A 55,684-nucleotide genomic window follows, 5' to 3' on the forward strand; every position below is an offset into this window, starting at 1 on the left:
GCCTCTGGCAAGAGACCGCGAATGCAGAACCGAGCGAGGTCATCGTCAAGCTGAATGGCCGCACGGTCGTCCTGACCGATTTCGGCGACACGATCCTCGGCCATTGGGCGCGGAACGGACTGATCCCGCAGGAGCGCGATGGCGACAAGGTCACCTATGCCCTCTCGGACGATGGCAGCGAAACCCTCGTGATCACGGACCGCGACATGAACGCGGCACTTCTTGCCAGCTGGCAGCCGGACCCGCAGCAGCCCCGGGCCCGGACGCGCCGCAAGTTCCCCCTCCGCATGGTACTGACCCTGACCCTCGGCGCAGGGCTGGTCGCCGCCATCGCGACCCTCGGCCCTCGAGCCATCCGCTCACAGACCGAACGTCTGATCCCGCCCGAAAGCGCGGCAGAACTCAGCGACCGCATCCTGCTCGTGCTGATGGATCAGGGCGCGCGCCCCTGCCGGGGCGCAACCGGCGAACGCAGCCTGGGCCGCCTCGTCGCGGCCATCCAGCCGCCGGGCGAAACACCGGCCCGGGCCCGCGTGCTCACCCATGACGGCCCCCCCTCGGCCCGACTACCCGATGGCACGATCCTGCTGAGCGGAGAGGCGATCGCCACCGCTGGCACACCCGACGAGCTTGCCGGATGGGTGGCCACGGCGCTGGCGCGTGACCCCATTCCGTCCTTCGTCGCAACCCTCGGCCCGATGGATCACCTGCGCTACCTCGTGACGACGGAACTCGGGCAATCCGCTTTGGGCGCGGCGATCGACGCGGCATTCGAGCCGCCCTCGGCCGCGGAAATCTCCGACGCGCTCCACCGCCTGGAGACCGCAGGTGTCCCGATAGCACCCTTCGAGGCCGCGCTTCTTGCGAATGCCCAGCAGACAGGCGCGCAAGGAAACGCGGCCTCCGCCTTCGAAACCCTCGATTGGACGGCCCTGAAACGGATCTGCGGCGAGCAATAGCCCTTCACCCGAATGACAGGGGCCGACCCGGCGCAGGCCCGTGCGGCAATGACCGTGCTTCACAGCCCGTGCTCTTAGACGAGCGCCCCGGAAACCGTGATCGGCTCTCTCCGAACGCTTAAGTGTTTTGAGGCGAACGGCAGTGAAGAGCCCTTGTAAAACAATGAGGCCTAGCGTCCATGGCCCGGAATCGAGGTTGCGTAGCACCGCCGGGCCAGCGCCCGTCCGCCCCATGGGCGGGCGCTCTCTTTGACGACATTTGCAAGACCAGTCGCGCGTGATGTTGGCACCATAAATCGCGTTGCACAGTCCGCAGGACGCGCCACCCTCGGACGGCCGCTGGCCCCCGTGTCGTGTGAAGGCAGATATCAACTCCGTCCAGCACCGCCGGCATTGAAGCGACCTGCCGCGAAACTCGGCTCCCCGCCCTTCCTGTCGACTTCTGCGTCCGCGAGTGCCGGAAAAACAAGCGCGCGCGACCGTTCTACGTGCCGCGCGCCTTGATGATTTTCGGCGGAGATAGCCGCCCCGATCGAGCGACTCCCCCAAGCTCTCTAGGCCGGGGCTCAGTGCCCCCCGACCACCGCGCCCGCGCTGCCCCAGATGTAGACAGCCGCGAAGAGGAACAGCCAGACCACGTCGACGAAGTGCCAGTACCAGGCGGCCGCCTCGAAGCCGATATGCTTCTCGGGCGTGAAATGGCCGTTGTAGAGCCGGGCGAGACAGACGGCGAGGAAGATCGTCCCGATGATCACGTGCGCCCCGTGGAACCCCGTCGCCATGAAGAAGTTGGCCCCATAGACGTTACCGGAGAAGCCGAACTGCGCATGGCTGTACTCATAGGCCTGGAACATGGTGAAGATGACACCGAGCCCGATCGCGAGCCACAGACCCCACTTCATCTGCTCCCGGTCGTTCTCGTGAACCAGCGCATGGTGCGCCCAGGTCGCCGCACAGCCCGAGCAGAGCAGGATCAGCGTGTTGATCAGCGGCAGATGCCAGGGGTCGAAAACCTCGATGCCCGGCGGCGGCCAGGTCTCGTCGATGGCGGGCATCGGATACATGGCGTTCTTGAAGAACGACCAGAACCAGGCCGCGAAGAACATCACTTCCGAGATGATGAACATGATCACGCCGTAGCGCAGCCCGATCCGCACCACGGGCGTGTGATCGCCAACCTGGCTCTCGGTGATCACGTCGGCCCACCAGCCATACATCACGTAAAGAACGACCGCGAGCCCGATCAGCAGCAGCCACGGCCCCGAGCCGTGGAACAGCAGCACCGCCCCGAGCAGCATGACGAAGGCGCCCACCGCGGCGATGAAAGGCCAGATGCTCGGCGCAAGGATATGGTAATCGTGGTTCTTGTGGCCTGCCATTCGGCTCTCCCTACTGTCTCTCCGGGCCATCCGGAACGGGACCGGACGCGACCTTGGCGTTTTCAGTTAGACCCAGTGCCGTGTCGGCTTCGGGCAGTTCGCTTCTGTGCATCGTATAGGACAGCGTGATGTCATGAACATAACGCCCCTCGGTATCCTCGAGCATCGCCGGATCGACGAAAAAACTCACCGGCATCTCGACCCGCTCGCCCGGCTCGAGAACCTGCATCTCGAAACAGAAACAGGCGATCTTGTCGAAATAGGCGCCCGCGGCATAGGGCGCTACATTGTAGCTCGCGGCCCCCGCGATCGGCTCGTCGGTCGGGTTGTAGGCCTCGTAGAAGGCCAGCGCCGTCTCGCCGAGCCGCACCTCCATCGTCCGGTCGATCGGCCGGAACTCCCACGGCATGTCCGGGGCCGTGTTGGCATCGAACCTGACACGGATGGTCTGGTCGAGCACTTCGCTGGCAGGGGCTTCCGCCACGGAGGTCGTCCCGCCGTAGCCGGTCACCTGGCAGAAGAGCCGGTAGAGCGGAACGGCGGCGAAGCTCCCGGCAAGCATCAGCGGGACCACGGCCAGAAGCCAAAGCGCCGTGCGGCGGTTGCGATTGTCTGCCATCTGCCTAGCCCTCCTCCTCGGTGCTCGGCAGAAGGCTTGGGCGGACCTGGTGGTCGAAGCCCTCCATCCTCTGCCCTTCGCTGAGTTTGACGATCGTCACGGCGAACACCAGCAGGACGAAAGCCGCGAGCACGATCCCGAGGCCCACATTCCTGCTCCTGCGCCGTCCATAGATCTCGTGGGTATCTGGCCGCATCATGCCTCCGTCAGCCCAGGACCGGCCAGTCGGCAAGCCCGATGCCTGCCGCCCGCAGACCGGTTTCCGCGAGAATTAGCACGAAGTGCAGGAAAAGATAAAGAATCGAGAAACCGAAGAACTTCTTCTCGGCCTTCAGCGCATCGGCCTCCGCGACGCCCGCGTTTCGCCGCCAGAGCCCCCAGGCCCCGTAGAGCAGCTGCCCGTTCAGGAGAACCGCACCCGCGAGATAGAGCGGCCCGCCGATGCCCGTGAACCCCATGGCGATGGCCACCGCCGCCACGATCACCGAATAGGCCAGGATATGGTTGCGCGTGGATCGATCGCCCGAAACCACCGGCAGCATGGGCACACCGGCGCGCGTGTAGTCCTCGTTGCGGAAGAGCGCCAGCGCCCAGAAATGCGGGGGGGTCCAGAGGAAGATCAGCGCGAACATCAGCACGCTCTCGATCGAGACGCCCCCGGTCACCACGGCCCAGCCGATCATCGGGGGAAACGCACCGGCCGCACCGCCGATCACGATGTTCTGCGGCGTCGAGCGCTTCAGCCACATCGAATAGATCACCACGTAGAAGAAGATCGTGAAGGCCAGCAGCCCTGCCGCGAACAGATTGGCGAAAAGTGCGAGCATGACGACCGAAAAGACCGAAAGCGTCACGCCGATGGCAAGCGCCTCTTCCCGCGTCACCCGTCCGGACGGGATGGGCCGTCCGACCGTGCGCCGCATGATCGCGTCGATATCCCAGTCCCACCACATGTTGAGCGCGCCGGAGGCGCCCGCACCCACCGCGATGCAGAGCAGGCTCGCGAAGGCGATGACCGGATGAACCGGACCGGGCGCGGCCAGCAGGCCGACAGCGGCAGTGAAGATCACGAGCCGCATCACTCGGGGCTTCAGGAGCTCCAGGTAATCGCCGAAACCGGCCTCGCGCGCCGGGGCTGAAGTCGCCGCCCCGGTCCAGCTTGCATCCGTCATGTCATGCGCCTCAATTCATGCGCTCAGTGCGAAGCCGCAGCCGGCTCGGCACTCTCGCCCATGGCGACAGCTTCCGGGCGCACGCCGCCATGCTCCTCGATCGCCCAGTCGAGCCAGGCTTCATAGGCCTCTTCGCTCACGACCTTGACGGTGATCGGCATGTAGCTGTGATCCTTGCCGCAAAGCTCGGAGCACTGGCCGAAGTAGATGCCTTCCTCTTCGGCCTCGAACCAGGTCTCGGCCAGACGGCCCGGCACCGCATCCATCTTCACGCCGAAGGAAGGAATGGTCCAGGAGTGGATCACGTCCGCGCCCGTGATCTGCATCTTCACGACCGCGCCGACCGGAACGACCATCGCCGTGTCCGTGGCAAGCAGCCAGTGATCTTCCGTGTAGCCGTATTCCGCCAGATCTTCCTTGGGCAGCATCAGGCTGTCGAAGACCATTTCATAGTCGGGATACTCGTAGGTCCAGTACCACTGGTTTCCGATCGCCTTCACGGTCACGTCCGATTCGGGGATCTCGAGCTGCTTGAAGAGGATCGGCAGCGAGAAGGACCCGATCAGGATCAGGATCAGCACCGGGATCAGGGTCCAGGCGATCTCGATTTTCGTGTTGTGCGTGAACCGGGCGGGGTTCGGGTTCGACTTCTTGTTGAACTTGATGATCACGTAGGCCAGCAGCGCGGTTACGAAGAGCACGATGAGAACCATGATCGTGTGCACGCCGCCCGACAGCCAGTGGATGTCATGGGCGAGTTCGGTCACCGCGGGCTGGTAGTAGGTTCCGCCGGGGGTGGGCACCCCGATCACCGGAAGGTCCCTGGGTTCGCCACCCTCTTGCGCGAATGCGCTCCCGGCCAGGGCCATCCCCCCGAACGCGGCCATGCCGCCCATCCACTGTCTTACCATGCTAACCTTCCCATCAAGTGCGCTTCACGCCCGGTAACGGTTGTGTTGTCTGTTGATTCAGATCAACCATATTAGCTGGCAAAGGACAAGTCAGGCCATGCAAAGGTCTGACCTCCCGGCTATACCGGGACGTGTTGCGATCTGGAGTGTTATGATGCCCAATGAGGCCCGTTTCCGCCCGTTTGAGACCGATATCGACGCCGAAGCGGCGCTGAAAGTGCTGCGGAGTGCCACCGACGGCGCGGATGACGGAGAACTGTTTCTCGAGCGGCGGCGCTCGGAAGCCCTGCTGTTCGACGATGGCAGGCTCCGGACCGCGAGTTACGACGCCGCCGAGGGCTTCGGATTGCGCGCCGTGCGCGGCGAGACCGCCGGCTACGGCCATTCCACCGAAATCACCGAATCCGCCCTGTTGCGCGCGGCCGAGACCGCACGTCTGGCGGTGGCCGAAGGCGGCGGCAGCCTCGCGCTACCGCCCAAGCCGACGAATCAGCGCCTCTACACGGATAACGACCCGATGGGCGATGCGAGCTTCTCCGTGAAGGTCGAAACCCTGCGCGAGATCGACGACTACCTCCGCGCCCTCGATTCCCGCGTGGTTCAGGTCACCGCGAGCCTCGCGGCCTCCGTGCAGGAGGTCGAGATCCTGCGCCCCGAAGGCCAGCGCCTCGCCGAGATCCGCCCCATGGTGCGCCTCAACATCTCCGTGATCGTCGAGGAGAACGGCCGCCGCGAGGCAGGAAGCGCGGGCGGTGGCGGGCGCTACGGCCTCTCCCCGCTCATGACGCGCGACCATTGGCAGGGCGTGGCCCAGGACGCGCTTCGCATCGCCGTCGTGAACCTCAAGGCCGAGCCCGCGCCTGCGGGGGTGATGGATGTGGTGCTCGGCCCCGGCTGGCCCGGCATCCTGCTCCACGAGGCCGTAGGCCACGGGCTCGAGGGCGACTTCAACCGCAAGAAGACCTCCGCCTTCGCGGGCCTCATGGGCCAGCAGGTCGCAGCAAAAGGCGTGACGGTCGTCGATGACGGCACCATCCCCGACCGCCGCGGCTCGATCAGCTTCGACGACGAGGGCACGCCCTCCGCGCGCAACGTGCTCATCGAGGACGGCGTTCTCGTTGGCTACATGCAGGATCGCCAGAACGCCCGTCTCATGGGTGTGCCCGCCACCGGCAACGGGCGCCGACAATCCTACGCACACGCGCCCATGCCGCGCATGACCAACACTCTGATGGAAAGCGGCACCACGGACCCGGCAGATGTGCTCGCAGGCCTCAAGGACGGGATCTACGCCGTGGGTTTCGGCGGCGGCCAGGTCGACATCACCAACGGCAAGTTCGTCTTTTCCTGCACCGAGGCCTACCGGGTCCAGGGCGGGAAGGTCGGCGCGCCGGTCAAGGGCGCCACGCTGATCGGCGACGGCGCAACCGCATTGAAGCACATCCGCGCCATCGGCAACGACATGGAACTCGATCCGGGCATGGGCAATTGTGGCAAGTCCGGCCAGTGGGTGCCGGTGGGCGTCGGCCAGCCCACGCTCCTGATCGGCGGCCTTACGGTCGGTGGGAGTGCTGTCTAGAGCGAGCGTTTCTTTGACACATCCCCAGTTCGTGCCGGTGGGCACAGAAGGCCAGAGGATCGCCCCCGGCCCGGGGGTGGGTGCATCGCACCCGCCCATGGGGGCGGGTCGGGTGCGATCCGGGGCTCGCGCCCCGGCATCCGGTTTCGCGCTCGTCGACGTGCGAAGTAAAAAGTTTGCGCAGAAATTCTGCGCGCGTGAAGTAACCCCCCAAACATTATTGAAGTATATTCATTAAACAGGTGAAAATCACCACCAACGTTGGTGTTGCCGCACTTCGCGGCAACGGCGCGTCGATGGCGAAGTTTGCATCGCGCAAAGGCCCTCTTGGCCTACTCTACATATACCCAGTCGTTGAAATATTGGTTGCGGCGACCCAGCGGCGCTGAGTGGCAATACTGGCACGGCTTTCACATTTGACGCGGAAACGGTAAACTAGCGCGCCTGACCCTACACCAATCCACGTGGACACCCTGAAAAACCTCTCGCTCGAAAGCGTCTTCCGTGATTCCATCCTCTTGGGGCGAACGGGAGCATGGGATGTCGGAACAGCGCGGGTTCTTTGATCTGGATGAGCGGTATGCAGCCCTGTCGAAGGCTGGGGATCCGCTGGAGCGTCTCATCGCCGTCATTGATTTCGAGATCTTCCGCGCTGAACTCGACGCGGCACTGAAGCGGTCGGATCGATCCAAGGGCGGGCGCCCGCCCTTGGATCCCGTGCGCATGTTCAAGGTTCTCGTGCTGCAAGCACTTTACGAGCTTTCGGATGCCCAGACGGAATTCCAGATCATGGACCGGCGCACCTTCGGACGATTTCTGGGGATTGATGACGGCGACAGGGTTCCTGACGAGACCACGATCTGGCGGTTTCGCGAGGCTCTGGTCCAGGCGGGCGCGGTCGAGAAACTCTTCGTCCGGTTCGATGCGCATCTGAAGAGCGCGGGGTATCTCGCCATCGGCGGGCAGATCGTCGATGCGAGCATCATCGCGGCCCCCCGCCAGCGGATGACCGACGAGGAGCGCGAGACCGTCAAGGGTGGCGGTATTCCGGAGGACTGGAAGGCAAAACCAAGGAAACTCGCACAAAAAGACCGCGATGCGCGCTGGACGCTCAAGTGGGGCAAGCGGAAACGCCGCCCGGACGGGACCATGATGGAGGCGATCGCGACGCCGATCTTCGGCTACAAGTCCCATATCAACATCGACAAGACCCATGGCCTGATCCGGAAGTGGACGGTGACCGATGCCGCACGCCACGACGGCCGGGAACTTGCGGGGCTGCTCGACAGACAGAACACCGCCTCGGCCGTCTGGGCCGATACCGCCTATCGCTCACAGAAGAACGAGAAGCGGATCGCAGGAGCCGGACTGGTCTCGAAGGTCCACTTCCGCCGCGCTCCGGGCAAGGCGCTCACCGCAAACCGCTCACGCGCCAACGCCGCCCGCTCGAAAGTCCGCTCCGCGGTCGAGCATCCCTGCGCAGAGCAGAAAAGCCGGATGGGGCTTTTCGTGAGGACCATCGGGATCGCACGCACGAGCCAAGGCGAAGGTCGGCATGGCCAACATTGCCTTCAACATGAAGCGGCTCGTGCACCTGGAGCGAACCGCGGCTGCCGCATGAGCCGCTGGACCCGAGAAGAAGGCCCTTGGCCGTTCAGAATCGGCCTGTCATCGCGGAACATCCAGCCATGACGCTGGCTCGCAGAGGCAAATTGCCGAGTTCTTCAGGGTGTTCACGTGACATCCCTGCCCCTTTCCTGTCCCGTTCTGTGGTTCGGCGGTCCGTCCAGCGCCCCAATGGTGTTTCGCGATCGGCCGGTATGGCAGTGTGTATGTATGGTTTCCATATCGATTCCATACGGTTTCCATACCCGTCTGGACCTACTCTTCGAAGCCCCAGAGCCGCGGTTCGGCGAACTCGATGGAATTGCCCGCCGGGTCGCGGACATAGACCGAGCGCGCGCCATTGGGCCACCGGAAATCCGCCTCGATCGCCACCCCCTCCCGCGGAAGGCGCTCCGCGAGTTCGTCGAGCTCGGCCGCGCTTGCCCCGAAACACATGTGCCCCAAACCGGTTGCCCCATGGGGCGGCACCGGCATGTCCGGGTTGCTCGGCGGCTCGACCGTCAGCGCGGGATTGAAGATGAGCAGCATCCCCTCGCCGCACCTGAAGAAGACATGCCGGTCCCCGACCCGCGTGACCTTCTCGAGGCCCAGTACCCCGCCATAGAAGGCTTCCGCCGCGTCGAGATCGGACGCATAGACCGCCGTTTCCAGAATGCGCGTAAGCCTCGTCATCCTCAGTCCCCCTCCCCGTTCCAGGAGCGGCGGCGACGCTCGGCCCGTTCCGCCCGCTCGCGCATGGTCAGCTGGCGCTCCAGCAGCGCCCCGACGAAGAGCCCGGCAAGAAACCCGCCCAGATGCGCCTCCCAGGCCAGCATCCCGCCAAGCCCGAAATAGAAGGCCACGTTGAGCCCCGCAAGCACGACCACCCGCATCACGATGGGCTGCACCGAGACACCGGCAAGCCTGTGCCGCCGCCAGTCCCAGGCAACCCAGAGCCCGAGAAAGGCAAAGACCGCCCCCGACGCACCGACCATCGGATAGGGCCCGCTCGCGATCAGCGCATAGGCCGCCCCGCCGCCCAGCGCGCCGAGCAGAAAGAGCGGCAGGATCACCTTCGGACTGTAGGCCATTTCGACGAACCGCCCGAGTGCCAGAAGAATCGTCGTGTTCATCGCCATGTGGAGAAAGCTGCCATGCAGGAAGGCATGGCTCACGAACATCACCACGGGCTGCCCCGCATAGACGGGCCGATAGCTGCCATCGAGCAGCCCGGTCCAGAAGGCGCCCAGCGCGAAGGCACTGATCCTCAGGTCCGGATCGAACAGGATGCCCCTGTCGGAGAGCGAAAGCACGATCTCGATCACCGCGATGATCCCGGCAAGACCGATCAGAACCTTGGGCAAGGGAGTGTAGGGGCTGTTGACCGGAACTGGATTTCTCAATGTCTGCTCGCTTGCTGGCGGCGTGCCGACCCGGAGGCCGTGCCGCGTTCCGGGCCTCCTGCGGCCCTTCCCCGAGATGTAGCCCCCCACACGGCCCGGGGCAATTGCAGCAGCCCCTTCAGGCAGCCGACCGACCCCATGCGCAGGGATCTCGACCTTGCGCCGGTGGACAGGCCCGGCTATCCGGCGCAAAATGGCGTCAATGGCGAGGAACAGACCGGCGTGCAGGGGCGCCCCGGTCACATTTTCCGATTCGTGCGCCAACGGGGGGGAACACATGAAGCAGACCATGATGGAAGACAGCCTCAATGTCTTCGGCGAACGGCTGAAACCCTGCGGCTTCGATCCCAAGACCGGGTTCTTTCGTGATGGCTGCTGCAACACCGGCCCGGAGGACAGGGGAAAGCACGTGGTCTGTGTCCGGATCACCGAGACATTCCTCGCCTTCTCCAGCAGCCGCGGCAACGACCTCGCGACACCCCGGCCCGAGTTCGGCTTTCCCGGACTGCGCGAAGGGGATCGCTGGTGCCTCTGTGCCGCGCGCTGGAAGGAGGCGTGGGAGGCCGGCTGCGCCCCGCGCGTGATACTCGCCTCGACCCATCTGTCCGTGCTCCAGACGGTGCCCTTCAAGGTTCTCGAGGAATACGCCATCGTCCCGCCACCCAGGCGGAACACGGGTCGAACGGTCACGGACTGAGACCCGCCCGCCCCCATCTTGCCGTTCAAGGTTGATTAGGACTTTTCGCTCAAATTCCGGCCGTCAGGTTTGCGAGTATGAGTATGGCAGGGATTCTGCCCCTTTCCGCCGGATTGAGAGCGAAATCGACCGGGTCCGGGCAGCGTGTCCGGATCGGGGACCATCTCGTGCAATCCGGCGCGCTGAGTGAAGCGGTCCTGCTCGATGCGCTCGAAGACCAGAAGCGCCAGGATCAGAAACTCGGGCGCATCCTGATTGCCAATCGCGCCATCTCAGACGACGATCTGCTCGATGCGCTGTCCAACCAGACCGGGCTCGGCCGCGTCGATCTCGCGCAAAAACCCTGCGACCCGCAGCTTTTCGGCGATATCGACCCCTATCTCTGCCTCGAACTCGATGCCGCCCCCTGGCGGCTCGTGGGCGACATCCTGACAATCGTGATCGCGAACCCCGAAGCCGTTCCCCGCGTCGTGGAGGCCTTGGGGAGCCAGGATTATCACGTCACCTTCGCCCTCGCGCCCCCGGCCCAGATCCGGGACCAGATCATCCGCAACTGCGCGGGCCGGATGCGCGTCGATGCCCGCACCCGCTGCCCCGAAGCGCTGAGTTGCCGCGGCTGGACCCAGGCCGTGCAGAAGAGCCGCAGCCTGCGCGCGATACTGATCGCCATGGCCGCCGCCGCGGCATTCCACCCCGCCTTCGCACTTCAGATCGTGATGGTCTGGATCCTGATCGCCAATTCCGCCACCATGGGTCTGCGGCTCGTGGCGCTCTTCACCCGCGCTACGCGGACCCGCGTCGATCTCGGCGCAGCGGAGACGAGCGAGCCGGATCTGCCGCCCCCTTCATCCCTTGCACCCCACCAGAAACTGCCGCGCGTATCGATCCTCGTGCCGCTTCTGCGCGAGGAAGCCGTGGCGCAAAGCCTGCTCTCCGCGCTCAGGGCGATGGACTACCCGGCTGCCCTGCTCGACATAAAGCTCGTGCTGGAGGAGGACGACGACCAGACCCGCGCCGCCATCGCCCGCGCCGATCTGCCCCCGACCATCGAGGTGCTCGTGGTCCCCAATGACGGGCTCAAGACCAAACCGCGCGCGATGAACTATGCGCTTCCCTTCTGCCTGGGCGAGATCGTCGGCATCTACGACGCCGAGGATCACCCCGAACCGGGCCAGATCCGCAAGGTTGTCGAACACCTGAAATCCGCCCCGCGTGACGTGGCCTGCGTCCAGGGCTTCCTCGATTTCTACAATCCGCGGGAAAACTGGATCTCGCGCTGCTTCACCCTTGAATACGCGATCTGGTTTCGCGTCGTGCTCCTGGGCGTGCAGCGCCTGGGCATCCCGATCCCGCTCGGCGGCACCACGGTCTTCTTCCGCCGCGCACTGCTGGAGCGGATCGGTGGCTGGGACGCGCACAACGTCACTGAAGACGCCGATCTCGGCATGCGGCTCGCGCGCTTCGGCTACCGCTGCGAAATGGTCAAGACAACGACCATGGAGGAGGCCAACTGCCGCCCGCTCAACTGGATTCGTCAACGCTCACGCTGGCTCAAGGGCTACGCGATCACCTGGGCCACCCACATGCGCCAGCCCCGCGCCCTTCTCTCCGACCTCGGATGGCGCGGCTTTCTCGGCTTCCAGGTGCTGTTTCTGGGCGCGATGACATCCTATCTCTCGCTGCCGCTCTTCTGGGCGATCCTGATCGGCTCGGCGGGCTTCGGTTTCGCTTTCTGGGAAAGCTATCCGCAATGGATGCTGACCGCCTTCTTCGCCTCCATGATCATGGGCCAGGTGGTCATGCTCGTCTCGGGCATCGTCGCCGCTCTCGACACGAGGCGCCCCTACCTGATCCCCTGGATCCTCACGCTCTTCGCCTACTGGCCGCTCGGAGCCATCGCCGCCTACCGCGCCGTGGGAGAGATCTTCTCGCGCCCGAGCTACTGGCACAAGACCGACCACGGCCACAGCTCCGTCGCCGCCCCCACCCCGATCGCGCCGGAACTCTTCAGACCTCGCGTTGTATGGCCTCCGTCAGAAGCCGGGTCTCGAAAGCCTGACTGAGATGCCGGCGAAGCGCCCCGTTGGCCCCCTCTCCGTCGCGCGCCTCGATGGCGGCCACGATCTCGGCATGTTCGTCGAGCGCCTGGGCACTGCGCCCCTCAGCCGAAAGCGAGGTGGTCGCGACAAGCGCAAGCGAGCGGCGCACCATCTCGAGCTGCTGGATCAGGTAGCGGTTGTGGCTCGCGAGATGGATCTGCCGGTGAAACCGCTTGTTGGCCCGGGCGAGCAGATCGGGCTTGTCCACCAGTTCGCGATCCTGCCGCACCATTTCCCACAGCACCCGGATCTCCTCCGGCGCCGCGTGCTGCGCCGCCAGCCGCGCAGCCAGCCCCTCGAGTTCGGCCCGAACCACGTAGAGCTCGCCCAACTGCCCGGTGTCGAGCGAGGAAACCACCAGGGACCGCCCGTCGCGCGTCAGCATCGCCTGCGTCTCGAGCCGCTGAAGCGCCTCCCGGATCGGCGTGCGCGAAACCCCGAACCGCTCCGCCAGCTCCGACTCCACCAGCCGATCGCCGGGGCGGAACTCGCCGCGATCTATGGCCTCCAATACGAGGTTGTAGGCGTCGGTATTATGTTGAGGCGCATGCGTCATGCACGGAAAGTCATCCCTTGGCGCGGCGCTGTCAACATATCCCTCCGTCCTTGCTTACCGCCGAAGCCCGCAAGCATTGAGCCCCGCGCCCTTGTTCACTAAGGATTGAGCCATGACAAAGGCGCGCTTCACCCATATCACCACCTGGGTCTTCGACCTCGACAACACGCTGTACCCGCCGGAAATGCGCCTGTTCGACCAGATCGAGGCCCGGATGACCGATTACGTCATGCGCGAACTTGGCGTGGACTACCACGAGGCCAATTCCCTGCGCGCCCGCTACTGGCGCGAGCACGGCACCACGCTCGCCGGCCTGATGCAGAACCACGGACTGGAGCCGGAAGCCTACCTCGCCGAGGTGCATGACATCGACCTGACTGCCATGGCGCGCGCCGACGACCTGCGCGAAGCGATCCTCGCCCTCTCGGGCCGCAAGGTGGTCTACACCAACGGCTCGCGCGAACATGCTCGCCGGGTGATCGCCGCGCGCGGCCTCGAGGGCGTTTTCGACGCGACTTACGGCATCGAGGACGCGGACTACCACCCCAAACCCTCGGAGGCCGCCTTCGCACGTGTCTTCGCCATCGACGGCTTCGAGACCGGCCGCGCCGCGATGTTCGAGGATGACCCGCGCAACCTCGCCGTGCCGCACGCGCTCGGCATGCGCACGGTACTGGTCGGACCGGGCGAACCTGCCCCGCATATCCACCACCACACGACCGACCTTGCCGAGTTTCTCGTCCGCCTGATCTAGCCGCCCCCGCAAATCGGCCTGCGGCAAGCTGCATCTTCCGCGAGCACCTTCTGTTCAGTCTTTCGCCACGCGGCGATTTTCGACAGCCAATTGACGCTCACGCGCTTTCAACTCGTCACGATTTTGTCAAACTCGCAAAAATGAGATTTCCGGCGCGCACCGATGGGCGCGGCGCCACAGACAAGAAACACACGAGGGCAAGACATGACACAGGCCGATCTGGCTGGAACCGCGATTCCGTCCCACGGAGGCGACGACACGCTGAGCCCCGTCCCGGCGAGCGAGAAGAACTGGGGCTGGTTCGCCATCTTCAACATCTGGGCCAATGACGTGCAGTCCCTCTTCGGTTACTCGCTGGTGGCCTCGCTCTTCATCTCCTACGGCGTCAGCGGCTGGACGGCCTTCGCCGCACTCATCTTCGCGGGTCTTGCGGTCATGTTCCTCGTGAACCTCTCAGGTGCGCCGGGCGAGAAATACGGCATCCCCTATCCGGTGCTCGCCCGCGCGAGCCTCGGCACATCCGGCGCCATGCTGCCCGCCGTCCTGCGATCCGTCGTCGCGGTGTTCTGGTATGGCGTGCAGGTCTATTTCGCCTCCACCGCGCTCTCGCTCCTGATCTATTCGCTCACCGGCATGTCGGGCGGGCCGGAAATGCTCGGTCTCTCCACCGTCGACTGGATCGCATTCCTCATCGTCTGGGCGTTCCACATCGTCATCTTCTGGCAGGGCATGGATTGGGTCGAGACCTTCCTCAACATCGCCGGCCCCTTCGTCTACGCGGTGATGATCGGCCTCGTGGTCGTACTCTGGCAGAAATCGGACGGGCAACTTCTCTCCCAGGCCCAGACAATCTTCGCCAATCCCGAGGCCACGTTCTGGAGCGAGTTCTCCGGTTTCGTCGCCATCGTCGGCACGATGCTCGCCTATTTCGCCGCCGTTATGATCAACTTCAGCGATTTCTCCCGCTATGCGAAGAACAAGCGCGCCATGCTGAACGGCAACCTCGCGGGCCTTCCCTTCAACATGATCCTCTTCTCGGCCCTCGCCCTGCTCACCACCGCCGGCGCCGCCGTGGTCTATGGCGAGGCGATCATCAACCCGACCGAGATCGTCGAGCGCACCGACAGCGTGATCCTCGGCATCATCGCGGCCATCACCTTCTTCGCCGCGACCGTGGGCATCAACCTCGTGGCGAACTTCATCCCGGCGGTGAACGGCATCGCCAGCCTCGCGCCGAAGAAGATCGGCTTCCGGACGGCGGGCCTCATCACCTCGGCCTTCGCGCTGGTGATCGGCGGGCTCTGGACCGCCTTCATCAGCCAGTTCGGCATCTCGGGCTTCGTCAACACCCTCGGCGCCACGCTCGCCCCGATCTACGGCATCATGATGGTGGACTACTACCTGCTGCGCAAACAGTCGCTCGACATGACCGCGCTCTACAACCTCGAAGGCGGCAGCTACAGCTATGGCAACGGCTGGAACGAGAAGGCACTCACGGCCTTCGGGATCGCGGCCATCTTCTCGGTCGCCACGGTCTGGCTGCCGTTCCTGTCCTTCCTCTCGGGCTATGCCTGGGTTCTGGGCGCGATCCTCGGCGCGGTAATCTATCACCGCATTGCCGTGAAGCCCTCTGCCGCGGCCTGACCGCGCGAGAAACTAGGCCGAGCGCCATCCCCAGCGCTCGGCAAGACCAAGGCATTCCGCGACCGTTCCGACAGAGGAATAGGTGTCGGGCGCCCGCAGGCACGCTGCGGCAGTGGCGTGCCCGAGACGCAGGCAATCTTGCCCCGCCCAGCCCTCGTGCAGCCCATAGTGGAACCCGGCGGAGAACGCGTCTCCCGCACCGTTCGCGCCCTTCCGCTCAGCGTCGGGTATGGCCACCGAAGGCTGAAAGACCTCCGTGCCATCTCGCGAGATCAGCACTGCGCCTTGGGTGAAATGCACGGCGACAAGCTCCATTGCGCCGCGCGACAGAACATTGCGCGCCGCTTCCCTGACGGCATCGACATTCGTCTTCCCGCCGCTCACCGTCCGGGAACCGGCCATCGCGCCGATCTCCTGATCGTTCACCACAAGTGTATCGAGATGCGGCAGGCAGGGCAGCGCAAGCCGCCGGATCTGTTCCTCCGACCCGGCCACGAGTTCCAGGTCGGTCTTCAGCCCGGCCTCCTGCGCCATCCGCAGCACGGTGACCCAGCCATTCGCGTCCTCGCCCCAGGGCGCGTCCATGATCGCGTGAATGCCGGGCAATCCCAGATGCATGACCCTAGCATACGTCGCCGTGAAATCGAAATGCTCCGGGCTCAGCTTCGTGCCGGACCCTGGCAGATGCACATGCGTCCGGCGCCCCGTCGCGGCCGAAAGATAGGCGCTGGTGGATTGCGTCGGCACCCCTTCGATCTTTCGCAAACTTTCACGCGCGATACCGTATTCATCCGCCACCGCGAGGAGGAAATCGCCGTCCGCATCGGCTCCGACAATGCCTTGCGTCTCCACCGGCATGTCCGGGTCCAGTCGCCGGAGATCGACCGCGAAGTTGCACGCGCTTCCCCCGCCGCCCGGCACGACCTCACGCACCGTCGCGATCATGTCCTCTTCCGGCCAGAGATCGAGCGTGATGTTCCGGTCGAGACACCACGTTCCTGCCGTCAGAAACCCCCGCCGCATGGCTCAGACATTCTCCCGCAGGATCACCTCGGTCAGCGCGAGGTCGTCCTCGAGCGCACGGAAAGGCGTGATGCCCGCCGATTGCAGGTCCCCGTGATAGGCTTTCACCGCCTCTACGCTGGTGAGTTGCTCCTCGATCACCCGGCGCATGGCGCGCACCATCATCACCGAATCCTCCGCCCGGTAGATCTTGCGCCCGAAGAGCGCCACGCGCGCCCCGTATTTCTCCGCCTGCCGCACCAGTTCGAGGCAATCCCGCGTCGTGCCGGCGCCGCCCCCCAGAATGCCGAATATGAGATTCGTCGGATCGTAGCTGGCGATCTCCTCCGTTGCGGCCGGGCCATTGTAGGCCGCCTTGAGGAAAACCGGCCGCTCCCGCCCCGCGACACCCGCGAGGCAGCGTGCAATCATGTCGTTATTGTAGAATGCGAAATCGGACTCCACCGAGACGGGGATCTGCGGGTTGAACACTTCGAGGAAGTAATCGACCCCGGCCGCGCTCGCCTCGTTGCGGAAGGCGGCGAAGGCTTCCAGCGTGGCATGGTCCCGATCCAGATCGTTGTAGAACGTGACCGAATAGAGCCCCAGCGGGGCCACCGGCTTCACCCGGTCGAGCCGCGCCGTGCGAAAATTCCGCATCATTCGTTTGGGATAGCTGCCGCCGCGCACATGCCAGATATCGGTGGTGTCATTCAGCCGCACCGCCGGCGTCACGGGCGAACCGTCGAAGACATTCTCCCCCGCCAGCGCCTCCGCCGAGGATAGCGACATCAGCATGATATCTACCAGGCCCGATTGCGTGACCTTCACCATGTCGTCGCGATAGACCTGCATGGGGCGCATCCGGCCGTCGTCCGCCGCGCCCGGCGCCGCACAGCCGAAGGCCATATCGCCGTCCTTGGCATCGGCAATGATGAAGTCCTGCGGCCTGTAGGCGCCGTCACGGATGGTCGCGAGTTTGCGGGCGAGTGTTCTTGTCATTTTCTTCCACGGGCTGTTGGACCTGGCCCGACCCACACTACGCCCGATCGCGATCCGGGTCATTAACTTTTTTTACGCGCGTAACATTGGCCGAAAGGCCCGGTTGACACCCCTCCCGCCACCTTTGCGGCAAATCGTCTTGGCCCGGCGGGCACAACGCTCTAGATCAGAAGCATGGAACGGATCGAGACAGATATCCTCGTGGCGGGCGGCGGTGTTGCGGGGCTCGCCGCCACCGCAGCCTTCGCTGCTGCCGGGTTTCGCGTGGCCTGCGTCGACCCGGCCCCGCCCCCGGCCGAGATCACCGATCCGCGCTCGGACCTGCGCAGCACCGCCTTCCTCATGCCCTCGGTGCGGCTCCTCGAAGAGGCCGGCCTCTGGCGCGGCCTCGCCCCCCATGCCGCCCCGCTCCGGATCATGCGCATCGCCGATGCCGGCGGACCGGAACCGGAAGTTCGCGAAACCGCCGATTTCATCGCCCAGGAACTCGGCCACCCGGTCTTCGGATACAACCTGCCGAACTGGCTCCTGCGCCGCGAAATGCTCGCAACCCTCGAAAGCGTCCCCGGGGCCCACGTCCGCCTCGGCGCCAGCGTCACCCACCTGACCCCCCGCACCCGCGAGGCCATCGCCCGCCTCTCGGACGGCACCCAGATCCGCGCCAGGCTCGTCGTCGCCGCGGATGGCCGCGACAGCGCCCTGCGCGACATGGCCGGGATCACCGCGCGCCGCTGGGGCTACGGCCAGAAGGCGATGGTCTTTGCGGTCTCCCACGAGATGCCCCACGAAGGCATCTCCACCGAAGTCCACCGCAGCGGCGGCCCCTTTACCCTTGTCCCCCTGCCGGACAGGGACGGCCAGCCCCACTCCGCCGTGGTCTGGATGGAGCACGGGCCGCGCGCCGCCGAGCTTGCCGCCATGGAGACCGCCGCGTTCGAAGAGGCGCTCAACACCCGCGCCTGCGGCGTCCTCGGCCGCCTCACACTCGCAAGCCCGCGCAGGACATGGCCCATCATCAGCCAGGTCGCCCGCCGCCTCGACGGCTCCCGCCTCGCCCTGATCGCGGAAGCCGCCCATGTCATCCCGCCCATTGGCGCCCAGGGGCTCAACATGAGCCTCAAGGACATCGCCGTGCTCCGCGACCTCTGCACCGACGCGCTCCGCACGGGCCAGGACATCGGCAGCCCTGAACGCCTGCGCCGCTACCACTGGAAACGCGAGCCGGACATCCTCGCCCGCGTCGCCGGGGTGGACACGCTCAACCGCGCAGCCATGGAAAACCTCCAGTCCTTCCGCGACCTCCGCCTCAGGGGCCTGCGCGCGATCCACGGCATCCAGCCGATCCGCCGCACGGCAATGCAGCTCGGCCTCGGCATGGGACGCCAACCCGCCCCCGCAGAGGAATGACCGGAACCGACCCCCACCTCCGCCATGAATTCCGCGTCTTCGGAGGAGACCTCCGCGCCACGCTCGACACCCTCGGCAACACCGCCCCCTTCGGCCCGGAAGAAGCGCGCGAGGACCTCTACCTCGTGATCCGCAATCGGCCCGATTGCGGCCTCAAGTTCCGCGGCACCGGCAACCGCCTCGAACTCAAGCGCCTGATCCGCACCGAACGCGGCTGCGAGCTTTGGGAACCCGCAGCCTCCGAAGACCTCCCCCTCACGGGTGCCGAACTCTCGGAACGGTTCCTCGCGCCCGCTGGCCTGCCGCCCCTTCCGAGCAATACGCGCTTCGACCGCACAGGCCTCCTGAACGCGCTTGCCACGGCCCGTGATCTCCGAGCAATCGCGGTCGCGAAACGGCGCAGACAATGCAGCATCGGGCCGGTTTCCTGTGAACACGGGTCTTTCGCCTTCCCCGGCGGGCTGATCGAAACCGGCCTCGCGCTCGAAAGCACCGATCTCGACCGCCTCTGCGCGCTGATCTCCCGCCTCGGGCTCGAGACGCGCGAGAATGTCAGCCTGCCCCGCCGCCTGCTGCGCCTCTCCTTCGCGCACGCCTGAATGCCGCTCAGATCAGCGGCACGCCCGACTTCTCCTCGCTCAGCATCACGTTCGACTCCACCGCACCGATCCCCGGCAATGTCATGATCCGCCGCCGCAGGATGCGCTCGAAATCCGTCAGGTCGCGCGCCACCACCTTGAGCCGGTAGTCGTAGACCCCGAGCACATGCTGCACGAGTTGCTTCGTGTTGAAGGCGATGTTGGCCATGCCGGTCACTGCGAGTCATCCACTGGATCGACAGCCAAGTTGACCCCGGCGGTTGCCACTGTACTCGCCAACAACGACCATCACTGACGCCCTCCATTTTTTTCTGGCTCGTGAAACGGAATGTTCAGACCTGTCATTTCAACTTGACGGACTTCAGGTTCGGGAGCTTGTGCATGCCCGATAAGCGGGACTCATCTGTTCGTGGTTCGCAGATAGCTGGCCTGATCGTAGGCCTCGCAATCATACCCGCGATACTCGTCGCGCCGTGGATCATCCCGATTCACGCCGGGGAAGTAACACTGAGTGTAGGCTTTATAATTTTCGTTTACATAGTTGGGCTGTCCGATTTTTTCGCTATTATTTTTGCTCTTTTCATTTTCTTGTTAGTCATTTTACTAATCGTAAAATTTCCTAATTTCATGACGACGATGCTACTTTCATCTCTGATATCGATTTGCGCCGTCATACTTCTTGCTACCAAGATCTAGTGTGTCCACATAACCAAACCCTCTAGTCCAAACGGGAAGTGCCGACTTCAAATCAGCGGCACGCCCGACTTCTCCTCGCTCAGCATCACGTTCGACTCCACCGCACCGATCCCCGGCAATGTCATGATCCGCCGCCGCAGGATGCGCTCGAAATCCGTCAGGTCGCGCGCCACCACCTTGAGCCGGTAGTCGTAGACCCCGAGCACATGCTGCACGAGCTGCACCTCCGGGATCGCCTGCACTGCGCGCTCGAAGGCTTCCAGATCGAGCCGCCCCTTCGCCGCGAGCCGCACGCCCAGGAACACCACCACGCCGAAGCCGAGCTTCTCCCGGTCGAGCAGGATCCGTCTCCCCTTCAGGATGCCCTGCTCCTCGAGCCGGCGGATGCGGCGCCAGGCCGCGGGCTGCGAAAGGCCCACGCGCGCCCCCACCTCCTTCGCATTCAGCCCGCCATCCGAGAGCAAAGCACGCAGGATGGCCCGGTCCGTTTCGTCGATCCCCTCGGCCATCAGAGCGCCAGCCTTTCGGTATTCTTCAACTCCGAGACCAGCATCAGCGCCTCGATCTCGGCAATATGCGGAAGCGCGAGAATGCGGGTGCGATAGATCTCCTGGTAGTGCGCCAGATCGCGTGCCCGCACATCCATCCGCACATCGACCCGCCCCAGCAGTGTCTGGATATCGCCGATCTCGGGCACATCGCGCGCCGCGCGCAGGAACTCGTCGAAGGCGTTCGCCGCCACCTTGTCGAGCGTCACCCGAAGAAAGACCTGCACCTCGTAGCCCAGCGCCTTCCAGTCGATCTCGACCCGCCGCCCGAGAATGATGCCGTCACGCTCCATCCGCTCGATCCGTCGCCAGCACGGGCCGGAGGAAAGCCCCGCCCGCTCGGCCAGCTCGGCGGTCGAAAGATCCGCGTCCTCCTGCAAAAGCCGCAGAAGCCGCCTGTCGATATCGTCAACTTGCTGCATGAACTCTCCGCAGATCGGGCCCTTCGCGAATACATTCTCGCATTTATCGCCAGAAGAGGCAAAACGAGAAAACCCTCTTCGCCAAAAATGCCTAATCTCGCCCCACAAACCAGACGGAGGGAACCATGCGCGTCTATTACGATCGCGATTGCGACATCAATCTCATCAAGGACAAGAAGGTCGGCATCGTCGGCTACGGCAGCCAGGGCCATGCCCACGCGCTCAACCTGCGCGACTCGGGCGTGAAGAACGTCGCCGTTGCCCTGCGCGATGGCTCGCCGTCGGCGAAGAAGGCCGAAGGCGAAGGCCTCCAGGTCATGGGCATCGCGGAATGCGCCGCATGGGCCGATGTGCTCATGATGACCATGCCCGACGAGCTTCAGGCCGAGACCTACAAGAAATACATCCACGACAACCTGCGCGAAGGCGCGGCGATTGCCTTCGCCCACGGCCTTAACGTGCATTTCGGCCTCATCGAGCCGAAGCCGGGCATCGACGTCATCATGATGGCCCCGAAGGGTCCGGGTCACACCGTGCGCGGCGAATTCGTCAAGGGCGGCGGCGTGCCCTGCCTCGTGGCGGTTCACAACGATGCCTCCGGCTCCGCGCTCGAAGTCGCGAAATCCTACTGCTCCGGCATCGGTGGCGGTCGCTCCGGCATCATCGAGACCGATTTCCGCCAGGAATGCGAAACCGACCTCTTCGGTGAGCAGGCCGTGCTCTGCGGCGGTCTGGTCGAGCTCATCCGCATGGGCTTCGAGACGCTGGTCGAAGCCGGATACGAGCCGGAAATGGCCTATTTCGAGTGCCTCCACGAGGTGAAGCTGATCGTGGACCTGATCTACGAAGGCGGCATCGCCAACATGAACTACTCGATTTCCAACACTGCCGAATACGGCGAGTATGTCTCCGGTCCGCGCATCCTGCCCTACGAAGAGACCAAGGCCCGCATGAAGGCGGTTCTGGAAGACATCCAGAAGGGCAAGTTCGTCCGCGACTTCATGCTCGAGAACCAGGTCGGTCAGCCGTTCTTCAAGGGCACCCGCCGTTTGAATGACGCTCATCAGATCGAGGAAGTCGGCGCGAAGCTCCGCGGCATGATGCCCTGGATTTCGGCTGGCAAGATGGTCGACAAGTCCCGGAACTGAGTCTCTTCCGGTCAGATCGCGGGCGCCATCGCGCCCGCGGTTCCCTTTGCTCGCAAGCCGCGTCTGCATCATTAAACGTCAGTATTTCGGGCGAACAACCCGCATACGTTGGCCCAGGATCCCCGCAGAAACTCCGCTTGCGCACCGGTTAAATTTTTTTCCCGACGCAACCCAAAGATGATCCGAATTCGCGCCTGAGTCTACGGTTATCGCAAATCACTGATTTTAATAAATATTGACAACAACCACCGTGAGAAGCGCCACTCCCGAGTGTGGCTCGCAAGTAGAAAAAACATGTAAAGAATACAATATATCGCCTGTAGGCAAAATTTCGCTTATTGAAGTCGCCTTTAAGTTACGGCTTAATGTAGTAGTGATCTTGTTAACAGATCTACAGGCCCGGACGAACCACCCCACCCCTCACAAATCGTCCCGGCCCACCCAGTCGCGAGCGTTCGATACCCTTCGAACGCTCGCAATTCTTTTTGGACCTGATCAAATACCGGTTTGAAGTGTCAGCGTTTGCACTTGGCCCGAGCCATACAAATTAGCCATATCATTTCCATACCGAAACCATACGTGTTCCATATCGCCGTTCAGCCGACCTTTTCGATGACCCGGATCACACAATCCCCTGCTTTCATTGGATTTTCCATCCGGTCGAACCGCAGATGCGCGAGCCCTTCCCCGCCAAACGTCGAATAAAGCACCCCCGCCTCCTTCCCCCCCACCGAGATCGCCGTTCCGCATTCGGGCGCCTGCCCCTCAACTTGCACGCGCACGAGCCCCTTGCGCAATTCGGTCTTGTGTTTCATCCGTGCCGTGATCTCCTGGCCCACATAGCAGCCTTTCCGGAAATCGACGCCATTGAGCCGCTCGAAGCCCATTTCGAGAATGTAGGCGTCATCCGCGACAAGCTCGGCGCCGGTCTCGGGAACACCATGCGCAATCCTGTGCGCCGTCCACATATCGGGTTCAAGCCCTGCAATACCGTCGAGAAACGCCCTTCCATCGCCAACCCAGGCTCGCCATCCGAGTGCCGCGGATCGCGGATCCGCGACGCTTCCCTCAGGTGCCTCACCAAGGCCCTGGACGACTTGGAGGTCGGTTGATCCGATGGTGACATCGGCGCGCAGCCGATACATGGCGAGACGCTGTGCAAGCGCCTGCGCGCGTTCGGCCTTCACATCGATCAGGAACTCCCCGTTCCTCCGGATCACGAAAAAGTCGAAGAGGTATTTTCCCTTCGGCGAAAGCAGCGCCGTGTAAACACAAGCGCCCTCCGCCATTCCCGCAATCCGATTGGTCACGAGATTCTCGAGGAACTTCTCCGCATCCGCCCCGCCGACAACCAGAACAGCCCGGTCTGCTGCAATCATTCCTTGCGTCATGTCTGCTCCCAATGCACTGCGCCAGGTCCGCGCAGTTCAACCGCCAGAAAACTGCATGCCATGGAGATCGGCATAGAGACCGCCGCGCGCAAGAAGCTCCTCGTGCCGCCCCATTTCCACGATACGGCCGCGATCCATCACGACGATGAGGTCCGAGTCGAGAACGGTCGCCAATCGGTGGGCGATGACCATCGTTGTCCGACCCTCGGATAGCCGCAGAAGCGCCTCCTGGATCTGGGCCTCGGACTCCGCGTCGAGTGCCGAGGTTGCCTCGTCGAGCAGGAGGATCGGCGCATCGCGGAGCATGGCCCGCGCAATCGAGATGCGCTGCCGCTCACCACCTGAGAATGCCTGCTCCGAGGGACGCACCATCGTGTCATATCCCTGCGGCAGAGCGCGGATGAACCCGTCGGCCGCGGCATCGCGCGCCGCTTTCTCGACTTCCTCTCGCGTGGCCCCTGGCCGACCGAACCCGATATTCTCCGCGACGGTCCCGCTCAGCAGGACTGTTTCCTGGCTGACCACGGCAATCTTGTCCCGAAGCGAGGGAAGCGTGAAGTCCCGCAGATCCACACCGTCGATGGAGATCGTGCCGGAATTTGGATCATAGAGCCGTGGCAGAAGGTTGAATACCGTGGATTTTCCCGCACCCGAACGCCCAATGAACGCGGTCTTCTTGCCTTGCGGAATTGTCAGCGAGATATTTTCCAGCGCCACGTGGCCGTCGGGGTAGGCAAAGGTCACATCCTCGAAATGCACCACGCCGTGCACTTTCTCGATCTCACGTGGACCACTTTCCACCCGGTTCTCCGCATCGAAAAGCGCATAGATGCGGTCCAGTGCCGCTCCACCCTGCATCATGTTGGCATAGGATCCGCCAATTCGTCGCACTGGCCCGGAGATGACAGCGAAGCCGGTCAGCAGACCGGTGAAATCGGCGATCGTGGTCGTGCCCGCGTTGATTCTGACCGCGACGACACCCAGCAGAACAGCCACCGCGATCCCGATGAGCAGTTCCATGAGCGGACTGACCCGCGCCCGCCACAGATACTGCCGGATCCTCAGCTCAAGAAGTTTCTCGAACACACCGTCCGCGCTCTGGGCAAGCGGCTTTTCCAGTCGATATGTGCGAGCCATGCGAATTCCCGAAAGGCTCTCGGTGACCTCCGAAGTCATCTTGCCGATCTGCGACTGGGTCTTTCTCGAAATCGAGCGAAGCTTGCGCCCGATGAGGTTCACCGGAACCAGGGCCATGGAAAAAATGGCGAGCACGATCAGCGTCAGTGTCCAATCGATGGAAAGCATCACACCGATGGCGACAATGATCGTGAGGATGTTGGTCAATCCACCCACATAGCCTCGCACGGCATTCCCGACCAAAGCGATATCGGCCGAAAACCGGGTGGCCAGCGCGGCGGGAGGTTCGCGCTGCAGACGCGCCAGATCGGCATCGACAAGCTTGGCGAACATGTGTGAGCGCAAGTCCGTTTCCATGCGCACCACAACCTTGTTCGAGATCGTATCCTTGAAATACTGGCCCACGGCATTCATCGACGTGAGAGCAATTACGGAGATTGGCCCCCACCAGATGACGTTTGAGCTCGTTTCCTCGAGCGCGGAGACAACCATCTGGATCACCTTCGCGTAAGCCCCGGATGCCGCAGCAACCATCATCGTCATGGCAATTGCCACCATCAGCCTGTAGCGGTATGGCGAAAGCCATTCATGCCAAAGCCGGATGTAGGGTCCAATTGACCAGGTATCTTTTTTCACGGGCTGAAGGCCTCGATCCACCATTCCACCATCAGAGCAGCCCCTTGCCTAGCATGGCGCGCAGGCCGCAACCACCGCGGAATTGCGCGGTGCCTCTGAGCGCCTTGGCATCAAACAGCCCCCAAACTACGAGGAGTCCCGCATCATGAGTCTCTCGTTCGGCCGTGATCTGGTCGCGATTCCCGGACCCTCGGTGATCCCAGACCGGGTTTTGAGCGCGATGCACCGAGCCTCCCCCAACATCTACGAGGGAGAGATCGTCGATCTGACGCTGTCGATCCTCGCGGACCTCGCACGGCTGGCAGAAACATCCGGCGATGCGGTCATGTATATCTGCAATGGCCACGGAGCGTGGGAAGCGGCGATCGCCAATACGCTGGCCCCGGGAGATACCGCGCTTGTTCTTGCGACCGGCCGGTTCGGGCTCGGATGGGCCGAGATGGCGCAGGCCATGGGCGTCGAGGTCGAGGTCATGGATTTCGGCTTTCGGGAGGCGGCCGACCCGGCCCGCCTCGAGAAGCGGCTCGCTGCGGACAAGAAACATCGCATCCGGGCGGTTCTGACCGTCCAGACCGATACGGCATCGTCGGTCACAAACGATATTCCCGCTCTGCGCCAGGCGATCGACGCGGCCAATCACCCGGCTCTCTTCATGGTCGATGCCATTGCCTGCTTTGGCTGCGAGCCGATGCGGATGGACGACTGGGGCGTCGACGTCATGGTTGCGGGGTGTCAGAAGGGGCTGATGACCCCGCCCGGTCTCGCATTCAATTTCGTCGGGCCGCGCGGCTATGATCGACGCAGACCGACTGGAAGCCTCTACTGGGATTGGCAACGGAGGATCAAGCCGGAGCTCTACTACCAGCGGTTCTGCGGCACGCCACCGACGCATCACCTCTTCGGCCTCCGCGAAGCTCTCGACATGATCGCGGAAGAAGGCATATCGAACACGCTTCTGCGCCATCGCCGTCAGGCGATGGCCATCTGGGCTGCCGTTGACGCCTGGGCAGTGGGCAGTGCTTTCGCACTGAACATCCTGGACCCGGCCGCTCGCAGTGCGGCGGTCACAACGATCCGGACGGGGCGCGGGGAAGCGCAGCGCCTGCGCGCCTGGTGCGAGACGAACGCGGGTCTGACACTCGGCCTTGGATTGCCGGCGTCCGGAAAGGGCGGGAGCGACCTTTTCAGGATCGGTCACATGGGTCACATGAACCCGCCGATGCTGCTTGGAACGCTTGCGACGATCGAAGCTGGACTTGTCGCCCTGGACATTCCCCACGGGGCGGGAGCGCTCGAGGCCGCCGCGCGAATGATTGCCAACGACCCCGGAAATACCGAAGATTAGGCGTCGAACACCAAAAATTTGGGTGTCCCAGCCTCATTGAGACGCTAGGTTGCGATGCCGTGAGAGGGAAACCTCTGCAACAGGACAATGGAGAACGAAGACATGAAAAGAACAATTGCTGCGTTGGGGCTCGTCATCGTCGGTGCCGCGGCCTGCACCAATAACCCGCAGACCAACCGTGACATCGAGTGCGGCGCAGGCGTCCTGGGCGGCGCAGCGGTCGGCGGCATCCTTGGCAATCAGATCGGCGGCGGCACGGGCCAGGATATCGCGACGGCGGTCGGTGCCGGCGCAGGCGCCGCAGCGGGCACCCGACTTCCGGCCTGCCAGTAAGGACACGAACGCCGGTGCCCCCGATCGGCACCGGCAAACTGGCCAACTCCATCAAACGGCCCGGATCCTGGAGATCCGGGCCGTTTTGATTTTCAGACGGTTTGGGTCTCTGTGGAATCCGGCGCTGTTTCCTTCACCTTCTGCCGGAAGAGCGACCGAACGGCGACGTAGAACATCGGCACGAAGAGCACACCAAGCACCGTTGCCGAGATGGTCCCCCCAAGCACACCAGATCCGATGGCATTGCGCCCTCCCGAACCCGCTCCGGAGGACAGGACCAGCGGCAGAACGCCGAGCGAGAATGCCATGGACGTCATGAGGATCGGACGGAAGCGCTGGCTTGCGGCATGAGAAACGGCCTCAAGAAGGGGTTCACCCGCATCCTGGCGCTCACGGGCGAATTCAACGATCAGGATCGCGTTCTTGCCGGTGAGGCCGATCACGGTGAGAAGCCCCACCTGGAAGAACACACCATTGTCGAAACCGCCTAGCCACGCTCCGACGAGCGCTCCCAGAACGCCAATGGGCATCGCGAGCATGACGGCGAAGGGGATGGCCCAACTTTCGTAGAGCGCGGCGAGGCAAAGGAAGACCACAGCAAGCGACATTGCGTAGAGCATTGGCGCCTGGCTGCCCGACTCCTGTTCCTCCAGGGAGAGACCTGTCCAAGACAGTGAGAAGCCCTCCGGAAGCTCGGAAACGATACGCTCCATCTCTGCGATCGCCTCGCCCGTTGTGACCCCTGGGGCCGGTGAGCCCTGGATCTGCATTGCCGGCACGCCGTTATAACGTGTGAGCCCCTGCGGCCCGAACTCCCAGTCCCCGCTTGAGAAGTTGGAAAAGGGAACCAGTTCGCCGGTCTCGTTACGGACCCGCCATTTCTCGATGTCCGATGGCCCCGATCGAGCGTCCGCCTCGCCCTGGACATAAACGCGCTTGATCCGCCCACGATCGATGAAGTCGTTCACGTAACTCCCCGCCCAGGCGACCTCTAGCAACTGCCCGACATCGGAGGCCGTCAACCCCATCGCCCCGGCGGCACGCCAGTCGATATCGAGCTTGTATTGCGCGGCATCTTCCAGCCCGTTTGGCCGCGCCGAAGCGATGAGCGGGCTCTGCGCTGCCATGCCCAGCACCATATTGCGCGCTTCAAGAAGCTGTTCGTGAGTCTGACCGCCACGGGCCTGCAGATAGAAATCAAAGCCCGAAACGTTTCCGAGTTCGATCACCGATGGCGGCACGATCGGGAACACCATCGCATCGCGGATCCCCATCATTGCGGGGAAAGCACGTGCGGCGATCGCCTGAACGCTCTGATCCGGGCGCGTGCGCTCTTCCCAGTCCTTCAGCCGAACAAAGGCGATCCCCATGTTCTGGCCCTGACCGGCAAAGCTGAAGCCCACCACGCCGAACATGGAGGAAACGTTCTCCGCCTCGTTGTCGAGGAAGTGGTCCTCGACCTGCTTCACGACATCGAGGGTGCGCTCCGCCGTGGCGCCGGTCGGGGCCTGGATGAAGACGAACATGATGCCCTGATCCTCGTCAGGCAGGAACCCTGTCGGGGTCTTGACGAAGAGCCAGCCCATCAATCCCGCGAGCACGAGATAGATCAGGCCGATGCGCAGGGGACGGCGGATGATCCAGTTGACGCTGGAAGCATAGCCCCGCTCCGTGCGGCTGAACCCGGCGTTGAACCATCCGAAGGGTCCCCGCCTTGCATGGTGGACATCACGGTTTCGCAGAAGAGTGGCGCAAAGCGCGGGCGTGAGTGTCAGCGCCACGAGCACCGACAATGCCATAGCCGAAACGATTGTGATCGAGAATTGCTGGTAGATGACCCCTGTCGACCCACCAAAGAAGGCCATCGGCACGAAGACCGCCGAAAGCACCATTGCAATGCCAACGAGCGCCCCGGTGATCTGCCCCATGGACTTTCGGGTGGCCCCGCGCGGGCTGAGCCCCTCCTCCTCCATGATCCGCTCGACGTTCTCGACCACGACGATCGCGTCGTCCACAAGGAGACCGATCGCAAGCACCATGGCAAGCATGGTCAGCGTGTTGATCGAAAACCCGAATGCCGCCAGAACCCCGAAGGTGCCGAGCAGGACGACCGGAACCGCCAATGTCGGAATGAGTGTAGCTCGGAGATTCTGAAGAAAGAGCAGCATCACGAGGAAGACGAGCACGATGGCTTCAAACAGCGTGTGCACAACCTCCTCGATCGAGATTTCGACGAAAGGCGTTGTGTCGTAGGGAATGGTGTAGACCACACCTTCCGGGAAGAACTGCGAAAACTCCTCGATCCGCTCCTTGATCCGCTCGGCCGTGTCGAGGGCGTTTGCCCCGGACGCAAGGCGGATCGCCATACCCGCTGCCGGCTGGCGGACATAACGCGAAATCGTGCTGTAATTCTCTGCACCGATCTCGACCCGCGCGACATCCTTCAACAGGACGAGGCCGCCATCCGTCTCGGCGCGGAGCACGATCTGCTCGAAATCCTGGGGCGTGGACAGAAGCGATTGCGCCGTGACCGTCGCGTTCAGCATCTGCCCTTCGGCCGAGGGAAGCGCGCCGAACGACCCAGCCGAGATCTGTGCGTTCTGCGCACCCACCGCGTTGACGACATCCGAAGGCGCCAGTTCGTAGGCGGCGAGCTTCGATGGATCAAGCCAGATGCGCATCGCATAGGGCGAGCCAAAAACCTGAACATCCCCCACGCCCTCGATACGGCTGAATTCGTCGACCAGATTCGAGTTCAGATAATCCGAAAGGTCGACCTGCTCGAGACGTCCGTCTTCCGAGATGAGCGCGATCACCATGAGGAATCCGGCAGAGGATTTCTCGACCGTAACACCCTGCCGTTGCACGGTTTCCGGAAGAAGCGCCGTTGCCTGGGCAAGCTTGTTCTGGACCTGAACCTGCGCGATGTCCGGGTCGGTTCCGGTTTCGAAGGTGAGCGTGATCTGGGCCTGCCCCGCAGAGGTCGAACTTGAGGAGATGTAGCGCAGACCGTCGAGGCCGGTCATCTGCTGCTCGATGATCTGCGTCACCGTATTCTCGATGGTCTCAGCCGATGCGCCTGGATAGTTCGCACTCACCTGCACAGAAGGGGGCGCGATCTCGGGATACTGCGACACCGGCAAGGAGATGATCGAGAGCAGACCAGCTCCCATGATGATGATCGAGATCACCCAGGCAAAGATCGGCCTGTCGATGAAGAAACGTGCCATGAAAGGCCCTCCGATGTGATCCCGATCAGTTCTGTTCGAGTTCGGCCGATTCCTGGCCATCTTCGGGAGCGGCGCGCTCCTCCGGAACAACAGTGGCGCCCGGGCCCGTCTTCTGAAGTCCTTCGACAATGACCCTGTCACCTGCCGAGAGGCCTTCACTCACGATCCAGTTGTGGCCTTGGTCCCGCAGAATGGTCAGTTCGCGTGTCTCCACGACGTTGTCCTCGTTGACCACCCAGGCAATCGGACGGCCCCGGTTGTCGCGGGTCACGCCTTCCTGGGGCGCAAGGATCGCGTCTTCGAGCAAGGCTTGCGGCATTTCGACCTGCACATACATTCCGGGCAGCAGCAGCTCGTCGGGATTGGCGAATTCAAGGCGAAGAAGAACGACGCCGGTCAACTCGTTCACGTGGGGTTCGGCGACGGTCAGTTCGCCCGTTTCCTCGTAGGTCGTGCCATCGGCAAGCGTTAGGGCAACGGTCGTATCCGCCTCGCCCAATTCCTCATGCGTTCTGCCCCGGCGCCACTGTATGAGTTCGGCGGCGGATTGCGTCACATCCACATAGACCGGATCAAGCGCGCGGATCGTCGCGAGTGGCTCGGCCTGACCAGCCGTCACGAGGGCACCCTGTGTCGTAAGTGTGCGCCCCACCGTGCCGGACAACGGCGCGCGAATGGTCGTGCGGTCAAGATCGATCTGGGCTGAAAGAAGCTGCGCCTCCGCGACCTTGAGTGCCGCGGCAGCGGCATCACGGCTCGACACGGCATCATCCACGTCCTGCTCACTCACCACGTTGCGCTCACGCAGTGACTGCATGCGCTCCGCCTCCTTCTTGGCGGCACCGAGCGTAGCTTGCGCCTGTGCGACCGAGGCTTCTGCGGCAGCTTCGAGGGCTTCGTATGTCGCGGAGTCGATCCGGTAAAGCGCGTCGCCCACCTCGACCTCCGAGCCTTCTGCAAAAAGACGCTCCACGATGATGCCATCGACCTGCGGCCGCACCTCGGCCACCCCGGATGCCACCACGCGACCCGGCAGTGTCGATGTAAGCGTGACGTCCTGTGCCTCGACGGTCACCACGGTCACGGGAGACGGCGGCGGCCCTTCTCCGCCCTCTTGCGCGAGCAGAGGGGCAGCCGCAAAGAAGCAAGTGCCCGCAAGAATGCCGGATCGGATCCGGGCAGCCAGGGAAAGGTGCACCATAAGGGAAACTCCTGATCGGGCCCGATCGAACATGCGCGAGAGGCCGCCGGCGTGATTGCAGAAAAACCAGGGAGTTTTATAATGCGTTGCACAATTCGACTTCAACCCTTTTGATTGCTCGAGAAGAAAGGAAGCTGACAACCGCGATATGAATGCAAAATCGATATTTAGCGCCTGCACTTGCACTGAACCGTCCACCAACCGTCGGCGTGGACGTCCGCCCCCGATCGACCCCGGCGAGCGCAAGGATCTGATTCTCGATGCCATGGAACGGGTTCTGACACAGAAGGGCCTGCGCGGGGCAACCATGGCCGCGATTGCCTGCGAGGCGCGGATGTCCAAGCGCACGATCTATGAAGTTTTCGGCGACAGGGAAGCGCTGTTTACTGCCTGCGTGCGCCGCAGACGCGCCGATTTCATGAAACCGATTGAAGGCGACGACTGCGATCTGCCGCTGGAGGAAAGGCTGTGCAAGTTGCTTCGACCTCGCGGTAAAGAGCAGACCACACCCGCCTGTGTATTACGCGCCGTGATTGCGGAAGCCCCGGATCAGCCGGAAATGGCCCGCAGCTTTCTACGCGAGGGACCGATGGCAATTCAGGACGCGATCACTGAAGAGTTGGATCGTGCGGTTTCACGCGGCGAGATACGCATTCAGGACACGAAAGAGGCGGCGAGATTTCTAAGCAGTCTGGTGTTCTCGAATCCGATCGAGAAACTGGTAGCTCCCGAACTGCTCGAACAGACGGAGGCCCAGATCGAGGCCCGCGTTCGGCGCGGTGTCAAAATTTTTCTTGGCGGAATCGAGGCGGCAGGAGCCTGATTGCGCCCGCCGCCAAGAAGATCAATTTGATCGTTTCAACTCCGCGGCCTCGGATTGAAGGCCGCGCCAGATGCAGTAGCAAATGAGCACGCATACAATCGCAAACGGGAACCCGGTCGCAATTGCCAGAGCCTGAAGCGACGCCAGCCCGCCGCCAAGAAGCAACGCAATGGCAACCAGGCCTTCGAAGCTCGCCCAGAACACGCGTTGCGGTACGGGGGCATCGACCTTTCCGCCGGCGCAGATCGTATCGACAACGAGTGAACCCGAATCCGACGATGTCACGAAGAACACAAGAATTAGGATGATACCGACGATGGACGTGATCGTGCTGAGCGGCAACTGATCGAGCATCGCAAAGAGGGACAGTTCGGGCGTCCATTCCGTGATCGTATCCTGGACACCGGTATAGCCATCATTCACGAGCTGTCCGATCGCGGTGCCGCCGAACACACCCATCCAGATCAGGCACACGGCCGTCGGGATCAGCAGCACGCAAACGATGAACTCTCTCACCGTGCGCCCGCGTGAAACCCGGGCGATGAACATTCCAACGAAGGGCGACCAGGAAATCCACCAGGCCCAGTAGAATGTCGTCCAACCGTGGAAGAACCCATCATCCTCGCGGCCGATCCAGTTCGACAGCGCTGGCAGCTCCGTGACGTAACTCACGGCCCCATGCATCAACGATTGAATGACAAAAAACGGCGTGCCGGCAATGAAGATGAACACCAGCAGTCCGAAGGCCAGCACCATGTTGGCCTCGGACAGCACCTTCACCCCTCCATCAAGCCCGCGCACGACCGAAATGATCGCCGCGGCCGTGATCAGGAGGATCAGAAACACCGTGAAACTCACGCTAGGCTCGATCCCGAGCAGAAGCTGCATTCCGGCAGCAGCCTGCGACGCACCCAGTCCCAAGGACGTAGCCAATCCGGCAATCGTGGCCAAAGCCGCAAGAGTGTCGATGAGGTGGCCCGGCCACCCCCAGATCCGTTCACCGAGGACGGGGTAGAACGCCGAGCGGATCGTGAGCGGAAGCCCCTTGTTGTAGCAGAACAGCGCAAGGCCAAGGGATACGACGGCATATCCCGCCCATGGATGGAGACCAAAGTGGAAAATCGTCGCGGCCAACCCCAGATCCGCGGCGGATCGCACTGCATCCGCATCGCGAAGCACTCCATCCGCGTCAAGAAGCCCGTCCCGACCTAGCGGTGGTGTCAGGGAGTGATTCAGCGGTTCCAGAACGCCGTAAAAAACAAGCCCGATGCCCATACCGGCAGCGAAAAGCATCGCGAACCAACTTGTATAGGAATAGTCCGGCACCGCGTCTGGCCCGCCAATTCGGATCCGCCCATAAGGCGAAACCACCAGCACGAGACAGAACAGCACGAAAATGTTCATCGAAATCATGAACACCCAGTCGAAACTGGTGGTAAGCCATTCCCGCAGCCCCTCGAAACCATTGGCAGCGGTTTCGCTGAAGATCAGACAGAACAGCACCAGTGCGATAACGGAAAGCGCAGTGATACCAAATACGGGATTGTGGATGTCGATGCCGATCGGCCCGACTTTCATCTCGATGTTATCCTGACCGATCTCATAATCGGTTTCGATCAGGTCGGTGGTACCATCCGGCGAAATATCTTCGCTCATTCGTTCTACCCCTCACCCATTACATTCTCCGGAGAGGGTAACGCCCATAACTCTGAGGGCAAGGCTCAACCCGTGTTGGGAGGAGCATAACACGACAGAATGGTCTGCTTGGGCGCGCCCGGCTTTTGCCGAGCAACGCAGGATCAAGAAAAGATCAAAGGGATGAGAACCCGGGCCAACACTCCGTTGTTCTATTATCTTGGTTTGCCCGGTTTCCTGGATCTCTCGACGCGATTGCGTAGATTAAGCTCTCTGGCAGAAAGATCCGTTTCTTGGCATCTAGGAAGCTGCCAAGCGCCGCTCCAGCACGGCTCTAACACGCGGATCCTCAACCAATCGTTCAGGATGCCAAAGCCGCAGAGCATCCCGCGACGTGAGTTTCTCACCAGTTGCTTCGTGTACGATTTCGGTCAGACAAGGTCCCTCCATCGGGTCCATACCCCGCGCAACGAGACGTTCGTTGATGCGGGCATCCGTCGCGAAAACGACGATAGCGCGTTCATTCATTATATCCTCCCCAGAATCAACGGCCACGCCGCAACATAACTCTACTTTCGGTTTATCCAAAGCTTGAAGCCGGGCGGGCCGGCAACAAAATGCCGAAAGACACCCCGCTTCTCGCAATATTACAAAGCTTCATCCGTGAAATTGCCAATATCTTTTCCCTCGTGAGTTTAGCCATACTCGCATCAAACCCGGCCGGTTTCATATAGTTATCAATTTCATGGCGACCATCTCATATCAGCAATAAGCGGATTTTCGCTTAGTTCCATAGTTTACATTGAAATCGACCCAAATTTGAAAAAGAGCAATTGCTCAATCGTTAAGCGACCATTCAGTATTTTGGATTCGCTCACTTGCCCAAGGAAATCTCGTCCTGCGAAGTCGTGTCTGGTTTGCGTCTTGGCCTGCATCGAACCGCCGGCTATATCTCCGCCCTGGATGAACCGAAGCCCGGCAAGGTGTGACGAATGCGCAAGGCGACAGTAAGCCGCAAGACGAATGAGACCGAGCTTTCGGTCAGTATCGATCTCGACGGAACGGGCAGACACCGCAACGCAACGGGCGTCGGCTTCTTCGATCACATGCTCGATCAGATCGCGCGACATGCAATGATCGATCTCGAGATTTCGGCGACAGGTGATCTGCATATCGATGATCACCACACCGTAGAGGATGTCGGGATCGCTTTCGGCCGCGCGCTACAGAAAGCCCTCGGAGACAAGGCAGGGATCCGACGCTATGGCTCATGCCTGCTCGCCATGGACGAAGCGCTTGTGCGCGCAGCACTCGATCTCAGCGGTCGCCCTTTTCTTGTCTGGAAAGTCGATCTGCCTGCGCCGAAGATCGGAACCTTTGATACCGAACTGGTTCGCGAGTTCTTCACGGCCGTTGCCATGAACGGTGGCATAACGCTGAACCTCGCCCGCCTTGGCGGGGAGAACAGCCATCACATCGCAGAAGCCACTTTCAAGGCCTTTGCCCGTGCATTGCGCGAGGCTGTTGAGCCGGACCCAAGATCGACGGGCATCCCATCTACCAAAGGGACGCTCTCGGAATGACCTGTGCAATCGTCGATTATTCCAGTGGCAACCTGCATTCCGCGGAGAAGAGCTTTCAGCGCATGGCGCGCGAAACCGATGCCGGCCCAGTTGTAGTCACGGCCGACCCGAATGTTGTACGCAAGGCCGATCGGATTGTTCTTCCAGGCGTAGGCGCCTTCGCGGATTGCCGCGCGGGGCTTCTCGCCGTCGAAGGAATGTATGAGGCAATCCGCGAACGGGTCATCGATGGAGGTGTGCCCTTCTTGGGTATCTGCGTCGGACAGCAACTCATGGCGAGTTGGGGTCGGGAGCATGGCGATACAGAAGGGTTTGGATGGATTCCAGGTGAAGTCGTTCAAATCACGCCCTCCGACCCTGCTTTCAAAATTCCCCATATGGGCTGGAATGCACTGGAGATCCTGGTGGATCATCCGGTTTTCGACGGGATATCGAGTGGCGAGCACGCGTATTTCGTACACTCCTATCACCTCCTGCCGGAAAACCGGGGGCATTTGCTCGCACGGGTCGACCACGCGGGAGAGGTGACGGCCGCCGTCGGGCGGGACAACATGGTCGGCACACAGTTTCACCCGGAGAAAAGCCAGCAGACCGGGCTTCGTCTCATAGCCAATTTCCTCGCGTGGCGGCCCTGATCAATTGCCACGCCGCGCTCTCAAGGACTTGATGGCCAAGCCCATCAGCCGGAGAAGTTCAGTCCGTTCGGCTTGAGTCATTTCTTCCAGCGCTGCACGGTTCTGAGCGTGCGCCGCCTCGGTCGCAAGGGCTTCGAGGGAACGCGCCAAATCGGTCAGCCAGATTTGCTGCACACGCCCGTCGTCGGGGTGCGGCCGACGAGTAATCAGGCCATCACGTTCCATCCGCGCCAAGGTGTTTGCCAGTGTCGCCTGTTCGACATCGATCCGTTCGACAAGATCCCTCTGGCTCAGACCATCGGTTTCCCACAACTCCAGCAACGCCGGAAGCTGTCCGGGCGCGAGCCCAAGTGGACGTATGCGACCCGCCAACCCATTCGCGAAAAGCCGTGCCAAATGGTTCGCGAGATAGCCTGCTGATGTTGCCTTGTCGAATTTCATGCCCCCAAGTGTCCAACCGCTGCAACTCTGCAATGTCATGTATGAGACTGCAGTTCCGAGGGTGAATCCGCAGGATCGTCATTCATCGCAGGCTCAGAACCCGTGATTGAGCGCCTCCATAGCGGCCAGGGCTCCCGTTTCCTCCGCAATGGCCCACTTTTCGGTCTCGCTGACTTCGCGATGGAATGTGTCGGCCCCGAACGTCTCTTCCTGCCGGAACTTTTCTAAAGCCATCGCTATGACCCGGCTTCGATAGGTCATGAGCGCGAATTCGGCGGCTTGCAGTCGATCACTCAATTGCATTCCAGCCCTGCGCCTCTGCTCGATTGCTTCACAGCTCCAGAGCATGTCCCGACTGTAATGCGCAAGATCCCGGTTCCAAGCCTGGCTGCGATAGAAGAGACACGGATCGCGCTGCTGCGCCCGTCCAAACTCGCTGTCCCCCGAAGGCCCCTCCAATCCTGTTGAATGCGCAGGCCCGACGGTCAGGAGCGCCATCGCAAGGACACCGAAAATTCTGATGAAAAATGCCTGCATGAGACTTCCATCCTTTCATGACAATCCGGGCGCACGCGCAGGCTTCGCGAACCCGCACGCGGGCAGATGTCTCAAATTCACCTATAATTCTTCTCAATTTCTTAATTTATCTGTCACAAAACTGTAGCATATATCACATGCCGGACCAAGCGACCCTTCCTTAGTTGGTCCTGGTGTCCGGAAGTTTCAGCACACAAAAGAGCTGCTCGCACTTATGCGCCAGCACTTATTGTTGCCTCTTCTGAAGCTTACGGCTTGAAGACAGTTGGAAATTTCAGAGGGCCAGGAGCGAAAGCTCCCTCTCGACTACACAGCTATGGCCCGAACGCCGTGGTTTCATGCGCTCGGGCCATAGCTTTCAGAGATCAACAGAAGAGATCGTGACAGGTTTCGAGGGCCGAAACGAGCTTATCGACCTCTTTCCGCGTGTTGTAGAGGCCAAAGGAAGCCCGACAGGTCGCCGTGACGCCCAAATGTTCCATAAGTGGCTGCGCACAATGATGGCCAGCCCGAACGGCGATGCCCTTCTGATCAACCACTGTCGAAATGTCATGGGCGTGCGCCGGCCCATCCAGAGTGAAGGAGAAGATCGCCCCTTTCCCGGGCGCATTCCCCTGGATGTTCAGCCAATTCAGCCCCTTGAAGCGCTGCATGGCATAATCGCGCAAATCGGCTTCGTGCGCCGCAATGTTTTCCATGCCAAGGCCGCCCATGTAATCAAGCGCAGCGCCCAGGCCGATTGCCTGAACGATGCCGGGCGTTCCCGCCTCGAACTTCAATGGCGGATCGGCATAGCTCACATGGTCCTTGCTGACCTCGCGGATCATGTCGCCCCCGCCAAGGAACGGCTGCATCTCCGCATAGCGCTCCTTGCGAACGTAGAGCGCTCCGGATGCAGTGGGACCGTAAAGCTTGTGCCCAGTGATCGCGTAGAAATCGCACCCCAGTTCGGCAACGTTTACGGGCAAGTGTACGGCGGCTTGGGATCCGTCGACACATACCGCAACTCCGCGGTCGCGAGCCGCATCACAGATCCGTTTAACGTCCACGACGGTGCCCAACACGTTCGACATATGCGTTATGGCAATGAGCTTGGTGCGTGGCCCGATGGCCTCGATCACGCGTTCCGGATCCAAGGATCCATCATCCGCCGTATCAATCCATTTGAGGACCGCGCCCTGCCGCTCCCGAAGGAAGTGCCAGGGAATGATGTTGGCATGGTGCTCCATGACCGTGAGGAGGATCTCATCCCCAGGCTCAAGCTGTGGCCCGGCCCACGAACTGGCTACCAGGTTCAAGCCCATGGTGGACCCAGTGGTCAGAACGACTTCGTCAAGGTCAGCCGCACCAAGGAAGCTTCGGATCTTCTCTCTCGCCTCTTCAAACCGGTCGGTGGCCAAATTCGACAGGAAGTGCAAGCCGCGATGCACATTGGCATATTCCATGGAATATGCCTCCTGCATGGCATCAATCACCGCTTTGGGCTTTTGCGCAGACGCCCCGTTGTCGAGATAGACCAACGGAACTCCATGCACTTCTCGCGCGAGGATTGGAAAATCCCGGCGCACCGCTTCAACATCATACATCATCCGGCTCCTTCCAGGGGCGCACCGATGAAGGTGAGAACCAAGGCGATTCCGAAGAACAGCACCGCCATACTGAGGACAACGCCCCCCATCACCACAATCGGGTTCTGAAAGCCATGTAGTTCAGATACGAAACAGGCCATTGCCCAGATCACCCAGATAACGGCCGCGATAGACAGAAAGGTCGCAATAGGAGGCACGAGAACGATCGCCGCAATCTGAAGGGCCTGGATCAGCAGCATGACAAAATCGAGCCACACGACCGTCGCCAACGCGCCTGTTACGCTGCCCTTCCCGCCAAAGAACCGCCCCACATGAACGATCCCGCCGACGACGGCAGCCAGGACGCAGAGTTGGAACGCCGCACCAAGTAATGGGTTGGCGAGAACGAATGTGGTCGATGGGTCAAGCGCTCCCGGGCTGAGCCGAACGGCGATGAAAGCCAGAACCATCCCAATACAGGTGACCGCCAACGCGGCTTCGAGAAGCGCATCAAATCCCACCCGGACAGCAAGAACCTTTCGAGCGGCGTCTCTCGGCTGCAGAAGGCTCTCGAGGATCAATCTACCCCAGGTTTCCAACGCCATGCTCCCAGTTCGCCCAGATGCCACTATGGCCATTCTCTAGCGTCCCATCGCCTGTTTGGAATTTTCGATCAGGCTGCAACTTCGAACCCGATGACCAAGAGTGCGAAGGCTCCCCCCAAGACCACGAAGATCCTGACGGGACGCGCATTCGATGCAGCACCCAGATTGCCCGCAAGCAGCCAGAGCCAGCCGAGAAACCCAAAAGAGCTCAGGAAGTCGAGCGTTCCCTCGGGAAGAATGGGCGCCGCAGTGGCCATTGCTGACAGCAGAAGAGCGATTGGCCCTCCCAGGAGCACGGACCAGAAGAAAGCGGTCCGTATCGCTAGACCGCTTCCACCCAGAACAAGCTTGAGCGGAAATGTGAAAGCATAGGCCAGTATGGGAACGATGATGAGATAGCCGAAGATCCGTGACGACACGGCGGCACTCACGGCATCATCGACCGGCAGATCTGCGGCGGCTTCAAGTGCGCCCGGAATACTGGCGACGCACAGGAGACCGCAGCCTAGAAGCAAATGCAGGAGAGCACGGCCTTCGGCCAAGCCCATGGCGATCTGCTGTTGCATCGTCGCACCCGGCTTTGCGTAGCCACGCAGCATCTCTGCCACAAGGCTGCGCCTGGAGTCTGCCACTGCGGACGCTTCCGAAACGGGGCCTGCCTGCGCTTTCATTCCGCCTGCCTCTTCTCAGCCCCTGTGCCGCAGGAGCCAAGCCGCAAGACGTTCCCGCACACGGTCCGCGAAATCTTCGTTCTCGATCTCGGATATCGCTTCGTCCACGAACGCCAGCACGAGGAGTTCCTCGGCTTCTTCCTTCTGGAGCCCACGGGACCGCAGATAGAACAGCGAGGTCTCGTCGACGGCACCCGAGGTGGAACCATGAGAGCACGCCACATCGTCGGCATAGATCTCCAGTTCCGGTTTCGTAAGGAACTGGCTGTCGTCATCCAGCAGAAGGCTCTGGCTGATTTGGTAGCCATCGGTCTTCTGAGCGTCCGGCTTCACCAGGATCTTGCCCTGGAAGATGCCCGTCGCACCCGTCCTCAGGACCTTCTTGAAAACCTGCCGGCTCTCACAATCAACGGCATCATGGGTGATGAACACCGTGTCGTCGTGGCGGAAATCACCTTCACCGATGGAGGCACCAGCCACATGGGCAACCGCCTCATCGCCGGTGAGTTCGATCACGCATTCATTGCGCGTCAGCCGCCCGTTCATGCTCAGGGTGAAAGACTTGAAGGTTGATTCCTGGCCAAGCCGGGCAAATGCCCCTGTCCAGGCGTGTCTTTCGTGGTCCCGCCCCTGCGCGCGAACGTGGTGGAATGCACCGCCACCGGCAACATCCACCTCTAGAACGGAATTGAACCGCGCCGCAGCCGGTCCATCCTCCAGGATGGTGGCATCACCTTCTGCCTCGACACGGATCACATGCCGCACCATCGCGTCGGCCTGCTCGTTCTTACGCAGATAGACGAAGCTGATCGGCTTCGCGAGCTTGCCATGCACCCGGATCACGAACCCTTCGGTCGCACGCGCGGTATTGAGCGCGGCCATCGGGCGGACAACGGGAGCCTGCCCATTGCCTTCGAGAACGCCGAAGATGTCCTTCGCCCAGTGGATATCCGCCGCAAGCGCGTCCCGAAGCGGCTGAATATCAGCACCCGCAAGCTCCGGCGCGTCGGAAAGCTCAGGAGAGAATACGCCATCCACGAAGACGAACTCGACACGCTCCGCGTCCTCGAACAGCCGCTTTTCGTCCACTTCCAAGACAGACGCAGGCTGCGCCGGAACACATGTCAGCGCCGCTGGATCGGTGTATTTCCAGTATTCGTCGCGCCGAGAGGGCGCGCCCTCGCGGCGGATCAGTCCCTCGGCCTTCGCACGTGCCGCCTGCGCCCAGGCAGACTCACCGGAGGGTGCGGAAAAGACATCGAGCAATTGCCCGGCATCTTCAAGTTTACGTGTTGCCACAACCATTTACGCCACCGACTTTAGAATGTCCGCGTAACCGTTGTTTTCGACCTCAAGTGCGAGATCGGGTCCGCCGGATTTGATGATTTTGCCATCTGCCATGATGTGGACGACATCGGGAACGATATGATCCAGCAGGCGCTGGTAATGCGTAATGACGAGAAACGCGCGATCTTCCGAGCGCAGAGCGTTGACCCCGTCCGCGACAAGCCGCATCGCATCGACGTCGAGACCGGAATCCGTTTCGTCGAGAATGCACATCCGCGGCTGGAGAACCGCCATCTGAAGGATCTCGTTGCGCTTCTTCTCGCCGCCGGAAAAGCCGACATTGACAGGCCGCTTCAGCATTTCCTGATCGACATTGAGCGACTTCGCCTTCTCGCGGGTGAAGCGCAGGAATTCGGCCGCGTTCAGTTCTTCCTCGCCACGAGCCTTTCTCAGCGCGTTGAGAGCGGTGCGCAAGAAGGTCATGTTGCCGACGCCGGGGATCTCGACCGGATACTGGAACGCGAGAAAAAGCCCTTCGGCCGCGCGCTCTTCGGGCTCCATATCGAGAATATCTTCGCCATCGAGCGCAGCGGTCCCTTCCGTGACCTCATAGCCGTCACGGCCCGAGAGGACGTAGGAAAGCGTCGATTTGCCCGAACCGTTCGGGCCCATGATAGCGTGAACTTCGCCTGCCTTGACCTCGAGATCCACGCCCTTGAGGATAGCTTTATCCTCTTCTTCGAGTTTGGCATGCAGGTTGCTTATTTTCAGCATTTTCTTCCTCTTGTCATTCTAGGACCGGCTCAATCCGCGCGTTTCGCGGCCCGCGCCTCATCCAGTGCAGGATGCCGGTCGAAAGTGTGTGGCGCATCGGGATCATCGGTTCGGTACCACCCGAGCAGTTTCGCGATCCAGTTGTGCGCATAGTGAAAGATCGTGACGAAGACCGCCGTCTTGAGTGCGGCTTCAACCAGCGCAGCGGTATTCGTCACATTTGGACCGCCGAACACGAGGCTCGACAGGTAATTCAGGACGAAAAAGATCACGCCCGCGATGATTGAAGCACCCAGGAATTGCATCATACCCTCTCTATCGTCACTGATGTTCCGGACGCCGACACCATCAGCATCGACTCGCCCACCACTTCGTAATCCAGGTCGATACCCACAACCGCGTTGCCACCCAGACGCGACGCGCGATGCTGCAACTCCTGCATCGCCGTTTCCCGCGCCTCCTGCAGGCTGCGTTCATACGCCGACGACCGCCCGCCGACGATATCGCGAATGCCGGCAAACAGATCGCGAAACACGTTCGCGCCCAGTATGGCCTCGCCCACCGCGATCCCGTGATACGCGGTGATCCTGTGGCCTTCGACGGTGTTCGTTGTGGTTACGATCATGATGCAACTCCCCGGGCAGCCGCGCGGCCTCCGGAGAGCGCATTTGACGCTCCGTTCAGGCCGGCTCGCGCAGAACCATCGTTTCCACGACGCGCCGCGTGAACGGAAGCAGACCGTCCGGACCGGACGCGCGATCCTTCATGTGGATCGAGATATCCGGCCGTCTCGAAGCAATCACTCCGACCAGATCCCCACGGACCGAGTCGTCGAGCCCTGCACCGATCACGACGCATGCAATGCCCGGCTCCGTCTCCAGCTGCTGTATGACCTCGGCCCTGTCGTGTGCGCCCAGCCAGCGAATCGGCATGTTTTCCAAAGCCTTCGCCACGTCGCCAATCACGCCCGGCAACCGCCCGACCAGCAGTACCACAGGTTTCATGTTTTCCTCCCATGCGTGTTTGCACGGGATATTGTCGCAGAATTGCCATGATCACACCACACGCACCTGGAACTATGGCCCGGCTTAGCCCACCGAACCTTCCAAGCTGATCGCAACCAGCTTCTGGGCTTCCATCGCAAACTCCATCGGCAGCGCCTGAAGAACCTCGCGACAGAACCCGTTGACCACGAGCGCAACGGCTTCCTCTTCGTCCATGCCGCGTTGACGGCAGTAGAAAAGCTGATCGTCATCCACCTTCGAGGTCGTCGCCTCATGCTCCACACGGCTCGAGTGGTTCCTGCACTCGATGTAGGGAACGGTATGCGCCCCGCACTTGTCGCCGATCAGAAGGCTGTCGCATTGGGTATAATTGCGGCTGTTCTTTGCCTTCGGGTGCATCGAAACGAGCCCGCGATAGGTGTTCTGCGCCACACCCGCGCTGATCCCCTTGGAAACAATGCGGCTTCGGGTGTTCTTGCCCAGGTGAACCATTTTGGTGCCGGTATCGGCCTGCTGATGGTTGTTCGCGATTGCGATCGAGTAGAACTCCCCCTGGCTCTCGTTGCCGCGCAGGATGCAGGAGGGATACTTCCAGGTTACGGCCGAACCTGTTTCGACCTGGGTCCACATCACCTTCGAGCGATCGCCGCGACAATCAGCACGTTTCGTCACGAAGTTGTAGATCCCGCCCTTCCCGTTCTCATCACCGGGATACCAGTTCTGAACCGTCGAGTATTTTACTTCCGCATCTTCAAGCGCCACGATCTCGACGACCGCAGCATGAAGCTGGTTCTCGTCACGCATCGGCGCGGTGCATCCCTCGAGATACGAGACATATGCGCCCTTGTCGGCAATGATCAGCGTGCGCTCGAACTGACCGGTGTTTTCCGCGTTGATGCGGAAATAGGTCGACAGCTCCATCGGGCAGCGCACACCGGGCGGCACGTAGACGAACGAACCATCGGAAAAGACCGCTGAGTTCAGCGTTGCGTAGAAGTTGTCGCTCTGCGGCACGACCGAGCCGAGATACTTCTTCACCAGTTCAGGGTGCTCGCGAACGGCTTCCGAGATCGAGCAGAAGATCACGCCGGCCTTCGCCAGTTCCGCCTTGAAGGTGGTGCCGACCGAGACGCTGTCGAAGACCGCATCAACCGCAACCCGGCGCTCGTCGCCGCGTGCTTCGGCGGGCGCACCTTCCGCCCCCTCGACACCTGCAAGGATCATCTGCTCCTTCAGAGGAATGCCGAGTTTCTCATAGGTCGCAAGCAGTTCCGGATCGACTTCATCAAGTGACTTCGGTTTGACCTTCATGCTCGCAGGGCGCGCGTAGTAATACTGCTCCTGGAAGTCGATCTTGGGGTAGTGAACCATGGCCCATTCCGGCTCGGTCATCTTCACCCAGCGACGGTACGCCTCAAGCCGCCATTCCTTGAGCCACTCCGGCTCTTCGTTTTTCTCGGAAATCAGCGCGACGATGTCTTCGTTCAGGCCCTTCGGGGCATATTCCATGTCGATTTCGGTCGAGAAGCCATACTTGTAGCGCTCACCGACCGACCGGACTGCATCAACGGTTTCCTGGTCAACGCCTTCCTTGACGTTCGTCTCGTCCTGCAATTGCATGCTTTTTGCCTTCCTATTGTACCGTAGTGCCTCAGGCAGCCTTCTGCCGAAAGCGCCGGTAGTGCTTTCCCCATGTCCCGGCAAAGGCCAGAACATCTTCATTCGTCGTTTCAGGTCCGATCGAGACCCTGATCGCGCTTTCCGCGACCCGCTCCTCAAATCCCATGGCCTTGAGCACGCGACTCGCCCGCACCTTTCCACTCGAACAGGCTGATCCAGCAGAAATCGCGAAGCCGCTGAGATCCATCTGCATGACCTGGGTTTCGCCCTTCCACCCAGGCGCCGCCACGCAAGTCGTGTTTGGCAGCCTGCCCGTATCCCTTGCTACGAAGATAATATCCGGAGCCTCAGCTTCCAGTGCCTGTTCCAGCATATCCCGTCGAGACTCGACCTCTTCCCAGATCCCGTCAGAAAGATCGCGAGAGGCAGCTTCCGCGGCGGCACCAAAACCGGCAATCGCAGCGACATTCTCAGTCCCGGCTCTACGGCCCATCTCCTGTCCGCCGCCGCGCATCTGCGCAGCCACATCCGTTCCGCGTTTCAGCAGCAGCGCACCCACACCCTTCGGTCCACCAAACTTGTGCGCTGACAGGATTGCACGCTGCGCGCCCGACCAATCGAATGCGAAAGGCTTCTTTCCGGCAATTTGCACAGCGTCGACAAAACCCAGTCCCTCAGGGAGCCGCTGGACCACCCCTGTTTCGGAATTGGCCGCCTGCAGTGCGGTCTGGTCAGCTTGCGCCACGGTCACCTTGCCCGATCCATCCACCGGAAGATCGGCTCGTATCCACGCCAGAACCGCATCATGCTCGACCTCTGCGCCCACAGGGTCCCATCCCGCGAGCCCCAAAGCCGCGGCCTCGGATGCGCCAGACGTGAATACGATGTCCGCGGCCTGTGCACCAAAGGCCTCCGCCACTTGCCCACGCGCCCGTTCGATGATGGCCCGGGCCCGGCGTCCCTCGCCGTGTACTGACGAAGGATTTCCCGGCAGATCCAGCGCCGCGATCATGGCGTCACGTGCCTCCGGCCGGAGCGGTGCCGTCGCGTTGTGATCGAGATAAACCCTGTTCCTCATGCGCCGGTATCAAGCTCTGGCGGATCAGCGGTCAGCTCATCCGCTTCCCGGGCCGTGCCCAGCCCCTCATCGATGACTGAGACGAAACTCGGCACGGCCGGACAAGGCGCCAGGTGATCCTCGACAATGTCACCGAGGCGCGTCTGATGAAGAAGAACATAGACGTTCGCCGACAGCTGTTCCCAGAACTTGTCGGCCAGAATCTGTTCCCGCGTGCCGCTCGACGCGCCGGAGGCGGAGGCCCCACGTGCAAGCGCATCCATGTTCTCGTCGACCGCCGTCAGAATATCTGCAATCCGGATGTTCTCGATGGGCCGCGCGAGCCGATACCCACCACCGGGCCCGCGAACCGATTCGACCAGTTCCGCACGCCGCAGTTTCACGAAGAGCTGCTCGAGATATGCCAGGGATATATCCTGACGTTCGGCAATCTCAGCCAGCGAAATGAGCCGCCCGGGGCCCTGTGCCGCAAGGTCGGTCAGGGCAATCATGGCATATCTGCCCTTGGTGCTCAGTTTCATTTCGGACCTCCGGGTCTCGATGACAGTGTTGACGGTTCCGCCCCGACCCCTTAACAGCAAGCGGGCCCGGTTTCGCCGTCGGCCCACTTTAGAATGTTTCTAGATTGGGTGAGCGATTCCGTCAAGTAATTGTCTCTACCCGTCAGGAGAAGGGTATATATGCCCGAGGTGATCTTCCCAGGTCCCGATGGCCGCCTCGAAGGCCGATACCATCCCAACAAGAGCAAGGACGCACCTATAGCGATCATCCTTCATCCCCATCCGCTTTATGGGGGGACGATGAACAACAAGGTCGTCTACAACCTGCACTATGCGTTCCACCGCATGGGGTTCACCTGCCTGCGCTTTAACTTCCGCGGCGTGGGCCGGAGCCAGGGGGAATACGATCAGGGAATCGGTGAGCTTTCGGATGCGGCTTCGGCGCTGGACTATCTTCAGTCGCTCAACCCGAACGCCAAGTTCTGCTGGGTCGCCGGATTCTCGTTCGGCGCCTGGATCGGCATGCAGCTACTGATGCGCCGGCCCGAAATTGCCGGGTTCATCTCGGTTGCTCCCCCGGCCAACCAGTATGACTTCAGCTTCCTTGCACCCTGCCCGTCTTCAGGGCTCATCATCGGCGGCAGCGCCGACCGCGTGGTTCCTCCCGCTGACGTGGCCGCACTTGCGGACAAGCTGAAGCAGCAGAAGGGCATCACGATCACCCACCAGACGATCGAGGGCGCAAGCCATTTCTTCGATCCCGGGATGGAAGAGATGATCGGCAGTGTGGAGACCTATGTCCGCCGCAGGATGACCGAAAATACCAGATAAGGGCTCCTCAGGCGCGCCCGGTCTTCCGCGCGCGCCGCGCCTCTCTCCATTGCAGCATCGGCTTGCGCACGCGCAAGTCGAAGAGCGTCGCGGTTGTCACGATCAGAACAGCGATGCACAGTACCCATTTGGAAACCGGCTCCATGGCCCCTTCGATCTGAACGGCATGGATGACCGTGGAAATAATCACGATCAGCGCGATCCCGTTATGAACCAGCCGCCAGGTCGGATAGCGTAGCCTCAGCTTTCGCCGCATTCCCACCAGAATTCCCGTGATGACGATCCCCCACATTGCCGTGACGCCATAGACCGAGAAGGGCGTCGGCGACACCAGCATGAGCGCGTCGAGCGTGTCTGGCGGGCTCGTGACAAACAACCCGCCCACGTGAAGCACGACTCCCCCGATGATCCCCCAGCCGAGCCACATATGCCATCTCCGCGCGGATCTCGGTCCGAGCCCCGGCAGATAGCCAGCGGCCAGAAGCGGCTGGAACAGCAGGAGCGCAAGGCAAATTATCCCGGCAAATCCCCCAACGATGTAGGCCGGAGTGCGATAGGCGAGAAACGGGCTGAATACAGCCAGCACGATGGCTGCGCAGGCAATGAGGAGCGGCACTCCCCATGCTGTCGTGGCGCCTACCCGGCCAAGCCTCATTGCGCGATCAGATACCATAAAGTTCCTGGCCCGACCCTCTCAGACGGGGGCCAGAACGAAATCGGCACGCAATGACGTATCCCGTGCGCTCGACATGACAGGGCGCAAAAAAACCGTTTCGAAGTCGCCATCATCATAGGCGAGATGACCGTGGGGCTGACCGAAATTCGGCACGATCTGTTCCATCTCCAGCCGGTAGCTTCCGTCCGCCGCCGTCAGGACGCTCCCGTGATTGCGCGGTTCACGCTCGCCACCAAGAGTGGTAGCCGCCCAGATCTGGATGCGGACACCTTCCAGTGGCGCGCCATCTCCCGCCCGTCGAACCGTTCCGGACATCCAGAAACCGCGGCCCAGCCTTTCCACGAATGGCGCATTCGGGCGGTAGTTGTTGCTGCCGCCCCGCATGGATCGCGTCGGCGCAAAGCCCGCGGCCTGCGCGGGGAGAACCACGCCGGCCGTTCCCTGCATCATGACGGCACTCGCTAGACCGGCAGATACGAGAAAGGATCGCCGATTGTAGAATGGGGAATGCATCTCGTTTTTCCCTTTTCTGACCGTGGTGCGCGCGAACCGTGCAGTTCCGAACCGGGAACGTGCGCCTTGATGCCCCGAGGCTACATCAAGAGCTGGCGCCAGGAAATCCGGCGGGAAGCGCACAATCCCGTGACTCTGTTCTGCCTCGGCCGATGCAATCGAGCCGTCCTAGCGCGCCACAGCGAGGGACCGGTTTCGAAGCGGTATTGCGACACAGGGCGCACCTGCAAGGATGGCCTGTGCATCGGCCCCGAACAGGCGGTCGATTTGCGGGTCATCACATCGCAGCCCACCCGTGTAGGCCCCGAACGCTGGCAGCATCATGCGGACAGCATCGACGACGAAGCAGCGCCGAGAGATCGTCATGCCTTTTGCGCGTATTCGGATCTTCGGATGAAAATGGCCCGAAATTTCCCCCAAACCATCAGATTCCGCAGCCTCGTGCCGAAAAACAAGCCCCTCGAGCAACAGTGCGTCCACGCACCGACCTCCCGGCGCCACCGCCCCCGGATCATGGTTTCCGGTGACCCAGATCCAGTCGCGCCCTCGCATCAGGCCGCTCAGGAAGTCGAGATCAGGTTCGGCAAGCGCCGCTACGCAGGCATCATCATCGAAACTGTCGCCGAGGCACACAACGCGATCGGGTTGCAGCGCATTGATCTCGTCACCGAGCCGGGAAAGTGTTTCCGTGGTTTCGTATGGCGGCAGGAGCGTGCTGCCACGTCGCGCGATTCGCTCGGATTTGCCCAGGTGCAGATCCGAAACACACAGCAGGGAATGATCCGGCCACCATAGCGCCCCGGAGGCGCGGGCAACGAGGCGAGATCCGGCAATGTTCACGTCTTGTCCCAGCATGCCTACCACATGCCGCAGTCAGGCAACTACCGCAAGATGCAATCAGGGCGCGAGACCTGCATCGGCGAGCAATTCGGCTACCGCCTCTTCCGCCAACCGCTCCACCGCGCGTCCCTTGACGGGGACTTTGCCAACCTCGAGCAAAAGCGGTGCCGCCAGCGGCGTGACATGCGGCGCGTTGACCGTATCGATCCGGCCCCTGGCCCTCGCAAGCATCTCCTCGATCCGCCCGAAATCCACCAGCCCGCGACCAGCCTCTTCTCGCGTGATCCGTAGCAGCAAATGATGGGGATCATACTTCCTGAGCGTGTCGTAGAGGATGTCGGATGAGAAGGTCGCCTGTCTGCCACTCTTGCGCGCTCCCGGCAGGTTCTTCTCGATCAGACCTGAAATCACACCTACATTGCGGAAGGTGCGCTTCATGACCGCATTCCCGCCAAGCCAGGTCTCAAGCCCCTCACGCAACCCCTCCGGCGACAGCAGGCCAGCCGGATCGGGAACCGGCTCGAGCCCCCAGATAAGCAGGGCGTAGTCGTTCGCCACGAACCCCAGCGGATCTAGCCCGGCCTGCTCCATGCGACGCGTAGCGAGCAGCCCAAGTGTCTGGTGGGCGTTGCGCCCGGCGAACCCGTATATGCACTGGTAGAACCGATCCCCTCGCCAGAAGCTCTCGATCAGCAGACGTTCCGGTTGTGGCAACCGACTGACGGAGCGCTGCAAACCCAACCAATCCTGCACATGCACCGGAAGATTTCTCCAACAGACCGGGTCTGCAAGGATCTCCATGACCCTGTGCGACAGCAAGGTGGAGGTGGCGAGCTTCGTGCCGGAGAAGACGGCAATCTTCGGCTCTCGCGTCGGCTGGCGGCTCACTTCCACAACCATCTCGCGCAGCCCCTCATAGCGAACGGTTTCACCGCCGATCAGGAACGTGTCACCCGGTTCGAGACTGGCCGCAAAGGCCTCTTCGACTTCTCCCAATGGCGCGCCGCCCCTGCCGCGCAGCCGAACCGCGAGTGTCTCCGTGTCCACGATGGTACCGATATTCATCCGGATCTGGCGTGCCCGCCGCGGATCGCGCAATTGCCAACGCCCTTCGCGCTCTACCAACCGTTGCCAGCGATCATAGGCCCGAAGCGCGTAACCTCCCGTCGCGGCAAATTCGAGACATGCGTCGAAATCTTCCCGTGAAAGCCCGGAATAGGGGCCAGCGCGCCGCACCTCCTCAAAAAGCGCATCCGCATCGAATGGTCCAGCACAAGCCACCAGAAGAATATGCTGGCAAAGCACATCCAATCCGCCTGGCCCCCGCGGTTCCCCATCCAGATCGTGCTCCAGAACCGCGTCGAGCGCCGCGCGGCATTCCAGAAGCTCGAACCTGTTGGCCGGAACCAGAACCGCGCGCGAGGGCGCGTTGTAGCGGTGATTGGCCCGCCCGATCCGCTGCACCAGGCGCTTGACGTTCTTCGGTGCGCCCACCTGCACCACCAGATCCACATCGCCCCAATCGATACCAAGATCGAGGCTGCCCGTGCAGACAATGCCCCTCAGGCCGCCCGCAACCATCGCAGCCTCGATCTTCTGCCGAGCCTCGCGCGAGAGCGATCCGTGATGCAGGCCGATGGGAAGGCTCTCGTCATTCAGCGCCCAAAGTGCCCGAAAGAAGAGCTCCGCCTGGGCCCGCGTATTGATGAACACCAGTGTCGTCCGAGAGTTGCGAATGAGATCCATGACAGCAGGTGCAGCATAACTGCCCCCCATGCCGGCCCAGGGCGGGCGTTCATTGGTCTCGAGAATCGAAATGTCCGGCTCAGGGCCGGGATCGGCATGAAGAACAGTTGCGCCTCCACCGAGAAACTCCGCCAGCGCAGGCGGATTCTCGACAGTTGCCGACAGCCCCACCCTTCGCAGCCCGGGTGCCAGGGACTGGAGCCGTGAAAGCCCCAGCATAAGCTGCTCGCCACGCTTCGATTCTGCCAGCGCGTGGATCTCGTCGAGGATCACGCGGGATACACCCGCAAAGATCCGCGGCGCATCCTCGTAAGACAGCAAAAGCGCGAGCGATTCAGGCGTCGTGAGCAAGATGTGCGGCGGATCAACGCGTTGCCGGGCACGCGCGGACTGTTTCGTATCGCCCGTCCGATCTTCGACGCGTATCTTCAGGCCCATTTCGCCGAGCGGCCGCCCGAGGTTGCGCCGGATGTCCGCCGCCAGCGCTTTCAGCGGCGATACGTAGAGCGTGTGCAAGCCGGGCGCAGGGGAAGCGCCCAGTTCGACCAGGCTCGGCAAGAAACCCGCCAGTGTCTTTCCACCACCCGTCGGCGCGATGAGCAGCGACGAAGGCAGATCCTTTTGTGCGAGCAAGTCGAGCTGATGCGGGTGCGGCTCCCAGCCCTGCCGGGCAAACCAGCCAGCAAAGGGGTTCGGCAAATCCACCAGATGCATATCAACCATGCAGCCCGCACCACCCCCGCCCGTGCAGCGCAGCACAACAAATATGCTCGCTCATATACTCCCCTTCATTGCAATAAGTCATACCATGAGTAACTGCCCGAAGTGACGTTTCACTTAAAGAACCGCGACAATACGATTTGCGACCCCGACCCTTCCAAGTGGCAAGCCAAGACCACTTCCAACTATTTTGGTGGCAAGCGCCTGATCGTCTTTCGCTTTCCTAGTGCCTTTGCACCGACGAGCTCCGCTTATCAGTTGTCAGGATCTGAAGATAATTTCGGAGCCTTCCAAGAACAGGGTATCGACGACATCCACGTCCTTTTGGTCAATGTTGCCTTTGTCATGAACAATCGAGCGGAGATGCAGGGCATCAGGAACGTCAGAGTGATTCACACTGGTTCCGATGAGCTTTTTCGCCGAATAGGTATGCTGGTCCGAAAAGAAAGCCTCGGCTTGCTCTCCTCCGCTATCGTCGACGACGGTGCGATCAAGACGCGGTTCGAGGAGCCGGGCCTCTGCGAGAATTTTGCAGAAGACCCCTATGGCGTCAGTCCACCCGAGAACATCATGAACTGGCAGAAGGGCGCGAAAGCCGCCGCCTGATCGTGCGGCGTTCGGCCCGGGCAGTCCAGGCATCAAACGCAGGCTCCGCTAAGCCGGCAGTGACACGCCATGGATCCGCGTGCAGGCAGTAAGCGTATTGGCCAGCAGGCACGCCACCGTCATGGGTCCGACACCCCCGGGCACGGGCGTGATCGCGCCCGCGACCTTTCGCACACTGTCGAAATCGACGTCACCCACGAGCCGCGTCTTCCCGTCCGGTGTTTCGATGCGATTGATACCGACGTCGATGACGGTCGCTCCGGGCTTCACCCAATCTGCATTGATCGTGTTAGGCCGGCCAAGAGCGGCCACGAGAATGTCGGCCTCGGCGCAGATGCCTTCAATATTCCGCGTGCGCGAATGGGCGGTGGTAACAGTGCAATTTTCCCGGAGAAGAAGTTGTGCCATCGGTTTTCCGACAATATTCGAGCGCCCGACCACAACCGCGTTAAGCCCACTGAGATCGCCCAGACGCTCCCTGAGCATCATGATGCAGCCCAGCGGCGTGCAGGGCACCATTGCGTCCTGCCCGGTTGCAAGACGGCCCGCGTTTGCAATGTGAAACCCGTCCACATCCTTTTCCGGGGAAATCGCGTTGATGACGACCGCTTCGCTCAAATGCTTTGGCAATGGTAGCTGCACCAGAATCCCATGAACCTTCTCGTCGGCATTGAGCTGGTCGATGAGGGCGAGCAAGTCTTTCTCGGAGGTATTGCGGTCGAGCCGGTGCTCGAAGGAGGCCATTCCGGCTTCGGCGGTCTGACGCGCCTTGGTGCGAACATAGACCTGGCTTGCGGGATCCTCGCCCACGAGAACAACAGCAAGACCGGGGGTGATGCCATGCTCGGACTTGAGCTGTTCGACCTGGGCCGCGATGCGACCCCTCAACCGAGCCGCTGCGGCCTTTCCATCAATGATCTCCGCACTCACGATCGCTCTCCGTCACTCGCCCCAAAATACGTTCTTCGCGTTCAATGGACCATTCGATCAGGATGCGCCAGATCCGATCCACCAGCTCCGGGTCGAGCCCTTTGTCCTCCGCGGCCGAGCGCACATTCTCAAGCACCTCCTCGATCCGGCCCTCGATCCGCGCGGGCCATTCGACCTCTTGCTTGAGTTCGACAGCGCGATCGATGCAGGCCGACCGGAACTCGAGCATCTCGACTATTGCCCTGTCATGGGCGTCGATAAGCTCCCGAAGGCTCTCCATGCTGTCGCATGATTTCGGATCCATCATAATGTGTCTCCCCCATCCGCACCGCACGTTCTGCGGGCGGTGCTGGCTTGACGGCGCTCATCGCCTACGCCAGAGGGGGATACAGCCGCTGAGGCGGGACATGCAACCGCGCAACTTCACCAAGACCGATCTCGCCGGGCCTTTCGACCCAGGCGGTCACCCCACGGAAGTGCAAGGCTGCGGCCCGGTAGTCCTTTCCCTTCCCGGGGTGGTGACGCTCGATCTCGCGCGAAATGATCGTGCAGGGTGCGTTCTCCATGTCGACCGTGAGAGAAACCCCGCCATCGAAGATCAACCGGGAAGAGGGCGGCAGAAGCGTCAGATCAGGAAGTCCTTCGAACACGATGCTTGCCCCGACCCACTCCGGTTTCAACTCCGGAATCCCCAAGGAATTTGCCGTATGTGCAAGGTCCTCACGGGACAGAATGGAGATCTGACGCGTGTTCCGGATTTCTGTCCCCTTGTCATACTGCCGGGTCACGCGGGCGCAGGATCGCCGCGTCAGCCCGGAATGGGCCTCACCCTCGATCCCTTCGAAGGTCAACACGACCCGATCAACCGCTTGAGTGACGTGGCCACCCTCACGAGAGGGATTGATGCCGAGATAGATGACTTGCCCAGTCAGTTCCGTAGGATTGAGAACCGCCATCGGGATACCCTTCCAATGCTCGCCGGCAAGCCAGTCACACAGCGTGCGCTGACCCGCCAATTTGCGCTACTGAGAGTATCTGATCTCAAACATCTCGAAATATCGCGTTATCGACCAGATCAGCCTCAAATCACTTTGATTACTTGGACATAAATGAGCCCGCATCGAGCATAGCTCGTGCGGGCCGATTTTGCGAGGACAAAGCCGAGAGCGGCGGTCCGACGCCGATTCAGGTGGCTGGCGTCGGGTTGAGATCATCCCCCGCACTGGGCCGCGGCCCCTTTCCGGTCTTCGGAATTGCAGCGATGCCCGGCGTCCCGGTCTGATTTTCACTGTCATCATCGTCGTCACCCCGCGAAAGCGGCTGCCCGGCGATGACGCGCGTGATCTCCTTGCCCGTAAGCGTCTCGTATTCGAGAAGGCCCTGCGCCAACCTGTGCAGATCATCGTTCTGCTCGGTCAGGATGCGCTTTGCTGTCTCGTAGCCCTCGTCGACGAGCTTCCGCACCTCCTCGTCGATCTGCTCCTGGGTGTCCGGACCGGCATTCACCCCGCCACCCTGCGGCCCGAGATAGGAGAACTGCTCGTTGGCATAGTCGATGTTGCCAAGCTTTTCCGACATCCCGAACCGTGTCACCATTGCGCGCGCGATCCGGCTGACCTGCTGAATGTCCGATGCCGCCCCGGAGGTCACGTTGTCAGGGCCAAAAATCAGCTCTTCCGCCACCTTGCCGCCCATCGCCATTGCGATCTGCGACTTGTATTTCGTCATCGTGACCGAGAGCTGATCGCGTTCCGGCAGGCTCAACACCAAACCAAGCGCACGCCCGCGCGGAATGATGGTGGCCTTGTGGATCGGATCGTGCTGCGGAACATTGAGCCCCACGATGGCATGGCCCGCCTCATGGTAGGCAGTCAGCTTGCGCTCGTCGTCGGTCATGACCATCGACCGCCGCTCGGAGCCCATCATCACCTTGTCCTTGGCGTTCTCGAAGTCGTCCATGGTGACGAAGCGCTTGCCTGTGCGCGCCGCCATCAGCGCCGCCTCGTTGACAAGGTTTGCCAGATCGGCCCCCGAGAAGCCCGGGCATCCACGCGCGATGATGCGCAGATCCACGTCCGCAGCCAGCGGCACCTTGCGGGCATGCACACCCAGGATCTTCTCACGACCCTTGATATCCGGGTTCGTGACCTGAACCTGCCGGTCGAAACGACCGGGGCGCAGCAAGGCGGGATCGAGCACGTCGGGGCGGTTGGTGGCCGCGATGATGATGACACCCTCGTTGGCCTCGAACCCGTCCATCTCGACCAGAAGCTGGTTCAACGTCTGCTCGCGCTCATCGTTGCCACCGCCGTAGCCTGCGCCACGATGACGCCCGACCGCATCAATCTCGTCGATGAAGACGATGCAGGGCGCGTTCTTCTTGGCCTGCTCGAACATGTCGCGCACACGGGACGCACCCACGCCGACGAACATCTCGACGAAATCGGAACCCGAAATGGTGAAGAAGGGCACACCGGCCTCGCCCGCGATAGCGCGCGCGAGAAGCGTCTTACCCGTGCCCGGAGGGCCGACGAGCAGTGCTCCCTTGGGGATCTTGCCTCCAAGGCGTGAAAACTTCTGGGGATCG

The 55,684-nt window shown here is 62.0% G+C and carries 55 protein-coding genes and 2 pseudogenes (2 of these 57 cut by a window edge); 17 read left to right on the plus strand and 40 right to left on the minus strand.

What is annotated here, in order from left to right:
* Positions 1–959 carry the 3' portion of a hypothetical protein gene (locus ACP15W_RS14440; RefSeq protein ID WP_424933614.1) on the plus strand. Its footprint begins 40 nt before the window's first position, so 959 of the gene's 999 nt are visible here — the last part of the coding sequence; its start codon lies beyond the left edge, outside the window; the stop codon is at positions 957–959.
* A gap of 566 nt (positions 960–1,525) precedes the next feature.
* Here ACP15W_RS14440 and ACP15W_RS14445 read toward each other — a convergent pair.
* From ACP15W_RS14445 to coxB, 5 genes are read right to left on the minus strand one after another with little or no spacing between them, the layout of a single operon-like run.
* Positions 1,526–2,338, minus strand: coding sequence for a cytochrome c oxidase subunit 3 (locus ACP15W_RS14445; RefSeq protein ID WP_424933615.1), 813 nt, complete (start codon positions 2,336–2,338; stop codon positions 1,526–1,528).
* Positions 2,339–2,348: 10 nt separating this feature from the next.
* Entirely contained in the window at positions 2,349–2,957 is a 609-nt protein-coding gene (locus ACP15W_RS14450; protein ID WP_424933616.1) for a cytochrome c oxidase assembly protein, read from the minus strand.
* A gap of 4 nt (positions 2,958–2,961) precedes the next feature.
* Positions 2,962–3,156, minus strand: a complete 195-nt coding sequence (locus ACP15W_RS14455) for a hypothetical protein (RefSeq protein WP_424933617.1) — start codon at positions 3,154–3,156, stop codon at positions 2,962–2,964.
* Positions 3,157–3,163: 7 nt separating this feature from the next.
* Entirely contained in the window at positions 3,164–4,129 is a 966-nt protein-coding gene (gene cyoE / locus ACP15W_RS14460; protein ID WP_424933618.1) for a heme o synthase, read from the minus strand.
* A gap of 23 nt (positions 4,130–4,152) precedes the next feature.
* Positions 4,153–5,040, minus strand: coding sequence for a cytochrome c oxidase subunit II (gene coxB, locus ACP15W_RS14465; RefSeq protein WP_424933619.1), 888 nt, complete (start codon positions 5,038–5,040; stop codon positions 4,153–4,155).
* A 154-nt stretch (positions 5,041–5,194) separates the two neighbouring features.
* Here coxB and tldD point away from each other — a divergent pair, with 154 nt between their 5' ends.
* Complete coding sequence (tldD, locus tag ACP15W_RS14470; protein ID WP_424933752.1) at positions 5,195–6,619, plus strand: metalloprotease TldD; 1,425 nt, start codon at positions 5,195–5,197, stop codon at positions 6,617–6,619.
* Positions 6,620–7,159: 540 nt separating this feature from the next.
* Positions 7,160–8,240: pseudogene (locus ACP15W_RS14475) on the plus strand (IS5 family transposase).
* Positions 8,241–8,500: 260 nt separating this feature from the next.
* Here the strand turns inward: ACP15W_RS14475 and ACP15W_RS14480 are convergent.
* The gene (locus ACP15W_RS14480) at positions 8,501–8,917 is read right to left on the minus strand and encodes a VOC family protein (protein ID WP_424933620.1); all 417 of its coding nucleotides are present in this window, start codon (positions 8,915–8,917) and stop codon (positions 8,501–8,503) included.
* 2 nt (positions 8,918–8,919) lie between these two features.
* Entirely contained in the window at positions 8,920–9,870 is a 951-nt protein-coding gene (locus tag ACP15W_RS14485) for a rhomboid family intramembrane serine protease (RefSeq protein WP_424933621.1), read from the minus strand.
* A 46-nt stretch (positions 9,871–9,916) separates the two neighbouring features.
* Here ACP15W_RS14485 and ACP15W_RS14490 point away from each other — a divergent pair, with 46 nt between their 5' ends.
* Entirely contained in the window at positions 9,917–10,324 is a 408-nt protein-coding gene (locus ACP15W_RS14490) for a DUF2237 family protein (protein ID WP_424933753.1), read from the plus strand.
* Between the two features lie 83 nt (positions 10,325–10,407).
* The gene (locus tag ACP15W_RS14495) at positions 10,408–12,387 is read left to right on the plus strand and encodes a glycosyltransferase (protein ID WP_424933622.1); all 1,980 of its coding nucleotides are present in this window, start codon (positions 10,408–10,410) and stop codon (positions 12,385–12,387) included.
* On the opposite strand, the gene ACP15W_RS14500 is transcribed toward ACP15W_RS14495, so the two are convergent.
* A complete protein-coding gene (locus ACP15W_RS14500; RefSeq protein WP_424933623.1) occupies positions 12,332–12,979 on the minus strand; it encodes a GntR family transcriptional regulator in 648 nt (215 codons plus the stop codon). The genes ACP15W_RS14495 and ACP15W_RS14500 overlap by 56 nt on opposite strands.
* A gap of 112 nt (positions 12,980–13,091) precedes the next feature.
* On the opposite strand from ACP15W_RS14500, the gene ACP15W_RS14505 reads away from it, so the two are divergent.
* Positions 13,092–13,733 carry a pyrimidine 5'-nucleotidase gene (locus ACP15W_RS14505; RefSeq protein WP_424933624.1) on the plus strand — a complete coding sequence of 214 codons (642 nt, stop codon included), beginning with the start codon at positions 13,092–13,094 and terminating at the stop codon, positions 13,731–13,733.
* Positions 13,734–13,937: 204 nt separating this feature from the next.
* Positions 13,938–15,377: an NCS1 family nucleobase:cation symporter-1 gene (locus ACP15W_RS14510; protein WP_424933625.1), complete on the plus strand. Its 1,440-nt coding sequence runs from the start codon at positions 13,938–13,940 to the stop codon at positions 15,375–15,377.
* A 12-nt stretch (positions 15,378–15,389) separates the two neighbouring features.
* Here ACP15W_RS14510 and ACP15W_RS14515 read toward each other — a convergent pair whose 3' ends face one another.
* Both ACP15W_RS14515 and ACP15W_RS14520 read right to left on the minus strand, forming a co-directional pair.
* Positions 15,390–16,400 (minus strand): carbohydrate kinase family protein, encoded by a 1,011-nt coding sequence (locus tag ACP15W_RS14515; protein WP_424933626.1) that lies wholly within the window; start codon positions 16,398–16,400, stop codon positions 15,390–15,392.
* A gap of 3 nt (positions 16,401–16,403) precedes the next feature.
* The gene (locus ACP15W_RS14520; RefSeq protein WP_424933627.1) at positions 16,404–17,381 is read right to left on the minus strand and encodes a hypothetical protein; all 978 of its coding nucleotides are present in this window, start codon (positions 17,379–17,381) and stop codon (positions 16,404–16,406) included.
* A gap of 174 nt (positions 17,382–17,555) precedes the next feature.
* Here ACP15W_RS14520 and ACP15W_RS14525 point away from each other — a divergent pair, with 174 nt between their 5' ends.
* Both ACP15W_RS14525 and ACP15W_RS14530 read left to right on the plus strand, forming a co-directional pair.
* Positions 17,556–18,788, plus strand: a complete 1,233-nt coding sequence (locus tag ACP15W_RS14525; protein ID WP_424933628.1) for a UbiH/UbiF family hydroxylase — start codon at positions 17,556–17,558, stop codon at positions 18,786–18,788.
* Positions 18,785–19,387, plus strand: coding sequence for a hypothetical protein (locus ACP15W_RS14530; protein ID WP_424933629.1), 603 nt, complete (start codon positions 18,785–18,787; stop codon positions 19,385–19,387). The genes ACP15W_RS14525 and ACP15W_RS14530 overlap by 4 nt, the downstream gene beginning before the upstream one ends.
* 7 nt (positions 19,388–19,394) lie before the next feature.
* Here ACP15W_RS14530 and ACP15W_RS14535 read toward each other — a convergent pair.
* The 3 genes and pseudogenes from ACP15W_RS14535 to ACP15W_RS14545 form a co-directional block, all read right to left on the minus strand.
* Positions 19,395–19,568, minus strand: a pseudogene (locus ACP15W_RS14535) (Lrp/AsnC ligand binding domain-containing protein); the annotation flags it as partial.
* 562 nt (positions 19,569–20,130) lie between these two features.
* Positions 20,131–20,592 (minus strand): Lrp/AsnC family transcriptional regulator, encoded by a 462-nt coding sequence (locus tag ACP15W_RS14540; protein ID WP_424933630.1) that lies wholly within the window; start codon positions 20,590–20,592, stop codon positions 20,131–20,133.
* A complete protein-coding gene (locus ACP15W_RS14545) occupies positions 20,592–21,053 on the minus strand; it encodes an Lrp/AsnC family transcriptional regulator (RefSeq protein ID WP_424933631.1) in 462 nt (153 codons plus the stop codon). Before ACP15W_RS14545 ends, ACP15W_RS14540 begins: the two co-directional genes overlap by 1 nt.
* Before the next feature lie 125 nt (positions 21,054–21,178).
* Between ACP15W_RS14545 and ilvC the strand changes: the two genes are divergently transcribed.
* Complete coding sequence (ilvC, locus tag ACP15W_RS14550; protein WP_424933632.1) at positions 21,179–22,201, plus strand: ketol-acid reductoisomerase; 1,023 nt, start codon at positions 21,179–21,181, stop codon at positions 22,199–22,201.
* Positions 22,202–22,797: 596 nt separating this feature from the next.
* Here ilvC and ACP15W_RS14555 read toward each other — a convergent pair.
* Both ACP15W_RS14555 and ACP15W_RS14560 read right to left on the minus strand, forming a co-directional pair.
* A complete protein-coding gene (locus ACP15W_RS14555; RefSeq protein WP_424933633.1) occupies positions 22,798–23,592 on the minus strand; it encodes a YgfZ/GcvT domain-containing protein in 795 nt (264 codons plus the stop codon).
* 36 nt (positions 23,593–23,628) lie between these two features.
* The gene (locus ACP15W_RS14560) at positions 23,629–25,365 is read right to left on the minus strand and encodes an ABC transporter ATP-binding protein (protein ID WP_424933634.1); all 1,737 of its coding nucleotides are present in this window, start codon (positions 25,363–25,365) and stop codon (positions 23,629–23,631) included.
* A gap of 145 nt (positions 25,366–25,510) precedes the next feature.
* On the opposite strand from ACP15W_RS14560, the gene ACP15W_RS14565 reads away from it, so the two are divergent.
* The gene (locus ACP15W_RS14565) at positions 25,511–26,710 is read left to right on the plus strand and encodes a pyridoxal-phosphate-dependent aminotransferase family protein (protein ID WP_424933635.1); all 1,200 of its coding nucleotides are present in this window, start codon (positions 25,511–25,513) and stop codon (positions 26,708–26,710) included.
* A 102-nt stretch (positions 26,711–26,812) separates the two neighbouring features.
* Positions 26,813–27,043, plus strand: a complete 231-nt coding sequence (locus tag ACP15W_RS14570) for a glycine zipper 2TM domain-containing protein (RefSeq protein WP_424933636.1) — start codon at positions 26,813–26,815, stop codon at positions 27,041–27,043.
* Between the two features lie 92 nt (positions 27,044–27,135).
* Here the strand turns inward: ACP15W_RS14570 and ACP15W_RS14575 are convergent, their stop codons facing one another.
* Positions 27,136–30,273: an efflux RND transporter permease subunit gene (locus ACP15W_RS14575; RefSeq protein WP_424933637.1), complete on the minus strand. Its 3,138-nt coding sequence runs from the start codon at positions 30,271–30,273 to the stop codon at positions 27,136–27,138.
* Between the two features lie 25 nt (positions 30,274–30,298).
* Positions 30,299–31,474: an efflux RND transporter periplasmic adaptor subunit gene (locus ACP15W_RS14580; RefSeq protein ID WP_424933638.1), complete on the minus strand. Its 1,176-nt coding sequence runs from the start codon at positions 31,472–31,474 to the stop codon at positions 30,299–30,301.
* A 148-nt stretch (positions 31,475–31,622) separates the two neighbouring features.
* On the opposite strand from ACP15W_RS14580, the gene ACP15W_RS14585 reads away from it, so the two are divergent.
* Positions 31,623–32,297, plus strand: a complete 675-nt coding sequence (locus ACP15W_RS14585) for a TetR/AcrR family transcriptional regulator (RefSeq protein ID WP_424933639.1) — start codon at positions 31,623–31,625, stop codon at positions 32,295–32,297.
* 21 nt (positions 32,298–32,318) lie between these two features.
* Here ACP15W_RS14585 and ACP15W_RS14590 read toward each other — a convergent pair whose 3' ends face one another.
* Together ACP15W_RS14590 and ACP15W_RS14595 are read right to left on the minus strand one after the other, a co-directional pair.
* Complete coding sequence (locus ACP15W_RS14590; RefSeq protein ID WP_424933640.1) at positions 32,319–33,953, minus strand: BCCT family transporter; 1,635 nt, start codon at positions 33,951–33,953, stop codon at positions 32,319–32,321.
* Positions 33,954–34,232: 279 nt separating this feature from the next.
* Entirely contained in the window at positions 34,233–34,460 is a 228-nt protein-coding gene (locus ACP15W_RS14595) for a hypothetical protein (protein ID WP_424933641.1), read from the minus strand.
* A gap of 464 nt (positions 34,461–34,924) precedes the next feature.
* Here ACP15W_RS14595 and hisB point away from each other — a divergent pair, with 464 nt between their 5' ends.
* Both hisB and hisH read left to right on the plus strand, forming a co-directional pair.
* Entirely contained in the window at positions 34,925–35,515 is a 591-nt protein-coding gene (hisB, locus tag ACP15W_RS14600) for an imidazoleglycerol-phosphate dehydratase HisB (RefSeq protein ID WP_424933642.1), read from the plus strand.
* Complete coding sequence (gene hisH / locus ACP15W_RS14605) at positions 35,512–36,150, plus strand: imidazole glycerol phosphate synthase subunit HisH (RefSeq protein ID WP_424933643.1); 639 nt, start codon at positions 35,512–35,514, stop codon at positions 36,148–36,150. The genes hisB and hisH overlap by 4 nt, the downstream gene beginning before the upstream one ends.
* On the opposite strand, the gene ACP15W_RS14610 is transcribed toward hisH, so the two are convergent.
* The 13 genes from ACP15W_RS14610 to ACP15W_RS14670 all read right to left on the minus strand — a co-directional run bounded on the left by ACP15W_RS14610 (position 36,151) and on the right by ACP15W_RS14670 (position 46,256).
* Positions 36,151–36,591 (minus strand): MarR family winged helix-turn-helix transcriptional regulator, encoded by a 441-nt coding sequence (locus tag ACP15W_RS14610; protein ID WP_424933644.1) that lies wholly within the window; start codon positions 36,589–36,591, stop codon positions 36,151–36,153.
* 93 nt (positions 36,592–36,684) lie between these two features.
* Positions 36,685–37,128 carry a hypothetical protein gene (locus tag ACP15W_RS14615; protein WP_424933645.1) on the minus strand — a complete coding sequence of 148 codons (444 nt, stop codon included), beginning with the start codon at positions 37,126–37,128 and terminating at the stop codon, positions 36,685–36,687.
* 365 nt (positions 37,129–37,493) lie between these two features.
* Positions 37,494–38,714 carry a cysteine desulfurase gene (locus ACP15W_RS14620; RefSeq protein WP_424933754.1) on the minus strand — a complete coding sequence of 407 codons (1,221 nt, stop codon included), beginning with the start codon at positions 38,712–38,714 and terminating at the stop codon, positions 37,494–37,496.
* Positions 38,714–39,295, minus strand: a complete 582-nt coding sequence (locus ACP15W_RS14625; RefSeq protein WP_424933646.1) for a Yip1 family protein — start codon at positions 39,293–39,295, stop codon at positions 38,714–38,716. Before ACP15W_RS14625 ends, ACP15W_RS14620 begins: the two co-directional genes overlap by 1 nt.
* A gap of 74 nt (positions 39,296–39,369) precedes the next feature.
* A complete protein-coding gene (locus ACP15W_RS14630) occupies positions 39,370–39,933 on the minus strand; it encodes a hypothetical protein (RefSeq protein ID WP_424933647.1) in 564 nt (187 codons plus the stop codon).
* Positions 39,934–39,987: 54 nt separating this feature from the next.
* Positions 39,988–41,277, minus strand: coding sequence for a SufB/SufD family protein (locus ACP15W_RS14635; protein WP_424933648.1), 1,290 nt, complete (start codon positions 41,275–41,277; stop codon positions 39,988–39,990).
* Positions 41,278–42,033, minus strand: a complete 756-nt coding sequence (gene sufC, locus ACP15W_RS14640; RefSeq protein ID WP_424933649.1) for a Fe-S cluster assembly ATPase SufC — start codon at positions 42,031–42,033, stop codon at positions 41,278–41,280.
* A gap of 29 nt (positions 42,034–42,062) precedes the next feature.
* A complete protein-coding gene (locus tag ACP15W_RS14645) occupies positions 42,063–42,341 on the minus strand; it encodes a hypothetical protein (protein WP_424933650.1) in 279 nt (92 codons plus the stop codon).
* The gene (locus tag ACP15W_RS14650; protein ID WP_424933651.1) at positions 42,338–42,658 is read right to left on the minus strand and encodes a heavy metal-binding domain-containing protein; all 321 of its coding nucleotides are present in this window, start codon (positions 42,656–42,658) and stop codon (positions 42,338–42,340) included. The genes ACP15W_RS14645 and ACP15W_RS14650 overlap by 4 nt, the downstream gene beginning before the upstream one ends.
* Positions 42,659–42,713: 55 nt before the next feature.
* Entirely contained in the window at positions 42,714–43,037 is a 324-nt protein-coding gene (locus ACP15W_RS14655; RefSeq protein ID WP_424933652.1) for a hypothetical protein, read from the minus strand.
* A gap of 84 nt (positions 43,038–43,121) precedes the next feature.
* Complete coding sequence (gene sufB, locus ACP15W_RS14660) at positions 43,122–44,657, minus strand: Fe-S cluster assembly protein SufB (protein ID WP_424933653.1); 1,536 nt, start codon at positions 44,655–44,657, stop codon at positions 43,122–43,124.
* Positions 44,658–44,688: 31 nt separating this feature from the next.
* A complete protein-coding gene (locus ACP15W_RS14665; RefSeq protein WP_424933654.1) occupies positions 44,689–45,735 on the minus strand; it encodes a cysteine desulfurase family protein in 1,047 nt (348 codons plus the stop codon).
* Positions 45,732–46,256 carry an Rrf2 family transcriptional regulator gene (locus ACP15W_RS14670; RefSeq protein WP_424933655.1) on the minus strand — a complete coding sequence of 175 codons (525 nt, stop codon included), beginning with the start codon at positions 46,254–46,256 and terminating at the stop codon, positions 45,732–45,734. The genes ACP15W_RS14665 and ACP15W_RS14670 overlap by 4 nt, the downstream gene beginning before the upstream one ends.
* 159 nt (positions 46,257–46,415) lie before the next feature.
* Between ACP15W_RS14670 and ACP15W_RS14675 the strand changes: the two genes are divergently transcribed.
* A complete protein-coding gene (locus tag ACP15W_RS14675) occupies positions 46,416–47,066 on the plus strand; it encodes an alpha/beta hydrolase (RefSeq protein ID WP_424933656.1) in 651 nt (216 codons plus the stop codon).
* A gap of 7 nt (positions 47,067–47,073) precedes the next feature.
* Here ACP15W_RS14675 and ACP15W_RS14680 read toward each other — a convergent pair whose 3' ends face one another.
* From ACP15W_RS14680 to ACP15W_RS14695, 4 genes are all read right to left on the minus strand, one after another.
* The gene (locus ACP15W_RS14680; protein ID WP_424933657.1) at positions 47,074–47,682 is read right to left on the minus strand and encodes a ferric reductase-like transmembrane domain-containing protein; all 609 of its coding nucleotides are present in this window, start codon (positions 47,680–47,682) and stop codon (positions 47,074–47,076) included.
* A 78-nt stretch (positions 47,683–47,760) separates the two neighbouring features.
* Positions 47,761–48,192, minus strand: a complete 432-nt coding sequence (locus ACP15W_RS14685; RefSeq protein ID WP_424933658.1) for a twin-arginine translocation pathway signal — start codon at positions 48,190–48,192, stop codon at positions 47,761–47,763.
* 231 nt (positions 48,193–48,423) lie between these two features.
* Positions 48,424–49,110 (minus strand): ligase-associated DNA damage response endonuclease PdeM, encoded by a 687-nt coding sequence (gene pdeM / locus ACP15W_RS14690; RefSeq protein ID WP_424933659.1) that lies wholly within the window; start codon positions 49,108–49,110, stop codon positions 48,424–48,426.
* A gap of 42 nt (positions 49,111–49,152) precedes the next feature.
* Entirely contained in the window at positions 49,153–51,564 is a 2,412-nt protein-coding gene (locus tag ACP15W_RS14695) for a ligase-associated DNA damage response DEXH box helicase (RefSeq protein ID WP_424933660.1), read from the minus strand.
* Between the two features lie 102 nt (positions 51,565–51,666).
* Between ACP15W_RS14695 and ACP15W_RS14700 the strand changes: the two genes are divergently transcribed.
* Complete coding sequence (locus tag ACP15W_RS14700; protein ID WP_424933661.1) at positions 51,667–52,167, plus strand: redoxin family protein; 501 nt, start codon at positions 51,667–51,669, stop codon at positions 52,165–52,167.
* Between the two features lie 48 nt (positions 52,168–52,215).
* Here the strand turns inward: ACP15W_RS14700 and folD are convergent, their stop codons facing one another.
* The 4 genes from folD to ftsH all read right to left on the minus strand — a co-directional run.
* Entirely contained in the window at positions 52,216–53,097 is an 882-nt protein-coding gene (folD, locus tag ACP15W_RS14705; RefSeq protein ID WP_424933662.1) for a bifunctional methylenetetrahydrofolate dehydrogenase/methenyltetrahydrofolate cyclohydrolase FolD, read from the minus strand.
* Positions 53,078–53,404 (minus strand): chorismate mutase, encoded by a 327-nt coding sequence (locus ACP15W_RS14710; RefSeq protein ID WP_424933663.1) that lies wholly within the window; start codon positions 53,402–53,404, stop codon positions 53,078–53,080. Before ACP15W_RS14710 ends, folD begins: the two co-directional genes overlap by 20 nt.
* A 64-nt stretch (positions 53,405–53,468) precedes the next feature.
* Positions 53,469–54,053: an MOSC domain-containing protein gene (locus tag ACP15W_RS14715; protein ID WP_424933664.1), complete on the minus strand. Its 585-nt coding sequence runs from the start codon at positions 54,051–54,053 to the stop codon at positions 53,469–53,471.
* A gap of 229 nt (positions 54,054–54,282) precedes the next feature.
* Positions 54,283–55,684 carry the 3' portion of an ATP-dependent zinc metalloprotease FtsH gene (ftsH, locus tag ACP15W_RS14720; protein ID WP_424933665.1) on the minus strand. Its footprint extends 521 nt past the window's final position, so the window shows 1,402 of its 1,923 coding nt (coding positions 522–1,923); its start codon lies beyond the right edge, outside the window; the stop codon is at positions 54,283–54,285.

This window comes from Amaricoccus macauensis (assembly GCF_049800915.1).
GTDB classification, from domain to species: domain Bacteria; phylum Pseudomonadota; class Alphaproteobacteria; order Rhodobacterales; family Rhodobacteraceae; genus Amaricoccus; species Amaricoccus macauensis_A.

Excerpts from the sequence above, each read along its gene's own strand:
- ACP15W_RS14445 (WP_424933615.1), bottom strand. The coding sequence starts at position 2,338 with ATGGCAGGCCACAAGAACCACGATTACCATATCCTTGCGCCGAGCATC.
- ACP15W_RS14450 (WP_424933616.1), bottom strand. The coding sequence starts at position 2,957 with ATGGCAGACAATCGCAACCGCCGCACGGCGCTTTGGCTTCTGGCCGTG.
- ACP15W_RS14455 (WP_424933617.1), bottom strand. The coding sequence starts at position 3,156 with ATGATGCGGCCAGATACCCACGAGATCTATGGACGGCGCAGGAGCAGG.
- cyoE (WP_424933618.1), bottom strand. The coding sequence starts at position 4,129 with ATGACGGATGCAAGCTGGACCGGGGCGGCGACTTCAGCCCCGGCGCGC.
- coxB (WP_424933619.1), bottom strand. The coding sequence starts at position 5,040 with ATGGTAAGACAGTGGATGGGCGGCATGGCCGCGTTCGGGGGGATGGCC.
- tldD (WP_424933752.1), top strand. The coding sequence starts at position 5,195 with ATGCCCAATGAGGCCCGTTTCCGCCCGTTTGAGACCGATATCGACGCC.
- ACP15W_RS14480 (WP_424933620.1), bottom strand. The coding sequence starts at position 8,917 with ATGACGAGGCTTACGCGCATTCTGGAAACGGCGGTCTATGCGTCCGAT.
- ACP15W_RS14490 (WP_424933753.1), top strand. The coding sequence starts at position 9,917 with ATGATGGAAGACAGCCTCAATGTCTTCGGCGAACGGCTGAAACCCTGC.
- ACP15W_RS14495 (WP_424933622.1), top strand. The coding sequence starts at position 10,408 with ATGGCAGGGATTCTGCCCCTTTCCGCCGGATTGAGAGCGAAATCGACC.
- ACP15W_RS14500 (WP_424933623.1), bottom strand. The coding sequence starts at position 12,979 with ATGACGCATGCGCCTCAACATAATACCGACGCCTACAACCTCGTATTG.
- ACP15W_RS14505 (WP_424933624.1), top strand. The coding sequence starts at position 13,092 with ATGACAAAGGCGCGCTTCACCCATATCACCACCTGGGTCTTCGACCTC.
- ACP15W_RS14510 (WP_424933625.1), top strand. The coding sequence starts at position 13,938 with ATGACACAGGCCGATCTGGCTGGAACCGCGATTCCGTCCCACGGAGGC.
- ACP15W_RS14515 (WP_424933626.1), bottom strand. The coding sequence starts at position 16,400 with ATGCGGCGGGGGTTTCTGACGGCAGGAACGTGGTGTCTCGACCGGAAC.
- ACP15W_RS14520 (WP_424933627.1), bottom strand. The coding sequence starts at position 17,381 with ATGACAAGAACACTCGCCCGCAAACTCGCGACCATCCGTGACGGCGCC.
- ACP15W_RS14525 (WP_424933628.1), top strand. The coding sequence starts at position 17,556 with ATGGAACGGATCGAGACAGATATCCTCGTGGCGGGCGGCGGTGTTGCG.
- ACP15W_RS14530 (WP_424933629.1), top strand. The coding sequence starts at position 18,785 with ATGACCGGAACCGACCCCCACCTCCGCCATGAATTCCGCGTCTTCGGA.
- ACP15W_RS14540 (WP_424933630.1), bottom strand. The coding sequence starts at position 20,592 with ATGGCCGAGGGGATCGACGAAACGGACCGGGCCATCCTGCGTGCTTTG.
- ACP15W_RS14545 (WP_424933631.1), bottom strand. The coding sequence starts at position 21,053 with ATGCAGCAAGTTGACGATATCGACAGGCGGCTTCTGCGGCTTTTGCAG.
- ilvC (WP_424933632.1), top strand. The coding sequence starts at position 21,179 with ATGCGCGTCTATTACGATCGCGATTGCGACATCAATCTCATCAAGGAC.
- ACP15W_RS14555 (WP_424933633.1), bottom strand. The coding sequence starts at position 23,592 with ATGACGCAAGGAATGATTGCAGCAGACCGGGCTGTTCTGGTTGTCGGC.
- ACP15W_RS14565 (WP_424933635.1), top strand. The coding sequence starts at position 25,511 with ATGAGTCTCTCGTTCGGCCGTGATCTGGTCGCGATTCCCGGACCCTCG.
- ACP15W_RS14570 (WP_424933636.1), top strand. The coding sequence starts at position 26,813 with ATGAAAAGAACAATTGCTGCGTTGGGGCTCGTCATCGTCGGTGCCGCG.
- ACP15W_RS14575 (WP_424933637.1), bottom strand. The coding sequence starts at position 30,273 with ATGGCACGTTTCTTCATCGACAGGCCGATCTTTGCCTGGGTGATCTCG.
- ACP15W_RS14580 (WP_424933638.1), bottom strand. The coding sequence starts at position 31,474 with ATGGTGCACCTTTCCCTGGCTGCCCGGATCCGATCCGGCATTCTTGCG.
- ACP15W_RS14585 (WP_424933639.1), top strand. The coding sequence starts at position 31,623 with ATGAATGCAAAATCGATATTTAGCGCCTGCACTTGCACTGAACCGTCC.
- ACP15W_RS14590 (WP_424933640.1), bottom strand. The coding sequence starts at position 33,953 with ATGAGCGAAGATATTTCGCCGGATGGTACCACCGACCTGATCGAAACC.
- ACP15W_RS14595 (WP_424933641.1), bottom strand. The coding sequence starts at position 34,460 with ATGAATGAACGCGCTATCGTCGTTTTCGCGACGGATGCCCGCATCAAC.
- hisB (WP_424933642.1), top strand. The coding sequence starts at position 34,925 with ATGCGCAAGGCGACAGTAAGCCGCAAGACGAATGAGACCGAGCTTTCG.
- hisH (WP_424933643.1), top strand. The coding sequence starts at position 35,512 with ATGACCTGTGCAATCGTCGATTATTCCAGTGGCAACCTGCATTCCGCG.
- ACP15W_RS14610 (WP_424933644.1), bottom strand. The coding sequence starts at position 36,591 with ATGAAATTCGACAAGGCAACATCAGCAGGCTATCTCGCGAACCATTTG.
- ACP15W_RS14615 (WP_424933645.1), bottom strand. The coding sequence starts at position 37,128 with ATGCAGGCATTTTTCATCAGAATTTTCGGTGTCCTTGCGATGGCGCTC.
- ACP15W_RS14620 (WP_424933754.1), bottom strand. The coding sequence starts at position 38,714 with ATGTATGATGTTGAAGCGGTGCGCCGGGATTTTCCAATCCTCGCGCGA.
- ACP15W_RS14635 (WP_424933648.1), bottom strand. The coding sequence starts at position 41,277 with ATGGTTGTGGCAACACGTAAACTTGAAGATGCCGGGCAATTGCTCGAT.
- sufC (WP_424933649.1), bottom strand. The coding sequence starts at position 42,033 with ATGCTGAAAATAAGCAACCTGCATGCCAAACTCGAAGAAGAGGATAAA.
- ACP15W_RS14645 (WP_424933650.1), bottom strand. The coding sequence starts at position 42,341 with ATGATGCAATTCCTGGGTGCTTCAATCATCGCGGGCGTGATCTTTTTC.
- ACP15W_RS14650 (WP_424933651.1), bottom strand. The coding sequence starts at position 42,658 with ATGATCGTAACCACAACGAACACCGTCGAAGGCCACAGGATCACCGCG.
- ACP15W_RS14655 (WP_424933652.1), bottom strand. The coding sequence starts at position 43,037 with ATGAAACCTGTGGTACTGCTGGTCGGGCGGTTGCCGGGCGTGATTGGC.
- sufB (WP_424933653.1), bottom strand. The coding sequence starts at position 44,657 with ATGCAATTGCAGGACGAGACGAACGTCAAGGAAGGCGTTGACCAGGAA.
- ACP15W_RS14665 (WP_424933654.1), bottom strand. The coding sequence starts at position 45,735 with ATGAGGAACAGGGTTTATCTCGATCACAACGCGACGGCACCGCTCCGG.
- ACP15W_RS14670 (WP_424933655.1), bottom strand. The coding sequence starts at position 46,256 with ATGAAACTGAGCACCAAGGGCAGATATGCCATGATTGCCCTGACCGAC.
- ACP15W_RS14675 (WP_424933656.1), top strand. The coding sequence starts at position 46,416 with ATGCCCGAGGTGATCTTCCCAGGTCCCGATGGCCGCCTCGAAGGCCGA.
- ACP15W_RS14685 (WP_424933658.1), bottom strand. The coding sequence starts at position 48,192 with ATGATGCAGGGAACGGCCGGCGTGGTTCTCCCCGCGCAGGCCGCGGGC.
- pdeM (WP_424933659.1), bottom strand. The coding sequence starts at position 49,110 with ATGCTGGGACAAGACGTGAACATTGCCGGATCTCGCCTCGTTGCCCGC.
- ACP15W_RS14695 (WP_424933660.1), bottom strand. The coding sequence starts at position 51,564 with ATGGTTGATATGCATCTGGTGGATTTGCCGAACCCCTTTGCTGGCTGG.
- ACP15W_RS14710 (WP_424933663.1), bottom strand. The coding sequence starts at position 53,404 with ATGATGGATCCGAAATCATGCGACAGCATGGAGAGCCTTCGGGAGCTT.
- ACP15W_RS14715 (WP_424933664.1), bottom strand. The coding sequence starts at position 54,053 with ATGGCGGTTCTCAATCCTACGGAACTGACTGGGCAAGTCATCTATCTC.